The sequence below is a fragment of the uncultured Aquimarina sp. genome, from assembly GCF_947492405.1.
Taxonomy (GTDB): Bacteria; Bacteroidota; Bacteroidia; order Flavobacteriales; family Flavobacteriaceae; genus Aquimarina.
The window spans coordinates 1-57,671 of record NZ_CANLMP010000006.1 but is presented as its reverse complement, the minus strand read 5'-3'; the positions used below and the strand labels follow the sequence as shown (position 1 = coordinate 57,671).

The window sequence follows — 57,671 nt, the reverse complement described above, 5'->3', positions numbered from 1 at the left end:
TTTACGAAATTATTAGTTTGTACTCTACTACTTTCTAATAATTCTCCAACCGCAAAATAAGGATTTGTTGCATCATTATATTCTTTATTGTAGATAGGGTCATATCCATGAACAAAATCATATCTCCATCCATCAAATCCAAGATCATCTTGTAATTTTTTCATCCATTTAATAATCTCTGCCCTTACTGCTGGATTTCTGTGATCTAAATCTCTAGCAGCTGCAAAACCTCCGCTAGATCCATCTGCTTTTAGTTCAAAGCCAGGTACAAAATCATTATTAATACTAAATTCAACTGGTCCATTTACAAAGTTTCTCCCTTCATCATCAGCTGTGATATAAAATGTTGGCCAAGCTGGATTTGTAAACGTAACCGCATCATTAGTACCTACACGATGATTGACTACGATATCACTAATTACTTTAATATCTAAATTGTGATATTGATCAATAAGAGTTTTTAATTGGTTGGTGGTACCATAAGCACTATCAAAGTTATTAATCTCTCTAGGTAAGTAGCCTTGAGGGGCAGCAGAATTGCTAGGAGGTGGCATCCATATAAGATCAATTCCAGCATCACTAATAGTGTTTCTAACACTAGAAACAACATTATACCAAGTTTGACCGGCTGGTTGATTTTGTACATTCCAGTCAAAGGCCTGAAACATTACATCTTCGTCTTGAGCCTGTAGTCCTACAAAGGGTAAACAAAATAAAAGGCTTACAAGAATTCGTAATAAGTTTTTTCTTTTCATTTTTAAGATTTTTTTCGTTCCATTAGGAACAATAGTTTGTATTCAGTGAGTTTGTGTCTTCTCAAATTTTCGTTTCGAGAAAAATGTAATTCTGAAGTAAAAGACTTAATAGAACTGTAAAAGATAAATGAGCAGTATTTCTACCTAAGGAAGAATTTAGACTGACTTTTTATTGTAGTATATAGAAAGATACTGGTTTGAGTATTATTCGATAACAATAGAACTAATTATGACGGTTGTTATTAAGTAATTTTTTTCAGAGATTTAGTTTGAAAAATTATTCTTCAATGTTCTGACTGATATTTTGGAGAATAATTTTATCTAATTAAAGTAGCTCAAACAATTTTGAAATTTTCGGTGGAGGAGGTGTTGATTTCATAATTCATAAGTTTTAGTTTGTAAAAGTGTTTCTTGTGTTATTTTTTCACTAAGTTATTACGAAATATTCAATTTTAGTATTTAGAATAGTTACTACAACGTTTTCGTGTTGATAAATTCTTAGCATTTTGCATAATATGTTAAAAAGCAAGCTTTAATTAACAGTTGTTTAGTGTGTTAAGAGGTGTTTTGGATGAGGAAATAAGATATTTTTTGTGTAGTATAACAGTTTTATAGAGATTTCTGTTTTTAGGTATAACGAAACTTGTTTTAAGAATTATAGCGGCTAATAAAAATTAAACAACTCTCTGGTTTTATCTTTAAGATAGAATATATTATTAAGGAATAATACAATTGTCAGTCTGAGCCTGTCGAAGTTTTAACTTGGTTAGAAACCATAATCAAGTAGGTATCCATTATAAAAAAACAAATTACAAATGTTAAAAAATTGTATGTGGTTTACTCCAGTGTCAATATAATAAACGGTTAACATGTGTTAATTTTTTACTTTATTTTGTAGTGTTATACCGTACAGTTAACTATTAGATATTCCTTATCTAGACAAGGAACAATTACATCAAGCTATTGATACAATAAATTTTAGAAAAAAGAATCAACGGTGTTAGTACAACTTTTAAAACGCTCTAAGGATCTTAAGGATTTTTGTGCTGCTTATAATGTTTCGCATAAACTTGGGTTGTACCATTCTTTAAAAGCTAAAAAAGATAATTCTCTATATTATCTTAATACTATAAAGATAGAGTTAGAAGAAATAAAGGATGATAACCCTAAACTGGCGCAGGTTAATAAAATAGTTAAAAGCCTTATGCAATCCTCATCAGACATCGCACTGATAGGTGATAAAATCGAATCTCAATGCCCTAGATTAACTGTACATCTTAGGAATAAGCACCCAACTTTATGATACATAAATTAGATACTGCTTATTTACCAAACTTAATCTATCTGTTAAAAAGACTGGGGTGATACTCGGGGAGGCTCCAGAAATATTACTTAAGGAATATCTAGATAAAACTTATATTTAGTATATATAAGGTATCAGTATTATTTTGATGTGTTTTTAGTATTGTATTATAAAAAAAAGTGGAGATTTAGAATAGCCCCACTTTTTAATTTTAGATATAGTATCTCGTTTATATGTATAAAAATTAGTAACAACTTTATCTGTGAAATAGTTACAGTATTAGCTGTATTGTGTTTTATTATATTACTTTTTAAATATTTTCTTAGTTCTCACTTGTTTCACATCAGTAACTTTAATTATGTATATACCAGAAGTAAGATTACTTAGATCCACAGTGACATTTGCCTCTTCCATATTTTGCGAAAGCACTTGTTGTCCCAGACTATTGATTATTTTAAGATTAGCAGTCTTTGAACCATTATTGTTAATAGTAAGTATATCTGTTACAGGGTTCGGAAATGCGTACAGTACGCCTTCGGCATCTGAAGCTTCTAGTTCAGGACTCGTTCTTATTAAATTAGTGCATCCAGAAACGATAAGATCCGGTCCAGTTACTTCTACATAATCAATTTTAGCAAGCCCCTCAATGCTAGTAGCATTAAGTGATATCGATTTCACTCCGGCATCTAAGGTAACTGTTGTTGAAGTCGTTATCCAATTACCTTGTGTATTACTGAATAGCATATCATTAGCCATGGTAGTTCCGTTAACAACTAAGTCAGCGGTTCTGGCCGAACCACCATAATAACGCCATACAAAAGTATACGAGCCAGCTGCACCATCAATTTCCCAATCTATTGCTTTTCCAATTGCATTTGATGTGTTGGCGTAACCAATACCAGTATACCCTTTAGAAACATTTTTAATGGAACCATCTACGTTGCAAAAGCCCATTTCATTTTCTTCGATGATTATGGTATTTGTGGATCCACTTGCGGATCCATTAAATTCTATCCAATTTAGATTTAATAAATACCCACTGCCTCCTGTAAATACCAGATATACATCGTGAGTTCCACTTACTGCATTCAGAGCAGCACTTACAGTTTCATAATTAGTCCATGAACCTGTGGTATCTACTGGAATAGTGGTGATTAAAGTACCAGAGACTCCATTCAGTCGAACTTCAATATCTCCTCCATTGTTTTTGCTTGAAACTCGGGCATCAATAGCATTAGCACAGCTAAGATCAATGTTATTAAATCTGAGCCAATCTCCATTTTGTATAAACCCAACTTGTTGTCCACCACCAGTATCAGAAGATGATTCAATCATTATTCCTGACATCGTATCGTAGTCTTCCGCTTCAATGGTTGCACAAGCTGATACTTCACTTCCATATACTTCTACTTCTGCTAAATTTAATACAATAGCTGTAGGATCAGAATGTTGTTGTATTTTAATAATTTGACCAATAACTCCACCAACATCCATTGTTATAGATGGATCTGGATGAGTAGTGTATGTTTTGGTATAGGTTATAGCGCCACTACTATCCATAACAATAACATCAAAATTAGATAGCCTAGTATTGCAGCAATTATCTACACGAGCAAAAACGTTAACATCGTCAATAGTATGATTTGCCCCTAAATCAACCTGCCACCAAGGATCTATTTCTGAGGATGTACGTGTTACTGAACCGCCAGACCATTTTCCATTGGTGTTGCCATCAATAGCTAGAAATGCTTCACCACCACCGTTAGGATGATTGGATGATTGAGTAGCAGCTCCCTGTAAGGCAAGGTTAGTTTCATCTGGATCAGTTCCTCCGTCATCTGTAGTAATAGTTAATTTTCGCATTTTAGATGCGGCAGCTGCGAAGGTATTATTTCCGCCTTGTGAAGCTGTTATATTTGTCGTGCCCACTCCTTTAATGCGAATCTTATTGTTTACAATAGTTGCTACATTGGTATTAGAACTGGAAAGGGTAACTGCAGCTCCGGAACTGGCATGTGCAAAAGGCGAAAAATCAGGATCACCTACTTTTTTATTCGGTATCTCACGAAAATCAATGAATTGATGGTAATTAGGTCTTGTTTCTCCTACTAAATAAGCTTGCTGAGGTCTAGTATAGGGTACGTAATCTGCATTCGCTTCTAATTGATCATTTACATGCTTTAATACTTCTACTTCATCAGACATGGCTAATCCACCGTTAGTAATTGTTGTAGAAAATGTTATTGAAGCTCCGGCAGAAGTAATTCTTTTTACCATTCTATATGCTTGATCCTTGTCGTACATTAGTGGCTCGTCGTTTAAAGACCACCGTCTACGAATGGGAGCAAACATATGTTTTACGAATACTTTACCTGTTTCGGGGTGTACTGATAAAGGTGATTCTTCCATATCTGTAACAGTATACTCTTCATAACCCCAAGAATTTGATGGGGCTTTTTGTCCTCCTATAGAAGTCACATGGCCTGCTGTAAATTGAGACCATATGTCATTAGCTTGATATTTTATTATTTTATAATCATCTTCATCTCTTTCATTTACACCATCTGAGTCGACCTTTATGCCAGGGAAATAACTTTTATTAAAATTGACACCAAGAGCAGCTCCAGGATTCGTTTCTTTAATTACATTAATAAATATATCCTTTCTGGGAATAGAATCGTCTGATCCACCAATTTTATCAATCCAATATCCATCTACCAAACCATCAAAACGCTCTAGAAATCCCCTCATTAATAGATTGAAAGCTGGGTAATTACCCAGGTTATTTCTGTTTTTATAGGCATCCCAACCAGCTATTTGAGCCGCTGACCCTTCGCCCATATTAGGCCAGTGGTTTATATATAGGATGACTTTAATGCCGGCATCTTTAAATACTTTGATGACATCAAAAATGATTTGTTCATTTTCTAGGCTTGGAACAAAATCAGGATGTATTTCATTCGCTACATCTATATAATTATTTTGCCGTACTGTATATAAACTACTATTCGCATTATTGGTTAAGTTTGTAATCACGTGACCAATAGTAGGATAATCTCTAACGATTTGTTTAGCCGCTTCTACATAGTCATAACCATTGGCTACATACCGATCTAAATCTTTTCCTCCTCGAATAATTAAGCGAACACCCCAGGAACCTTCCATCCATGGAACCTCAGAGGTTTGCTGTGCCTTCCCTATATCAGAACAAAGGATTAAAAAAACTAATAAAACAAGTGTTTTTGTTCGTGAAATCAGGTTGTTTTTTTTTGAAACTGATATTAATTTGCTATTTGTCATCATTGTTTTCATTTTTATGGGGTTCATTAAAATTATGTGCGTATATCCGTGTTTTTTATATGAAATGTCTCGTTCTAAATAGTATTACACAAAAGTGTTATTTATGGAATCACGCATAATAATAGTTTTTACTGTTTAATGATTTTACCAGTGAGTACTTTTGATCTATTGGATACTTTTAAGAGGTATAATCCTTTCGCCAATCCATTGATATCGAAAGAAGCGGACCCTTTATTGATCACACCTTTAAGGATGGTCTTGCCATTCATATCACTGATGGTATACCTAGATGTTTCGGTAGTGTTTAAACTAATATTGACCTGATCCGCCACAGGATTTGGATAAATAAATAATTGATTCTGATCACTAGTTGTTACACCAGCTGTTCTGACTTGGGTGTCAGAAAATCGAATCCAGTTTACATTAAATAAATAACCATTGCCTCCCTTATAAACTAAATACACGTCATTACTATCATTCACCGCATCAATGTTCGTACTTACTGTTGTCCAAGAGCTCCATGATTTGGTACTTGGTACATTAATGGTTCCAATCAATTGTCCTGAAATACTTCCAAGTCTTACTTCAATATTTCCTCCAGAAGTTTTACTGGATACTCTAGCTTCAATAGAAGTAGCACAGGTAAAGTCAACGGAGTCATATTTAGACCAATCGCCATTATTTATAAAACCAAGATGCTTATTTCCAGAGGAATCTGTAGTAGTTTCAGTAAATATTCCTGACATGCTATTATAATTTTGAGCTTGAATAGTAGAAAAACCAGCACATTCTATGTCTTCATATACCTCAACTTCCGCTAAGGATAAAGCCTCTGTTGTATTTGTTATTATTCTAACAATTTTCCCAAAAACTCCTCCAGCATCAACAGTGATAGATGGATTTGGTGTTGTTGTATATGTTTTACTAAAAAACCAACTACCATTACCATCACCCACTTTCACAGTGAAATTAGATAATCTGTTAGAACAGCAATTATCAGTTCTGTTAAATATTTTAATCTTACCAAGGTTAGTTGCGGTATTAAGTTTTACTTGCCACCATTCTCCTGTTTGACCAGACTTAGTATGGGTTACAGAGCCTTTACTATATTCGCCATCTGTATTTCCATCAATAGCTAATGATGCATATCCATTATATGATGTGGTAGATTGAGAAGCTACGCCATTTAAAGCAATGTTTTCTCCTGTAGATGGAGGAGGAGTTTCAGAAGTTGAAAGGTACTCTGAGGTCACCGCGAGGCCACGAGAGTCAGTTATCTTAAAAAAAATGATTTCAGCATTTGCAGGTATACTTGCTGAAATAGTATTGCCAGAAACACTTGCATTGGTTGTTATCCATTCCTTGTCATTCAAATCTATAGTATCATCATCATTGGTGTAGAACAATTGAGCACTACTTAACTCAGCCTCAGAACTAGCAATAACAGAACCTATGTTTGAACTAATATATGGTTTTCCTAATTGAGGCAGTGCCACATCTCCATGAACAACAGAGTTGGCAAACATATATACTTCGTCACGTCTTCTCCAAGTTAAGTGACCATGCGGAAAACCGGTTAGATATAATAAACTTGTAGATCCTTGGACCGCTTGAGAAGATAGTTGTTGGCATGAAAGGGAAAAATGATAATCATTAACTCCGTTAAGCCATAAGGTAGGAAACGTGACATTATCAAAATATACACTTCCGTCATAATATGTATTTACAAATTCTGTTTCAGCACCGGCGGCTAAAGCATCACCCTGATGACCATCTGATTCAGAAAGGAATCCAGCGCCATAAATAGGTATTGCCCAAGCCAGTCGACTATCAACTCCCATTACGGTACTAGTTAATGTTCCTCCCCAGCTTGCACCTAAAACTCCAATTTTATTAGCATTAACTTCAGGGAAAGAAGCTATTAGAGAATGTGCTTTTAGAATTTGAGCAACTGCGTGATAATACCATTGCTCCTTAATGGGCAATTTATAATCATCCCAAACTCCTACACGTTTTGGACCTGGGTTAGGTGTTTTTTCATTATTAGGGTATTGTCCTTCTAAATCCATGCTAATGGCGGCGTATCCATGATCATTCCAATATTTTACAGCCTGAGGAAAGGCTGTGCCGCCTCCGCCATGTGCAAATATAGCAGCTGGCCATCCTCCTGCTGGTGGGGTACCACTGGGTGCGCTATAATAGGCAAATACTTCTACTTTTTTCCCCAGATACTCGATTGATTCGTACAGTATTCCTGTCATCCCGTCTACAGCATCGACTGTAGTAGTTCTCCAATCAGGGACTTCTCGTAACTCAGTAATGTTCCATGGACCAATGGTTTGGTTTTCTGGTATTGTTATGGTTGTTGATTCATTGAATTCAATCCAGTTTAAATTTAGTAAATATCCGCTGCCTCCCGTAAATACAAAATATACATCGTGAGTTCCACTTACTGAGCTAATGGCTTTACTTATAGTTTCATAATTAGTCCATGAGCCTGTAGAAACTACTGGAATAGTAGCAACTAAAGTACCAGAAACTCCATCCAATCTTACTTCAATATCTCCACCAGAATTTTGGCTTGAAACTCGTGCATCAATAGCAGTAGCACATGTAAGGTCAATATTGTTGAAACTGATCCAATCACCATCTTGTATATAACCAACTTGTTGTCCGCCACCAGTATCAGAAGAGGATTCTATCACCACTCCAGACATCGTATCATAGTCTTCAGCTTGAATTGTTGTGCATACGGATCTTTCACTTCCGTATACTTCTACTTCCGCTAAATTTAATACAATAGATGTAGGGTTGGAATGCTGTTGTATTTTTATAATTTGACCAGTTACTCTACCAATATCGATTGCTATAGATGGACTAGGAGCAGTGGTAAATGTTTTAGAATACGTTGTGTTATTATTAGCATCAATAACGATTACATCAAAATTAGATAATCTTGTGTCACAACAAGCATCGGTACGACCAAAAACGTTAATAGTACTGATACTGTATTCAGATTTTAAATCAACCTGCCACCAAGGATCTATTTCTGGGGATGTACGAGTTACAGAGCCGCCGGACCATTTGCCATTAGTATTTTTATCAATGGCTAGAAATGCTTCTCCACCACCATTAGGATGATTGGATGATTGCGTTGCGATTCCGCTTAGAGCAAGGTTTGAATTTCCAGAGTCACCGCTAGTAACGGTTAATTGCCTTACTGCAGTTGCTGCTGCTGCGAATGTAGCGTTACCATTTTGAGATGCAGTTATATTGGTAGTACCAGCTCCTTTTATACGAATTTTATTATTTACAATAGTAGCCACATTAGTGTTAGAACTTGTAAGTGTTACTGGAGCTCCAGAACTGGCGAATGCAAAAGGCATAAAGTCTGGATCATTAACTTGTTTGTTAGGGATCTTCGGGAAATCAATAAATTGATGGTAGTTCGGAGCTACTTCACCTACTAAAAAAGCTCCTTCTGGTCTTGTGTAAGGCACATAATCCGGCTTTGGTGTTGATAATAATCGATTATTAATCTCCTTCATTATTGCCATTTCATCGGCCATCATATGTCCCTCATTTCCACCTCCGTTTGGAGTTGTAGTTGTAGCCCAGGTTACTGCAGCACCGACATCAGTAAGTCTTCTTACAAATCGATATGCTTGTTCTGTTTCAAATACCAAATCTTCTTGTGGTAAGTGCCATCTAGCCCTCGTTGGGAACCATGCGTGTTTTAATTTAGATTCTCCATTAAACGTCGCATAGGGATCATCAACCATATTTGTTAAGGTGAATTCATCATATCCCCAGGAGTTTACTGGTGCTTTTTGAGCAATAGGTGTAACATGTCCATGAGTAAAATCTTGAGTACGTGTTAGTGGTTCATGAACAACCACTTTGTAATTGGTATCATTATCATCGTTGATACCATCAGAATCTACTTTGATAGTACTACCGTTTAACGAATAATATTTTTTGCTGGCATTAACACCACAAACTGATCCTGGATCAGTAGTTTTTATCATTTCAACAAAATCCTTACCATTAGTTCCCATACCTCCAAAAGTATCTAACCAATATCCATCGGCATAGTCTTTTACATTTTCTATAAAACCCTGTATAAGATATTTGTAGGAAGTATATTCGGTACCATCATAATGACTGGTGTAGTATGCTTTCCAAGCGGCTTGAACATCAGCAGATGCTCTGTCAAAGAAGCTACATGAGATATATAAGATTATTTTTTTATCCGCATTTTTAAAGGTTTGCAAGACATCAAAAATAATTTCATCATTGGCAGCACTAGGAACGATACTTGGATGTATTTCGTTGGCGACATCGATATTGGTGTTAGCACTTAAGGTGAAATAATGGGAATTCGCAAAATATGATAAATTGGTTATTATATGGCCGACGGTAGGTAGTTCATCAACTATTTCTTGGGATCCACTATGATAATCGTAACCATTAGATATTTCTTTATTTAATCTGGAACCTCCAAAAACGGGATAGGTTATTCCCCAGGATCCCGCGAGCCAATCCGTTTCTGGTTGTTGAGCTATTATCGTATTAGAAAAAATGAATAAAATAAATAGAAGGCAACATTGTTTTACCTTTGAAGTAAGTTTGCTTTTAAAAAGAGCGAATAAATTTTGATTGTCGTTTTTCATGGTTGAGTTTGCTTGGTTTTAGAGTTTGTATGATGTGTTTTTTACTGTTTAATGATTTTGCGAGTAAGTACTTTTGATCTATTGGATACTTTTAAGAGGTATAATCCTTTCGCCAATCCATTGATATCTAAGGAAACAGAACCTTCGTTGATTACACCTTTAAGTATGGTCTTGCCATTGACATCACTGATGGTATAAGTAGATGTTTCAGTAGTATCCAAACTAAGATTGACCTGATCTGTCACAGGATTTGGATAAATAAAGACTTCGTTAGTATCTATAACATCAGGATCTTTATCACCTTCTATTGGAGTAATAATCCAATGTAAGTTTTGACTATCACTAGAGGAGTTCCAAAGTGCTATATTTTGGGTATTTGATCCACCAGAACCTCCATTTAGGGCAAATCCAGGTGCATTACGTTTTATTAACTTAAAAGCTCCACCACCAACATCCACTTTTTGCCAATGCTGGTTTTGGTTATTTTCATTACAAGTCCATAAATATACATTCTGACGAGTCACTCCACCATTGCCTCCATCCATACAAAAGTTAGTCCCCTTTTTTTGGTAAGAATAATAACCATTTCCACGATTAATCTCAATCCATTGTTGGTTTTCGTTACTAGGATTTTGACTATACAAATATATATTTTGACCATTATCTCCTCCCCAATTTCCATCTACAGCATAACCTTTGGCATTACGCTTAGTAATATGTACTAAAGTACTGGACCCTATGGTTGAAGCATTGACCGTTAACACACGTGATCTATCTGGTGCGGCATTATAAGTTGCATTACCAGCTTGCGAGGCGGTAATATATGATCTACCCTCTCCAACAATACGAATTTTACCATTTACTATAGTTGCTACATTAGTATTTCCACTAGTGTAAGTTATTGTTAAGCCTGAACTTGCAGTTACTCCTGGATCAAAATCAGGATCACCTACTCGAATAATTGGAAATGGTGGAAAAGTAATTACCTGGTCTTGTTTTTCAACACCACCTCGAGTAACCACTAGTGGTCGCTCTGCGGGTACAGCAGATGTAAACGCTCCAGCGCCTTGTTGAATTGCTGTAATGGTTGTTTTACCAGGACCTACAATATGTACTTTACCATTAACTATCTTAGCTACATTCGTATTAGAACTTGTAAAAGACACCGTTAATCCAGAAGTTGCAGTAGCCGCAATAAAATCAGGATCACCGACCTCTTTTGTTGGAATATCAGGAAATTCAATATATTGAGTTTCTTCAACTAAACTAGCACCTTGTGGTCTTGTATAAGGAACATAATCCGGTTTTGGGTCCATAATTAATCTGCGATTAACTTCCTTCATAATGGTCATCTCATCAGACATCATATGACCCGCTCGACCGTCTCCAAGATTTGGTGTTTGGTTGGTGTTAGCAAAAGTGATCATTCCTCCATAATCCGTAATCCTTCTAACAAACCTATAGGCTTCTTCGGTATTAAAAACTATAGGTACTTGTGGAGAGTGCCATCTTTCCCTAATAGGAAACCAACCGTGTTTTTGAACTTGTTTTCCATTACTAGCAGTGTAGAACGGTTCTACCATCATATTGGGTATCATGAACTCTTCATAGGACCATGAGTTTGGCGGAGCTCCTTGTCCCAAAGGTACAATATGCCCATCCGTAAAATCAGGTAAAGGATCATTGGAATCGTGCAGTTTCACATAATAATCGGCAGGGTTTGTGTCATTAACACCATCAGAATCTACATAAACATCTTCTCCATTATGTGTTAATCTACTTGCTCCTCCAGAAGCAATTAAAGCCGTAGGGTCTGCTTCGCGTATCATCGCTACAAAATCACCAAAATTTCCATCACCTCTTAGGGCAGATGTTGTATCTAACCAGTATCCATCCGCATAATCTGCAGCAGCTTCTACAAAGCCTTGTATGAGATGGCGATAAGCCAAATATTCATTTCCGCCGAATTTTGTGGTATAATAGTTCACCCAACCTTCCTTGAGGTCACCAGTAGCTCTATCCAAATAGTTTGTAGAAATGTAAAGAATTATTTTCTTACCTGAATTTCTTAACAACTGAATTGCTTCTACAGCAACTCCATCATTTTCCACGCTGGGAATCATTGCAGGATGTATTTCATTGGCTACATCAATATTGGTATTTGCTCTTGTGTTGAAATAATGGGAGTGTGCAAAGTACGATAGATTGGTAATTACGTGGCCTGCTGTAGGAAGCTCATCTACTATTTCCTGAGCACCACCCATATAATCCTTTTGATTCAGGTTGATTTCTCCATCCAGTCTTTCTCCTCCAAAAATAGGGAATGTCACTCCCCATGAGCCTTCAAAACTAACTTGAGAAAATGTGGCTGTTTGCGAAGCTATTAATAATAAGATGAATAGGACTAAGGGCTTTGATATATCGAACAGCTGACTTCCGAACTGAACGAATACATTTTGATTGTAGCTTTTCATGGTTGAGTTTGTGTGGTTTAAGAGTTTTGTATGAGGTATTTCTCAAGCGAATAGTTTTTTGAGGGACTAAGTTCATTGCTTGTATTGCGGTTCAGATATTAAAATTGGTTAACCAATTTTAATATCGTACAATTGTACATAATTTACGGATAGAGTAGAGTTGTTGTCTAGAATTAGTAAGTATTTAACTAGAATTCGTATGTGATTGAAATACAGTTCAATTAATATAGATATACAATATTGATAATTGATTTTATAGTGTGATGCATTTGAGGACGAGATAATATATAAATAAAAAACCGCCTTTCCCCAACAGAAAGACGGTTTTCTTAAATCAAAATTAAACAACTCTCTAGTTTATTGCCATAGAGAGGGCATATAACTATTACTTACGAGAAGCAGTATCCATTTTCCGCGGCTACTTTATCAGCAATCTTTGTTCTTAAAGCTACCACATTAGGTTGGTTCGCATATTTAGTAAAACGCTTTAATCCCATTAACATCATACGTTGCTCATCTCCTTCAGCAAAAGAAACGATTCCTTCTTTTCCTTTTTTAATAACGATATCTACTGCATTATATAAGTATAACTGAGACATTGCAATCTGGATCTCTTGAGAATCTTCTCCAAAACGCTTAGCATTTTTCTCTGTACGTAGAATTGTAGACTCAGCCATATAGATTTCAATTAGAATATCTGAAGCAGCCATTAATAATTGCTGGTGCTCTTCTAATTGTGGACCAAATTTCTGCATAGCAGCTCCTGCCACCATTAAGAATACTTTCTTCATTTTTGCAATGATCTCTTTTTCTTCTGCAAATAAGGCAGAGTAATCAGGAGTATCAAAAGAAGGAATTCCTGTTAATTCATCAGCAACCTTCATAGCAGGGTTTAAAAGATCTACATGACCTTTCATCGCTTTCTTCACTAGCATACCTACAGCTAACATACGGTTGATCTCATTAGTACCTTCATAGATACGAGAAATACGAGCATCTCTCCAAGCAGATTCCATCGGAGTATCTGCAGAGAATCCCATTCCTCCAAATATCTGAATACCTTCATCAGTAGTATTTTGTACATCTTCAGAAACCGCAACTTTTAGAATAGAACATTCTATAGCATATTCTTCTACTCCTTTAAGTTCTGCTTCTTGGTGACTGTTTCCTTCTGCTTGACGAATAGCAATTCTATCTTCGATATTTTTTGCAGCACGGTAACTTGCAGATTCATCTGCATAAGTGTTTGTAGCCATCTCTGCAATCTTAGACTTGATAGCTCCAAAATTCATAATAGGAGTTTTAAACTGAATACGCTCATTAGCATATTTAGTAGCTTCTCCAATAACTCTACGTTGTGCATCTAAACAAGCCGCAGCCAATTTGATGCGTCCAACATTTAGTGCATTCATCGCTATTTTGAATCCATTACCTCTTTCTGATAACATATTCTCTACAGGTACTTTAGTGTCGCTAAAGAAAACCTGACGAGTAGAAGAGGAGTGGATACCTAATTTCTTTTCTTCATCACCTAATGAGATACCATTAGCATTGTTAGGATCATATTCTACAATAAATCCAGTAATATTTTTATCATCCTCAATACGAGCAAAAACAATCATTACATTACAGAATCCTGCATTAGAGATCCACATTTTTTGACCAGAAATCAAATAGTGCTTACCATCATCAGATAATACAGCTTTAGTTTTACCAGAGTTAGCATCAGATCCAGCTCCTGGTTCTGTTAAACAGTATGCTCCCATCCACTCTCCAGTGGCTAATTTAGAAACATATTTTTTCTTTTGTTCTTCATTACCATATAATGATATAGGCATAGTACCAATACCTGTATGGGCTCCAAAAGCAGTACTAAATGATCCTGTAGCACCTGATATATAATCACATACTAACATTGTAGAAACAAATCCCATTCCAAGACCGTCATATGCTTCTGGTACAGCAACACCAAGAAGACCAAGTTCTCCGGCCTTTTTCATGCACTCTGCTGTATAAGCATAATCTTTTGATTCGAATCTCTCCCAGTGCGCCCAAAGTTCTCTATCTACAAATTCTTTGGTACTATCACGCATCATCTTTTGCTCCTCAGAAAAATCTTCTGGAGTAAATACATCTTCAGCTTTCGTTTCTTTAACAAGGAATTGTCCTCCTCTAAGAATGTCTTTGTTTAAAGTTTCTGTACTCATTTTATTATTTTATTCGGTTATTGAAAAGAGAAAAAAAGATGAAAGAAAAGAGACTTTTATATATGGAGTCCATTTTGGAAACCCATTGTCATTCTTTGCCATTCTTCAATTTTATCCTCTAATTTTTTTAAACTATTATCATTAATATATTTTCTATGGTAAGCAACAAGAAGTTGCGTTCCTAACTCAAAAGAAGAACTTAATGAATAATCAATAAAATTATTAAATGATTTATCCGTTCTTCCTGATCCTTCAGCAATATTACTCGGCATAGAAACAGAACATCGACTCATTTGAGAGCTTAAGTCATATCTTTCGTGTTTCGGAAAACTTATTAAAATATCGGATATATCATTAGCAATCTCTAACCCCAATTGCCATATCTTCAAATTTTTATAATTATGTCTTTTCCTCAAAATCAAAAAAATCTTTATTCTTATTTCTTTGCTTTTTAATCTAATTAAGAAATTCAAAAATACCAGCGGCACCTTGTCCTGTTCCAACGCACATGGTTACCATTCCGTATTTACCTTTCATATCACGTTTACGCATCTCATCAAATAACTGAACAGAAAGTTTAGCTCCAGTACAACCAAGAGGATGTCCTAAAGCAATAGCTCCTCCATTTACGTTCACTATATCTTGATTGATGTTCAGTTCGCGCATTACAGCTAATGATTGTGAAGCGAAAGCTTCATTAAGCTCAATTAGATCGATATCATCTTGTTTTAAACCAGCTTGTTTTAATGCTTTAGGAATAGCCTTTACGGGACCGATTCCCATAATTCTAGGTTCTACACCAGCTGCCGCATAGTTTACAAGTCTTGCTATTGGTTCTAGATTTAATTCTTTCACCATATCTTCACTCATAACCATTACAAAAGCTGCACCATCACTCATCTGAGAAGAGTTACCAGCAGTTACACTTCCACCTGCTTCAAAAACGGGTCTAAGTTTCCCTAAAACTTCTTTGCTAGTTCCTTTACGAGGCCCTTCATCTTTAGTTACTGTATATGATTTACTGGCTTTTTTTCCGTTTTCATCAACATAAATTTGTTCTACATTGATAGGAACGATTTGGTCTTGAAAACGATTTTCAGCTTGCGCTTTTAACGCTTTCATATGAGAGTTATATGCGAACTCATCTTGATCTTCACGTGATACATTGAATTGATGAGCTACTGCTTCTGCAGTGTTACCCATTCCCCAATAGTAATCTTCGTGACCAGACTTGGCTAAATCATAATTTAATTCTGTTTTGTATCCAGTCATAGGAACAGAACTCATGCTTTCTGCACCACCAGCAATAATACAATCTGCCATTCCAGCTTGTATTTTTGCAGTAGCCATACCTATAGTTTCAATTCCAGAAGAACAAAATCTATTTACCGTAACACCAGGTACATCAATAGACTCTAATCCCATAAGTGATATTAGACGTGCCATATTTAGACCCTGGGATCCTTCTGGCATTGCATTACCAACAATAACATCATCAATACGACTTTTGTCTAGTTGTGGTAATTCTTTCATCATATGCTGAATGGTTTCAGCAGCTAATTCATCAGTTCTTTTAAATCTGAACACTCCGCGAGGCGCTTTTCCTACGGCTGTTCTATATGCTTTTACTATATATGCGGTTTTCATTTTTTTTTAGATTTTTAGATTATTCGATTTTTAGATTGATTGGATGTAATAGTCTAACAATCCAACAATCCTGTAATCTAATTACTCAATACTAGTTTCTTAAAGGTTTACCTTTCTTAAGCATATGTTCTATACGCTCTAGCGTTTTGCGTTCTGTACATAAAGACAAGAAAGCTTCGCGCTCTAGATCCAATAAGTATTGCTCCGTTACAAGAGTTGGTTCTGATAAATCTCCTCCAGCCATAACATATCCTAGCTTATTAGCTATTTTGTGATCATGTTCAGAGATATATTTACTTGCTTCCATTGAATCTGTTCCAACTAAGAACATACCTAGTGCTTGTTTACCAAGTACTTTTACATCTTTTCTTCTAACCGGTTGTGTATATCCTTGTTCTGCCATTAATTTTGCATATGCTTTCGCAGTAGCAATTTGGCGATCTTTATTAACAACAACTATATCTTTTCCTTTTTGAAGTAAATTTGTATCAAATGCTTCGTAAGCAGAAGTAGATACTTTAGCCATACCAATAGTTAAGAAATGTTCCTGAAGTACATTAAGCTCTACATCATCTTTTTTGAAAAGATCAGAAGCTCTTAATGCCATCTCTTTAGAACCACCTCCACCAGGGATTACACCAACACCGAATTCTACTAATCCCATATAAGTTTCTGCAGCAGCAACTACTTTATCAGCATGTAAAGAAATTTCACATCCACCACCTAATGCCATACCGTGTGGCGCGACAATTGTTGGTATCGAAGAATAACGCATACGCATCATAGAATCTTGGAAATACTTTATAGCCATATTTAGCTCATCATATTCCTGCTCTACAGCCATCATAAAGATCATTCCGATATTAGCTCCAACAGAGAAGTTAGCGGCTTGATTACCTACAACTAATCCTTGGAAATTTTTCTCAGCCATATCAATGGCTGTATTTAATCCTGCAAGGACATCACCACCTATAGTATTCATCTTGCTTTGGAATTCTACATTAAGGATTCCATCACCAAGATCTTCTACTACAACACCACTGTTTTTGAAAACTTCTGACGATTTACGGATATTATCAAGAATGATAAACGCGTCTTGTCCAGGAACTTTTACTTGTTCCTTTTTTGGAATGTCGTAATAATTAGTAGCTCCATTTTTTACAGTGTAAAAGGAAGTATTTCCTGAAGCGATCATATCATGTACCCAAGTAGCTGGTTCATATCCTTCTGCTTTCATTATTTCGATTCCTTTTTCTACACCGATTGCATCCCATATTTGGAATGGCCCATGTTCCCATCCAAATCCAGCTTTCATAGCATCATCAATCTTATAAAGATCATCTGTGATTTCAGGAATGCGATTTGATACATATGCAAATAATGCAGCGAAACTTTTACGATAAAATTCTCCAGCTTTATCTTTTCCTGCAACCAGTACTTTAAAACGATCTACTACCTTATCGATAGTCTTTGTCATTTCAAGAGTTGCAAAAGAAGCTCTTTTCTTTTCTCTATATTCCAAAGTATCTAAATCCAATGAAAGGATATCTTTCTTTCCTTCTGGAGATACGTGTTTTTTGTAAAATCCTTGCTTAGTCTTACTTCCTAACCATTTATTCTCCATCATTGTGTTGATGAAGGCAGGTAGTTTGAATAATTCGTGACGTTCATCATCAGGGCAATTATCAGCAATACCATTAGCAACGTGTACTAAAGTATCTAATCCTACCACATCAACGGTACGAAAAGTAGCGGATTTTGGACGTCCAATAACTGGGCCTGATAATTTATCAACTTCTTCAATAGTTAATCCCATATCTTTTACCATATGGAATAAGCTCATGATACTAAAGATACCTATCCTGTTTCCAATAAATGCAGGAGTATCTTTAGCAACTACGGATGTTTTTCCTAAGAATTGTTCTCCATACCCGTTAAGGAATTCAAGTACTTCGGTAGAAGTATTTGGTCCAGGTATGATTTCAAATAATTTTAGGTATCGAGCTGGGTTAAAGAAGTGAGTTCCACAGAAATGTTTCTGGAAATCTTCGCTTCTTCCTTCGTTCATGAATTTTATAGGAATACCTGAAGTATTTGAAGTAATTAATGTTCCAGGTGTTCTGTGTTTTTCTAGATTTTCAAAAACTATTTTTTTAATATCTAGTCTTTCTACAACTACTTCGATAATCCAATCTACATCAGCTACTTTTGCAATATCATCTTCCAGATTTCCAGTAGTGATACGATTTGCAAATTTTTGATGATAAATTGGAGAAGGTTTGGATTTAAGAGCGGCTGTTAGTGAATCATTTACTAACCTGTTACGAACCACTTTACTTTCTAGTGTAAGGCCTTTCGCCTTTTCTTTGTCGTTTAATTCTCTAGGCACTATGTCTAATAATAGTACTTCGACGCCGATATTAGCGAAATGACATGCAATACCGGAGCCCATTATTCCTGAACCAACGACTGCAACTTTTTTAATGACTCTTTTCATTTTTTAACTTCTGGTTGTTAAGATGTTATAGATTCTTTTTTTGTGTATATTTTCTTGGTAGCAATAAGATCATTTATCAATTGAAATACTTCTAGGAAAGTATCAAGTTTTTCTTTTGGCACATGCTTTCTTACTGCATGATCAAATGTAAAAACTACATCTTTTGAGAAATTTCTCATTTCTACTCCGAAAGGGGTTAGATATATTAGAACACCACGTCCGTCCTGAGGATTCTTTTTTCTAAAGATCAATCCTTTTTCTTCCATGGTTTTTAAAGTTCGTGATAAACTAGTGGCTTCCATTCCCATTTTAGGGCCTAATGAGGTAGATGGCGTTCCATTTTCTGGATCGATACTTATTAGTGCAAAACCTGTTGCCATTGTACTACCTTTTTTACCTGCTTCTTCGTTATACATCTTAGCAACTGCCATCCATGTAGCACGAAGTGCATAATCAATCGTTTTTTCTCTCATTCAGAAAATTTGTTATGCTGTAAAGGTAAGAAAAATTTACTATGCACGCATAATAAATTGTATAAAAAATTGTGAAAAGAGTAAGTAATTTACATTTTTCTATTGAATTAATAAAAAAACTCCCCATAAAATGAGGAGTTTACTGATTTAAAGTTAAAGTTTTACACTATACATTTGTAATCAGTGAATTGAATTAGCCATAAATTTTACTATATAGATCTTGGTATTTTGCCTTGATCACTCGTCTTTTTAGTTTCATAGTAGGAGTGAGGTGTTCTGCTTCAATGCTCCATTCGTCTGATGTAAGTTCGAATCTTTTGATACGCTCCCATTTTCCAAATTTTTCATTGTGCTCATCAACTTCTTCCTGCACACGGTCAATTACAGTTTGGTTACTTACGATTTCCTCATTGGAATTACCGATAGAAATCCCTTTTCTACTTGCCCAATCTTTTACAAATTCAAAATTTAATTGAATAAAAGCTGCAGGCATTTTTTCTCCATCTCCAATAACCATTATTTGTTCAATAAAACGGGATTGTTTCATCGCATTTTCTATTACTTGAGGAGCAACATATTTACCTCCTGAAGTCTTGAACATTTCTTTTTTACGATCAGTAATCCTTAAGAAACCTTCGCTGTCTATTTCTCCGATATCTCCAGTGTGGAAATATCCATTTTTCAGAACTTCGTTACTTTTTTCTTCATCCTTATAGTAGCCGATCATTACTTGCGGTCCCTTTATTAGAATCTCGCCATCTTCAGCAATTTTAACTTCAGTTTCTGGAAGCATTTTTCCTACGGTTCCGATCTTAAAACCTTTATCTCTAATATCATTTACAGAAATTACAGGGGATGTCTCTGTTAATCCATAGCCTTCCATTACATTTATACCAGCAGCATTAAAAACGCGCGCAAGTCTTGATTGTAAAGCGGCACTTCCTGATGCGATTACTTTTAAATTTCCTCCTAATGCTTCCTGCCATTTGCTGAAAATTAATTTTTTCGCAATACCTAATTTCTTCTCATACCACCAGCCATTAGCACCATAAGGTTCGTATTTTAACCCTAACTCTACAGCCCAGAAAAACAATTTCTTTTTAACACCTGTTAAGTCAGCTCCCTTGGCAATGATTTTGTCATATACTTTTTCTAGCAATCTAGGAACAGCAGTCATCATATCTGGCTGTATCTCTTTTAGATTATCGCTTATTGTTTCTAGAGATTCAGCAAAATAAATACCTATACCTCTATATTGGTATAAATACATTAACATCCTTTCATAGATATGACAAACAGGTAAAAAACTCAATGCTTTGACTTCTCCTTCGAATTCTGCAAATCTTGTGGAACTGTGTAAGGCGTTAGTTACTATGTTTTTATGACTTAACATAACTCCTTTTGGTCTACCTGTAGTTCCGGATGTATATATTAATGTAGCAAGATCATCTTCTTTTACAGAAGCCATTAGCTTTTCTACTTCTTCCTGATTACTATCATCGCTTCCAAGCTCCAATACTTTATTCCAGCTATCACAATCTTTTAGGTCATTGAAAGAATATACTCCCTTAAGAGAAGGTACATTGCCTTTTATATTATTTACTTTTTGTAAAACTTCATCATCAGATACAAAACAATATACAGATTCAGAATGGTTTAAAACATATTCGTAATCTTCTTGAGAGATAGTGGGATAAATAGGTACATCCTGAGCGGCAATTTGCAACACACCGATATCAACAATATTCCATTCTGTCCTATTATTAGAAGAAATTATGGCAACTTTATCATTTGGTTTAACACCTAATCGCAGTAAACCTCGGCTGATTTGATTTGCTTTTTCTACATATTCTTTAGTAGAAGTAGCAACCCACTTTCCATCATATTTTGTTATTAAAGCTTTGTCTAAATTGTATTTCTCTAGTTGATAATGTGGGAAATCAAATAATCTAGTAATTGTATTCATACGTTGTTTCAGATATGTTTTTTCTCTGTTTGTAAAGACCTCTTAAATTTAAGAATTATGTTTTAAAAAACGTAACACTTAACTATTATAAAAAAGTTGTACAACAAATTGGTTTAATATAATCAAAATTCTCCTAATTTTTATGCGCTAAAGAATTTTAAAAACTACTATGCGTGCATAGTTTCGCAAATTATAAAAAATATCACAATACACAACCCTAATATATAAAAAAAGGAGCTATCTTTTGATAACTCCTTAAGTTTTATGGGTTTTAATTGAATAATTATCGTTTTAAAACTTTGAAAGTTTTGATATTACCATTTATTTCAATGCTAAGGAAATACAATCCGGAATTTAGTTTTGATATATCAAATTCTTGATTTCCAGAAACTTCATATTTTGCATAAACCTCTTGGCCGATTACATTTCTTAAATTAAGATTAAAATTGATTGAAGAAGATGGAGAAATTTTCAAAATATCTTTTGCTGGATTAGGAAAAATTTTAAATTCTGAGAAAACATTATCTTGAACATCCAAAACGGTTTGGCTAATAGAATTTACTTTTAAATCATCAAAAAAGAAACCGTCACCTTCGGTGTTTCCATCAGAAACAAATTGAAAACGAACTTTAATAGTTTCTCCAAGATAGTCACTAAGGCTAATTTCTTCTAATACCCAATCTGTTTGAGTTCCATCATATAAAGGTTCACCGGTTGGCTGTCCGGCATTTGTGCTTCCGGAGTTTGTCAACTTTCCACATTGCGGAATCCAGGATGTTCCATTGTCAATAGAAACTTCGAATTGTGCATAGTCCCAATTATTTTCTATATCCCATTTTGCATAAAATTGAACATTTGCATAAGCCGCATCGCTAAGGTTAATACTTTGAGTTAGTTCAATTACTTTGTTTTGGTTAGGGCCGTAGTTACCTGTAGGGGACTCGGTTATTGATGCATTAGAAGATACAAATGTAGCGGTTGTTGTAGACCAGCCTGATTGTGTATAATCATTTAAATTGTTGGCATCATTATCAACGATACTCTGAAGAGTACCATATTTTTTAGTTACCGTAGTAGATTCAGTGATTGCACCACCATCTATCTGAATTGTATAAGAAATATCATCTCCAACCTGAACTGAATTATTGATGTTTATTTGAATGTTATCAGATATATCCGTGCCAATTTGTGTGTTGGTATAGCTTTTGGAACTGCCGACACTCGTAATATTTCCAGACACTGGTATGATATTTACGGTAAAATTTCCGTTACCTGTTACACCAAGTCTTTTAAGTGTGTAATTAGCATTAAAAGAAGTGTTTTCTCCGATAAATATATTTCCGGTACTTTCTATTTGAGCATAATTATTGGTCATTTTAGCGGCTGTAAGATTTAGATACATCATTTCTTTACAGATTCCGTCTATTTGATTAGAAGCTGGCCAGAATGAAGTTCCAACTTCGGGAGTGAAAGAAAATATTTTATTGTGCGGTTGTGTAGTTCCACCGTACATAAAATCATCACTATCTCCCGCAAAAGGAGCATCTCTTAAAGGATTATAACCATTCTGGGATGTAAGTTCTGCACCTATTGCTATATACGTATTTTCATCTGGCGTAGGTGTGTTATCAGTATAAGAGTACGGAAAGTACAGCAACTCACCAAAAGTGTGATTGTTTAAGGCGATAACAAAATTATGTTGCTCCGTAAACCATTTCATAGCTTGATTTTCTACTTCAGAAAATGCGCTTGTACCATGATATGTCTGAGCATTAGTATTATTCGAAGATCCAGGACCTCCCCAAGTTGCGTTAGCAGAATTTCCATTAGGATAATGATCATAATTACGATTGTTATCAACGCCATGAGTATTAAACCTGTTTTTTCTCCAAAGCCCACCACCGTTTGGATTTGTGACTTGATTATAAAGATATCCATCAGGGTTAAGTACGGGTATAAAATAAAGTTCCGTATTATCCACAATCTGTTTTATATCTGGATCAGAATTATAATTCTCCAATAGATACCACATATAGTAAATAAGTTGAGACAAACTAGCAGGTTCCCTGGCGTGATGGATAGCATCATATAATATTTCTGATTCATTTTCATCGACATCTGGATTGTCAGAGATGCGAACCCATTGTATTGTATTGCCGCCAATTGACGGAGTTACAGAATTATCTGGAGTACCATTCGTAACAAATGTACCGATATCTGCTCTTGCTGAAATTAGATTAGGGTATTTGGTGCGCATAGCATCGAGATTATCTAACATCTCCTGATAGGTAAGATATCCGCCCATAGATCCCAATGAGAAATTAGATGGAGTAGGGTAGTTCATTGTTGTTCCATTCCCAGAAGGACAGGTTAGGTTTCGTATGGCTTTTTGTGTTTTGGCAATTTCATTTCTTTTAATAAAATCTGCTTCTGCGTCTTCTATTATAATATCAACTTGTAATCCAAGATTTCGTGCGGTTTCAATTTCTGATGAAGAGAAAACCGAAATAATAAAAATTCCTCGTTTATGCTGACCATGATCTACGGGAACTCCTGCATCCATAAGTAATTGGAAATTTTCTGGAGTATTATATGTGATTTTAGCTTTGCTAAATGTTGGTTTTGTTTGAGAAATAACAAAAGCCGAAACCAATAAAAATAGAGTTATGAGTATTTTTTTCAAGGGTTACGTATTTAGGTTTAAAAAAGTTATTGATACTACTGTAAAAAATACTGATTTTAATCATCATTTGATAATGAAGCATAGATCAGTACTGCAGTTATTAGTATATAACAGTTTGATAGTAATAAACCCTAAATAAGTTTTAAATAAAATCCAGAATTACTTCGTATCCTCAATCCATAATCTAGCATTCACAAAAGCTTCAATCCATGGGGATACTTCATCTTGTCTATCTTTTTGGTAATTAGCCCAATTCCACTGGAAGGTAGAGCGTTCGATATGAGGCATCATCACTAAATGACGCCCTGTTGTATCACACATCATAGCAGTATTGTAATCTGATCCATTTGGATTGGCTGGATATCCTTCATATCCATATTTAGCAACAATGTTATATTGATCTTCGGATAGAGGAAGGTTAAATTTTCCTTCACCATGTGAGATCCATACTCCTAATGTGCTTCCTGCTAAAGAGGATAACATTACTGAATTGTTTTCCTGAATTTTAACAGAAGTAAATCCACTTTCATGTTTATGGGAATCATTATGATGCATTTTTCCGTGTTCACTATGTTCTGGATTAATTACTTCTAACTCCATAAATAACTGACATCCATTACAGATCCCAACAGATAATGTATCTTTTCTTTTAAAGAAGTTTTTTAAAGCGGCATTTGCTTTTTCATTATAAAGGAAAGCACCTGCCCAACCTTTTGCAGAACCTAGCACATCACTATTTGAGAATCCACCTACAGCTCCAATAAATTGAATGTCTTCTAATGTTTCACGACCAGAAATAAGGTCAGTCATATGTACATCCTTTACATCAAAACCAGCTAGATACATAGCATTGGCCATTTCGCGTTCAGAATTACTTCCTTTTTCTCTTATGATAGCGGCTTTTGGTCTTGGCTTAGTATTATCAATTAGAGGAAGTTTTCCTGTAAATTGCTTCGGAAATGTATATTGTAATGGTTGATTTGCAAAATTATCAAATCTATCATTTGCAAGATTATTAGCGGTTTGTTTTTGATCTAAAAGATAGGATGTTTTAAACCAGGTTTTTCTTAATGTCGTAATATCAAAATTATATGACTCATCAATATTTTTGATTTCTAAAGAAGCTTTATGAGTTACTTTACCAATATTGAAAAACTGAATGTTATTCTGAGAAAGTATAGCTTCTATATCTGAATCATTCGTACTTTGGAATACGATACCTGCGTTTTCTGCAAAAAGTAACTTGATTATATCTTTTTCTCCTATTTCCGAAAGATCTAATGTTGCACCTAAGTTAACATCCGCAAAACATAATTCTAACAAAGTAGTAATTAAACCACCAGAAGCCACATCATGACCAGCTGCAATTTTGTTATCTCTTATTAATTGTTGAATAACATTAAAGGTATTCTTAAAATTTTCAGCATTGTTAATACTTGGAGTTTCAGAACCAATTTTATTGATTACCTGAGAAAAAGAAGATCCTCCTAGTTTGTAATTATCCTGAGATAAGTTAATATAATAGATGTTCCCGCTATCTTTTTGAAGTACCGGTTCTATTACTTTGGTAATGTCATTACAATTAGCAGCAGCTGATATAATAACGGTTCCCGGAGAAATGACTTCTTCATTTGGGTATTTCTGCTTCATCGAAAGAGAATCTTTACCAGTAGGTACATTGATTCCTAAATCGATAGCAAAATCAGAGATTGCTTTTACTGCTTTATATAAACGAGCATCTTCACCTTCATTTTTGCAGGGCCACATCCAGTTTGCCGATAAAGAAATAGATTGTAATCCATCTTTTAGTGGTGCCCAGACGATATTAGTTAAAGCTTCGGCAATAGAATTCTTACTTCCAGCTTCGGGATTAATAAGACCTGAAATAGGAGAGTGACCAATTGAAGTCGCAATACCTTCTTTAGAGGTGTAATCTAAAGCCATCACACCACAGTTGTTAAGAGGTAATTGCAGAGGCCCTGTACATTGCTGTTTAGCAACTTTTCCACCAACGCATCGATCTACCTTGTTAGTAAGCCAATCTTTACAAGCAACAGCTTCTAGTTGCAATACCTGTTCGAGATAAGTGTGAAGATGTTCTTTTTGGCACGAAATATCCTCATAGTTACGATCAATGGTCTTATCATTCATAATCGTTTTAGGAGAACTACCGAACATATCTTCTAAAGCTAAATCCATAGGTTTGTCTCCTTTGGTTTTCGACTCAAAAGTAAAACGGTCATCACCCGTTACATCTCCCACTTGATACATCGGAGAACGCTCACGCTCTGCAATTCGTTCTAAAGTGTCAATATCTTTCTGTCCGATAACCAACCCCATTCTTTCTTGAGACTCATTACCAATAATTTCTTTGGCCGATAGTGTAGGGTCTCCAACAGGAAGTTTATCTAAGTCGATTTTCCCTCCAGTTTCTTCTACCAGTTCAGAAAGACAATTAAGATGTCCTCCAGCTCCATGATCGTGAATAGAAACGATAGTATTTACATCGCTTTCTACCATACCACGAATAGCGTTTGCAGCTCTTTTTTGCATTTCAGGATTAGAACGCTGAATGGCATTCAATTCGATACCGCTACTAAATTCTCCAGTGTCTGCAGAAGAAACTGCAGCTCCACCCATACCGATTCGATAATTTTCACCACCAAGAATGACAATCTTATCTCCGGTTTCAGGTTTGTCTTTAAGTGCTTGTTCGGCTTTTCCGTATCCTATTCCACCAGCCTGCATAATCACTTTGTCAAAACCTAATTTACGGGCATCTTCTTCGTGTTCAAAAGTTAGTACTGATCCAGTAATTAGTGGTTGTCCGAATTTGTTTCCAAAATCTGAAGCTCCATTAGAAGCCTTGATCAAAATATCTACTGGAGTTTGGTATAACCATTTTCTTTCTTCTACAGCTTTTTCCCAAGGACGATTTTCTTCTAATCGTGAATAGGAAGTCATGTAGACAGCGGTTCCTGCTAGTGGCAAAGATCCTTTTCCTCCAGCAAGGCGATCTCTGATTTCTCCACCAGAACCTGTAGCAGCACCGTTAAACGGTTCTACGGTGGTTGGAAAATTATGTGTTTCTGCTTTTAGCGAAATAACACTTTCAAAAGGTGTTTCTTGATAGAAATCTGGTTTATCAGCACTTTTTGGAGCAAACTGGGTAACCTTTGGACCTTTTACAAAAGCTACGTTGTCTTTATATGCAGAAACAATATCGTTAGGATGTGTTTCCGATGTTTTCTTTATTAATTTAAAAAGAGAAGTAGGTTGCTCTTCTCCATCAATAATAAAGGTACCATTGAATATTTTGTGTCTACAGTGTTCGGAGTTTACCTGAGAAAACCCGAATACTTCAGAATCTGTTAATTTTCTTCCTATTTTTTTCGCTACTCCTTCCAGATACGCTACTTCTTCTGGACTTAGTGCTAAACCTTCAGCTTTATTATAAGCCTCTATATTGTCTATTTCAAGAATTGCTTCTGGTTCAATATCTATAGTGTATATGTCTTGATTTAGACTACTATATTTTTGAGAAAGCATTGGATCAAAGTCAGTAAAGTTCTCTAGTACGGATTGAAATTCTTCAATTCGAATGATTCCTTCAATCCCCATGTTTTGGGTAATTTCCACAGCATTAGTACTCCAGGGTGTAATCATTGCGGCGCGTGGACCAACAAAAAAAGCGTCAATGGACGCCGAGGATATTTTAGGTTGGTTGCCAAATAACCATACTAATTTTTTGATATTTTCTGTCGAGATTTCATTAGTGGTTTGTACCGCAAATACGTTCTCATTTTGGTTTCCGAAGAAGTGGATCATGCTTCCAGACTTTGTGTTGTTTTTAATAAGCTGCAAATTTACTGTTTTTCTTTACAAAGTATTGTATAAAACTTAATAGGAATAATAGAGTTATTCACTAAATTCTAAACAATGAACATAAATAAAAAAAGCGGCTAAATTGCCGCTTTTCATTTTATCGTATAATTACCTTTTTGGTAATACTCCTCTGAGATGAGATAATCTCTACTAGTAGCATTCCTTGAGGGAGACTTGATAGTTGAATTGTTTCTGTGATATTCTTTTTAGAAACAATTTGCTTCCCAGTAATATCATAAATATTTAATTCACTATTGTTACTATTAGGCATATTAATGGTGATAGCACCATCTAGTGAAGGATTTGGATACACTGTTATTAAGTTATCCAGATCCAAATCATCTACTCCTAAAGTAGGATCATAACATGTCCAAGATAGATCATCGATGATTACTCTATCACTTGTAGTCGCCTTATCTGTAAAAGAAATTACCACATTTCCTGTAATATTAATATCATTAATAGTTGTAGTTTCTTCTGTGTCTCCATATGGAATTGTTCCTACATCAGTTCCATTAACTCGTACGGTAAATGTTCCACTACCACCACCAAAAGCTCTAATGGTAGTTACAGTTAAAGAACCAATACCTCCGGATATTGAAGGAGCAGTTAATTCGCCATTTCTAATGGTAATTGCGGCATCTGTAAGAGTTTGATCTGTTCTGGCATCAGTAGCAGTCCAAGTTCCTCCATCATCACCTGTCCACATACGGTCAAGATATTGACTGGATGAAGCGCCTATATTGGTAAATGTTTCTGAAGCACAATCACCGCCACCAGTACCGCCAGGTAGAGTAGTTCCATTTACAGAATTACTTTGTGCAGATTCATTTCCAGCGGCGTCTTTCGCTAATACGGTAAAAGAGTACGTGGTTTCAGCACTTAAACCGTTAACCATAGTACTGGTAGTAGCAACAGATTTATTGAAAACTGAATTTACATATACATCATATTCAGTTACCGCTGTATTATCAGTAGAAGCTGTCCAGGAAAGATCTATACTGTTAGAAGTTTCATTTGATACTACTAAATTGGTTGGCACCGTCGGTGCTTCAGTATCAATAGTAACATTCCATATCATTTGTACATACTCTGGATGGCTAATAAAAGGATTTGCATTTCCTTGAAAATTGTAAGCAGCATTATTTCTATCGATTTCTCGTTGTGAAACAGCATCAGAAAGATGCCAACTCACTAATAACTCAATATACCAAGTTTCGTAAAACTGATCTACCGATCCATCCATGGGATTGTTTGTGGAAGTATGAGGATCCCAAGTTCCACTTCCGTCAGCAGGGGCATTAAGAGCTTCGTCTTCATATCTTGTAGCAAAATACAATAACATTCTTGCGATATCACCTTTGAATTCATCAATTGGTTCAAATACGGTTCCTGAAAATCCAGAAGTTGCACTTGGACCTCTTTTAGAACCATTCGAATATGTGTTTGTTGGAGTTTCTGTAACTCCAAAAGGGAAACTACTTCGCTGTCCATTAACATAACCATCAGTAGGAACTACGTGATGTACATCAGTTCTCATTGGCGATAATTGATTAAAAAAACCTTGAGGGAATAAATGTTCTCTATTGTAACAAACACCTTCTGTATTACCAACATTACCGCAAGCATCTCCTGGAGAGCTTCCTCCATTTGTATCATGATCATAAGCAATAACATCAGTCCCATTAGGTTGTTCTGTATACATATCAAGAACGGTGTCGTCCATTTCGTAATAACTATCATTATCGGTAGTTTGATATGCAGTGTATAAAGCACTATAACCTTGATCTATATGACCAGTTGATATGATATTTTTTAATTCTGTTTTAAGAGTAAAACCAGTAAGTCCATTAGCACTGTCATAGTAATCCGACGGAACTTGGCTAAATCCAATACAAAATGTACAAAGAGCGATTAAAAGTAATTTTGTTTTCATTATTTGTTATGTGAGTTGAGTTATTTTCTTTCTAGCAATGCCATATAAAATCCATCAAATCCGGATTCTGAAGAAAGCACTTTTTTATCTTTTACAAAGATAAATTCTTTTCCTATTTCTTTAGTTAGGAATGTTTTAACCTGTTCTTGGTTTTCCGAAGGTAAAATAGAACAAGTGGCATAGACTAATTTTCCACCAGGTTTTACCATTTTAGAATAGCTTTCTAATATCTGCGATTGCGTTTGTCTTATTTTATCCAAAAACTCTGGTTGTAATTTCCATTTAGCATCAGGATTTCTACTTAAAACTCCTAATCCACTACAGGGAGCATCAATTAAAACACGGTCTGCTTTACCATGTAATTTCTTAATATCTTTAGTACTTTCTATGGTTCTTGGTTCTATGTTATGGGCTCCTGCACGTCGAGCTCTTCTCTTAAGTTCCTTTAATTTATTACTATAGATATCCATGGCAATTATTTGACCTTTATTTTCCATTAGAGCGGCCAAATGCAATGTTTTTCCACCAGCTCCTGCACAAGTATCTACTACTCGCTGACCTGGTTTTACTTCTAAGAAGTCAGCTACTAATTGTGATGAACCATCCTGTACTTCGAATAGTCCTTTTTTAAAGGCTTCAGTAGAAAATACATTAGCTCTTTCTGTAAGTTTAAGGGCAGATGGATATCCCTTTATAAATTCTGTGTCTATATTTTCATCTTCAAGAATTCCTCTAAGTTTGTCTCTAGATATTTTTAGGGAATTAGTTCTTAGTACTACTGGAGCTTGTTGATTTAAGGCAGCAATTTCTTTGTCCCATTTAGCTCCTAGTTCTTTTTCTCCAAGTTCATCCAACCAATCCGGAATAGATTCTCTGAATTTTCTCGTATTACTAAGTTCATCAAAACGACCTTTGATACGTCTGGTAGGTGTAGGGACAATTTGTTTCCAATCGGGTAATGTGATGCCCCTTAGTGTTGCCCAAACAGCAAATATTCTCCAAAGATTTTCTCTAGAAAAAGGTTCAGAAACATCAGCAATTTCAGCATAAAGACGTTTCCATCGTACAATGTCATATACGGTTTCTGCAACAAAACTTCGATCACGGGATCCCCATCGCTTATCACGTTTTAACAGTTTTTGAACTACTTTATCGGCATAAGCTCCTTCATTAAAAATTTCACTAAGTCCATCAATTACCGCAAAGACAAGATTTCTATGTAAACGCATCCTTTATTTTTTTAGGGTTTGCAAAGGTAATCCTTTGCTTTAGAATAGTGTTATATTTGATTTAAAAATATTGAATATGAGATTTTTACTATTGTTATTGGTTGTTACACTTCTTTTCAATTGTGGATCAGAACAAAAGAAATTAGTCAGACATGATTTTTCTGAAGTAACTGTCGAGACTATCTTTAGTGATTCAACGAGTATCAGAGCCATTGGATTAAAAGATAATCTATTGATGTTTGCTGGCAGTAATGGTATGTATGGAACTTTTGAAATGGATGATACACTTACAATTAAGAATAAAAAAATCGATACGTTAGATTTTGAAGGAAAGAAAATACACTTTAGAGCTATTGCAGATACAAAAACTGATTTTTTTATATTGAGTATTGCATCGCCAGCTTTATTATATAAAATTAATAAAGGAACAAAGAAAATAAAGTTGGTATATAAAGAAGATCATGAAAAAGTATTTTATGATGCTATGGCGTTTTGGAATGATAAAGAGGGAATTGCTATGGGAGATCCGACTGATGGATGCTTATCTATTATTATTACCAGAGATGGTGGTGAGACCTGGGATAAGCTTTCTTGTGAAGATTTATCAAAAACAAATGAGGGAGAATCCGCTTTTGCAGCTAGTAATGGAAATATAGCAATTGTAGATAATCATACCTGGATCGTTTCGGGCGGAATGAAATCCAGAGTTTTTTATTCATCAGATAAAGGGATTAGTTGGCAAGTTTCTGATACCCCAATAGTACAAGGAACTGAAACAACTGGAGCATACTCGATAGATTTTTACGATAAAAATAATGGGATTATTTTTGGAGGGGATTATACAAAACCTAAGAATAATAAAAGAAATAAGGCTATTACTACCGATGGTGGTAAAACCTGGAATTTAATAGCAGATGGAGTGGGAGCAGGATATAAAAGTTGTATTCGATATATACCCAATGGAGGTGGTAAAGAAATGATAGCGGTAGGTTTTACTGGAATTTCAATTTCTAATGATTCAGGAAATTTATGGGAAGATATTAGTAAAGAGAGCTTTTATACGCTTCGATTTATAAATGATAGTGTGGCAGTGGCGGCAGGTAAGAATAGTATTGCAAAACTAATTTTTAAAACAAAAAAGTAAATGATAAAGGGATCTCATTTACTTTTTATTCAAAATCAGCAAGATTCTTGATTATCAATTTCTTTGTCGTCTATCTCTCAATTGTTTTAGAAGACGTTTATTAAATTCTCTCTCTGCTTTCACCAGTTTTAAGATCTTCTTATGAGAAATAACTTGTTTTAGATCTATAATTAATTTTTTACGAGCATTTAATTTTTGCTCTTCTCCTTTTAGGTGATTTCTTAAAAGATCTTCAGCTTCTTTTTCACTTAAACCTTCTAAACCATCTGCATCTTTTATTGATCTAATGGATCTGCGCTCTTCTTTTTTAAGGCTTTCCATGGTTTCGTCGTGCTCGTTATAAATAGGCCAAAATTGTTGGGCTTCCTTACTACTTAAATTTAATTGTTCCGTTATGTAAGCTATTTTTAGAGTTTTTACTCTTTCTCGGGAACCTCTTTGGGAATAAGAAACATTAATAGTAAAAACAATAATAAATAGTAATAGTATTTTTTTCATGTGTTCTTTTTTATTCAACATATATAATATCATCAGCTAACTCTTCATCAGATAAATAATCTTCTAATTCTTCATCACTTAGTTCAGTATTACCGAACGAATCGGTTAAATTAGTTTCATCATCCAGCAATTCGGCAATTTCAGCATCACTAAACTCACCATTTCCTTCCTCAAAATACTCTTGAATGTCCGCAATGTCAATGCTTTCAAAATTAAAAGAATTATTTTCTTTATTGATTGAGATAGCTATAATGATAGCAATCATGGCTGCAATTCCAGAAACATATAGTATGTTCTTTCTGGAGAATAGAGACACTACTTTGGATTCTTTCTTAACAGTAATTACCTTTTGTAAAATGGTTTCTTCTACATTTTCAAAATATTTTTCAGGTGCTGCTAAACCAGATTTAAGATTATCATTAAGGATAGAAACTTCTTTTTTCTCAGAATTCAGTTTTTCTATAAGATGATTCTCAAAAGTATTGAAATAATCATCGGGCACATTTAGGCCAGAGGATATTGTATCGGACAGTAAAGAAGAGTTTTTGTCTTCTTGGGATATTTTCTCAAAAAGTTTCTCTTCGAAATTATCGAAGTAATCTTTTGGGACTTTAAATCCTTTATTGTCGCTATGTAAATTATTTTTTTTCACTATTTATAAGACGATGTAAATGTAAAAAGGTTTAATTAGTTTTTAAGAATTCTTCAATTTTTTTAGAAGCTAGGTGGTATGAAGCTTTTAAGGCTCCTTCGCTAGTCTCTAAAATTTCAGATATTTCTTTGTATTTTAATTCCTGAAAATATTTCATATTAAATACCTGTTGTTGTTTTCGAGGTAACAATGCAATTGCCTTTTGCAATTTAAGTTGAATCTCATCACCTTCAAAATATACATCAGCCTCTAGATTTTGGATAAGCTGTTGTTGTAGTTCTTCATTACTTATATTATTTTTTTTTGCCTTTTGGTTTAAGAAAGTAATAGATTCATTGGTAGCAATTCGATACATCCATGAATATAACTTACTATCGCCTTTAAATTTTGATATGTTTTTATAGACTTTAATAAACACATTTTGTAGTATATCATCAGTGTCATCATGGTTTTTTACCATATTTCTAATATGCCAATACAATCTCTGTTTATAAAGAGCAACAAGCTTGCTAAAGGCGTTATTGATGTCTTTATCTGTTTGTAGGGCAATAAGCAGGTTTTCTTCTTCTTGAATATTCAAAGGTAAAGATTAGTTTTAGTTTGTATGTGTTACCATGTCATAAGACTAAAATACATAAAAAAGGTTTAATTATATAATGAAATTAATTTTTGTAGGAAAATTGTAAGAAAAACTTTAATTTTATAGATTAAATGTATTTTTATTTAGATAAAGTGAATTTAAATTTGGTCGGTTTAAAAAAAGTAGTATCTTTACACTGTAATAATGAGTTATCACTTTCATTTTCCCCAAGATGAAAGTTTTTAATAAAAGTGAGTTTTAATTTTAGATTAAGCCCCTAAATTAAGATGATTTGTGTGAAGAAAAAGAGCGTGGAGACGCTCTTTTTTGTTTTATATACGCTTCGCGGTAAATTATTTTTTGTAATCGTCGAATATTTTAATATTTTATTTATTTGTAGGTTTTTAGCTACAATATAAGTTAATAATGGCTAAACAAGTGTTAAAAAGAGTCTTTTTTTAGATTAAATGCGTAAAATGCTTTGCTGTATTCTAAATTGATTGTATATTTACAAAGTAAAAATGAGTTAGTGCTTTCATTTTCCCCAAGATGAAGGTTTTTAATAAAAGTGAGTTTTAATTTTAGATTAAGCCCCTAAATTAAGATGATTTGTGTGAAGAAAAAGAGCGTGGAGACGCTCTTTTTTATTTTTAGTATTTTAAGTGTTTGTTTTTCAAGTATTTGTTTGATTCTATTGTTGTGGTTTATGTAGGTTATGAATTTAGGTTTTAGCGAGAAGCAGGGTTTTTAAGCAGGGTTTTCTTAGATTTTTTAATTACTTTTGGTTATATCAGATTTGGGGTGATATACGGTGAAATGCTTATTTACTGGATATAATTCATTAGTCAAATCTATTTTTCTGTACTTTCAAAATCGTATTTTATTTATTTTGGGATAATTACACTTAGACTGTTTATTCCATCTATAATGACCTTTTAATTAACAAGATTTTCATTTTTCTTCTGCCATCTTCTAATCTCTGAATAATATTATGCATAGTTTATTTAGACCTTTTGTTGTTACTTAAATCATTACTAATACTACTTGCGTATCTTCCAAGTAGAAAACCTTCAACAAAGACTTTTAGACTAATTATCTTATTGTCGTCAAGCTTATATACAATTTCTATAAAAAACAAGTATAAACTGTATAAAACTGTTCTTTCTTCGTTGTAGATTATAGAATGTAAAAATGTTCCTTCGTTGAAGATTATACTTTACTTTGTTTCCTTCGGTAATATCTCGAACTCTTCTATAGTCATTTACCAATATATCTTTGGGTATGTAAAAAGAGAGATCATACATCGGAGCATGTATACGAACCATCGGAACCAATAAGGTTTTTTCTTTCTATTCATTATCTATTTACAGTTTAAGTATCATTTGTAATTAATAATTTTTTAGTTTCTTCACAATGAATTTCTATTACGTGAAATATTATACGTTTTCCATTATAAGTTTTCCTTACTATTTCATACCAACCATCTGACCATTTTTTAAGTATTTCAGGAGTGAGATTTAAAATATAGGAATAATCCTCTACTGTTAATTCATCATCATTAAACCAGATAGTATCTCCTAGTCTAAGTTCTTTGGCAAAATTTAAATCTATTTATAAAGTTTCCTCTGTTAAATCCTTGTGTCTGATATTATCATCAGTTAAATAACCGGATGTATAATCTATTAATATTGCTTTTTCTATATTCATTGGATCGTTTTATTGAACTTTAGTTTCTTTTAAATTTTCTATATTTTTATTCAATTTTTCCAAATAATATGAGATTCTACCAATATGTGTATCAGGAGGTGTTAGCTTACCTAACCCCATAGTTTCTTTAATCGGAAGGTTAAATTCTTGCGAATATTGTTTTCTATTTATATCCTGATAACGAACGTTGACCACAATTTCTTTATCTATTTTACTATCACTGTTTTGGGATAAGTCTGTAAAATAATATTTATACCTCTGCCCACAATAACATTATGATCCTTCTTGGTTAGGTAATATACAATATGCTCTTTAACTGGATTACTTCTTAGTCCAGCATGTATTTCAGATCTAGCTACACCTTGCATTGGAAATTCTGTTAAATGTTTGAAGCTATCATCTAATAATTTAAGGTAGATATCACGTTGTTTGTTGTCATATTGCTTATGAGTAATTTTACCAATAGACTTTAAGCTATCTTTTGCTTCAGGTGTAAGGAGGAAAAACATTTCTACTGCATTTTTTCGTCGAGTTCTGATATCTGGTTCTCTAAAGAGTATTCAGCATAGGTTCCATTCTCTCCATTATGAATCCCTGGAGCTAATCTTTTTTTCAAAGCTTGTAGCTTAATAAAATCAACCAATTCTTCATTATTCTCCATGTGTCTAAGTGCTTCGCGAATCACCTCGCTTGCACTATTATACTTCCCGCTATCCACTTTCCCTTGAACTACATCAACTAATTCCTCAGTTAAACTAATGTTCATTGACGGCATAATTAATCCTCATATTTCATTACTCAGAATAGTATAACAAAGATTGCCAAAGATTGCCGTCAATTAATCCAGTGCCTCAAATGTTTCCCATAAAATAACATTATGTATTTTTAACATTCAGCAATCGAATAAGAAAACAAAAAAACATGTACGAATGTACCCAGACAAGCGCTTTAAGTATTTTCTTTTAATATCTTTATTGATCGAAAACTTTATTTAGATTAATATTCGAAAAGACGTAATCCTTAGCGTCTATAAAGGTTTGGGGGTAATTATTAATTATATTTTTAAAATTATGCTAAATAATATTTTAAATTTAGAAGGAGTTACTGTCCTTAACAAAAAGCAACAAACAGGTATTAAAGGAGGTCAAACTTGTATTATAACAGTTAGGGACTCTGAAGGAAGCCATAGTATTATAGCTCCTGGATTTCGGGAAGGTTCGGCAGGTTCAGATCAAGCAAGCGGCATATGTAATGATTTGCTTAATGATTTTCCTGATGCATACAGTTGTGGTTATGATTGCCAATATGATGATTTTGGTCAGTAAGAAAACAATTATGCGGTTGGATATTTTTTATAGTAGCATGTAGATATTGTCCACAAACGCTTTATTAGCTTGAGTAGATCATTAAGTTTTTAATATGAGTTACATATACAGTTTTATTCTCATAACTTAAATATCGCAAGTTAGAGTCCTGCTCCAGCTAATAAAAATGATAAGGCTTTCAATTTCCTGAAAGTCTTTTTTAATTCTACAGGTACAACAAATTAGATTGACTTTTTTAATGTTGAATAAGTCACGTATATACATAATAGTATCACTGGAAAAATGTAGTTGGGATTCTTCTTTACCTCAATATACTTCAAGAATATCGACTACCGTAAACGGATCTTCCCTTGAAAACTTCACTATTCAGTTGTCGAGCATCTGTAATTCGAGATCAGGATATAAGTTGCTATCTTTCTATTTTTCGTATTCACAAAGACTTTCCAGAACACAACTTATGTATTAATTCTAGAATGATTGATTTTTATTTATATCAATTTGTAAATTTTCGATTGTTTCTGCGAAAACCGATGACTATTTATTTTCTAAAGACCTAATACCAGGTCCTGAGAAAATTAGTGAGAAACAAATAACAAGAAGATGGAAAATACATGTAAAAGACAAGCTGAACATAGATGTGAATTTTTATGCATTAAAACATGTACATACTGATATAATAGCAGCTTCAAGTGGAATAAAAACAGCCAAAATTATTAATGGTCATAAATCCGAAAAAACCACCATCAATCACTATGCGGTTAACGAAAAACAACGTCAAATTGATATTGGAATAAATCTAGATATATAATTTTAGATATATACGAATCCATACAATTCTAGAAATTTAAAATTAAGCATATAATTTTCAGAATCTTTATCTTAATATTTGCTCCCAATCATTAAAGATATTCCTGTATTTCCGTATTAAAAGCTAACTCAGGATAATCTACCTTTTGTATTATGTATTGATAATTACTGTCTATTTTATTTGAATATAAGTCTCTGTTAACTGGGTAAGATGATATTGTCGAATCATCATAACTTATATCTACTAACTCTTGTATATGATTTTGATTCAAATCGTCTCTAAGCCATTCTCTTTGTAGATCTGGATTAAGCAATACGACTTGTCGGTCTTTATCACCACTGTTATGAATAGTTCCAAATAGCTTTGAGGCTTTTTTTGTTAACATCGTTAATGTTCTAACTCCACCATCAGAAGATTCGGAATAAATTCCTGCGACTGAAAGCACTCCATTTTCTTTGTCTGTAAAATAAAATGGGTAAGATGTATTCATAAATCTATGTGGCTCAAAAAATCCTGTTAAAGGAATTATGCATCTTTTAGTATAAATTGAATCTTTATACAAATCATAAGTAAACATTTTCTCACTCCGTGCGTTCAAACAGTATACATTATTTTTTCCTTGACTATAATAGTCATTTATTTTGAATCCCGCTATATAAGAAGGTACTATACCCCATATCATAGGATGCAGTTCCTTTTTGCTTTCTTGAGGTATAACTAATAACTCTGGGTGATCTACACCTCGCAAATGATAATTCATAAAATCATTATCCGCAATACTAAACTTTTCAGACCTAATTACACCATAGTGTTCTTCTAATTTCTTGACTTTTCTAGCTTGTGATGCCTCGTAGCACATATCAATAAGAATTTCTCAAATATACAAAGTCTCTAAACTATAACCATCATTATTAGGAATAATTCCTATTTTATGGAATAATTCCTATTTTTGCAAAATGAAAACTAATGACGAAGCACCATACGTAAATGAGGAATTTATCATGATCCAAATTAATAGGGCATTTGAAGGTATGCACACCTTAAGAGTACAAAATAATGGTGGCTATTATGCAGAATTAAAAGGAGATACCTTGATTTATAGAAATGGATATGGGATTTACAAAGGAAAGCGGAATCTTAAAGCAGCAAGAAAAATCTTTGAAGGATTAATAAATACCTATCAAAACTTCAAAGTAAATGAAATTTGCTATTTCTATGGTAGAGGTGTATGGAAATGGTACACTGATTTTTCTTATAAAGAGTAAACTGAAACCTTATTTTTTTAATAGTTTATTTCATCTCTTATACTTATTCTTTCTTATATAATCAGTAAACCACATTCCAAAAATCCAAATAGGTACAATAATTATCAAATGCCACAATTCAAATTGATATTGATCCATCGTTTATTTAGACTTTAAAATTTTATTGAAATTTTTCACTCCTAATTTTTCTGCCATTTCCAAAAAATCAATAAGTTTTATAGCATACACATCAGATTCCCATTCACAAATACGTTCATTTCTTTTTCCAACTATTTTACTCATTTGCCTTTGGGATAATTTTTTATGTTCCCGTAATCGTTTAACATATAAACCTCCTTTCATAGTCTCCATCTTTTATTTTAACTTTATTCTATTAATTTATTTTTCAATATCAACGTAAGGCTATCGCGAAGAATTTCCGCCTGATTTTTATCCAGAGTCATTCCTCCTGAATTTAAATTTTTCTTATCTATGAAATGAAATTGAAGATGTTCGCCATCGGTTTCAATTTCCATATTCCTATTTTCCCCTGTATGCTCATTAGGATAAATTATGGTGATATTATCTATCTCAACTTTCATCTTTTTCCCCTTTGTTTGTTATGGTTTTATTGAACTTTACTTTTCAAAATTTGGCACATCCGTTTGGTTAATTATCTTTTAACATAAATCCATCGTATGGTAAATATTCTTGATAATAATTGGGAGCAAAATGTATAGCATTATCTTGTATAGAAACTACATATTCTTCTTCCTTTATTATATACTTATTTATCTCTTTCTCTAGAATATAGCTATAAACCTTAATCTCATTACCCCTGTATAGTTTAGCTCTCACATGAGCTATGCCTTTATCAGCATTAATAAAATAAGGATGAGTTATTTCCAGAAAACCATGTACATATTTTTTTGTGAAATATTGATGCATTTTATCCGCTTCATTATATAAGAACAAGCTATCACCATTGATAAATCTAACATTTGGGAATATTGATTTATTCCAATATAATGGAGTTATATCAAAGATAGAATCATGAGAATCGTCTATTGCTTTATCAACTATAGCAAGATATTGTCCATTTTTATATCGTAAAGATTCTATTATTTCATAAAATACCATATCTAGTTCAGGATTCTTTGAAGTTTTCAGAACCTCTGTAAGATCAACTTGATTGCTTTTACTATTACAAGAAAATAATAGTAGGATTAGAATTGTATAGTTAAGATTTTTTATCATAGCTTATTTATCCACTAAAGTATGTAATTTTATAGCAATAGCTTTATGATCACCTAATTTAGAAGTCATCCCCATGTTTACATTTGAGTGTTGCTGTAATAACTTAGTAATCTTTGCAATATCTGATCCATCTAAGATAAGCTTCACTACAGAAGGTACGTATCCAGTATATTCATCGGATGGACCTCCGTAATTATTCACTCCAATTGGATCCCATTCTTCCCATAAAATCATATCAACCTGTACAAATAATTCTTTCCTATTCATTTACTAATAGATTTATTGAACTTCGGTTAATCCCCTTTTTATAATCTCTTCTTTGAAATCATCTAATTCTATTTCATAATTGTAAATAGCCTGTTTAATCAAAAGATTGTGTGGTTCTCTTTCAAATTGAGCTATGGCTCTTGAATAATTAGAGTCTTAATTCTTTTTATTTTTCAATAATTCATTATTTGATAAAAGTCTTAAATTCATGAAATTTCAAGAATGTAATCTGAACATTAGATATGACCCACCTAAAGAAATTTTAGCAAAACGGGAAAGAGTATATTCTAAAATGCCAGGTTGGCTAGGTTTTGGTAAAAAAGATATGGGATATGAAGGGATTCCTTATTGGTTTAGCTACAATAAAGATGAAAAATATATAATAGCATCAGTCGAGTCAAGTGGACTCCATTTTGAAGGAAATATCGATGATTACGAATGGCTTTTATGGAAAACTAATTTTAAAAAAATCTCCACAGAAATTCTTAGATTTAAAGTTGGAGAAATAGAAGAAGGAGAAGTGAGGCACGAAATAGAATGGATATATTAACTTAGAAAGTTCAATAAAACGATGAATTATGACAAAAGAAGAATTTTTAAAGAATCATTGGTTTAATTTTCCTTTACCTGAAGGAACTGCGTATACATTAGAATATACACCAAAAAATGATGCAAATGTAGATGCTATAAGAAAAACTACATTAAATAATGCTACAGATGTAAGTGAATTAGATATGAGGATCGCATTATCACGAAAATTACTTACTGACAAGGATTATGAATATACTCAAAATGATGTTAAATCAATTTTTGATGCGCATGAAGATTATAATCTTAAGCATCCCAGAATTATAAAGTCTAAATAAACGATGAGAATAATATTTTGGATTCTTTATGTTTTGACAGTAGCTGGGGTAATTATTTCATTGATTATGATTGCGGCTGGTAATAGACCTTGCTCAGGTGATGGTTGTATGATTCAATTTTTATATATTATCGGAACCCCTCTTTTAATAATTTTTTTGATACTATTTTTCTTTATGACAAGAACGATTATAAAACAATGGAAAACTAAAGTTCAATAAAACGATCGTTTATTTGAACTTTTAACGGTTTCGGCTATAAACAGTTGCCTGGGGTAGCACAGACTTTTGCAAGTACACGACAAGCTGAAAATTCAACAGGAACTTTTAGGATAAGTCTGTAAAAATCATTGTTAGCGAACGTTTTTATTCCGTTATTTTATTATTCTGGTTATTAATTTATTTACCATTTTGACGCACGTAAAAAGATTTTCTACCCAATAGTGTATTATATATTTATATTCAATAATTTGGATAAAAACTCAGTCGAAACAGTTTTTGAACTTTGGGCTGGCATTAATAAAGATGCACCAAAAACAATAGAAGTTAGGGCATTGCGTAAACTTGATATAGTATGTTTTTTAATTAAATTTTGAGTGTTTCCACCCATCTTTATTGTTACTAAATAACAAGTATGGTTTTCTGAATAAATTTCTGTTAGATAATCACATAATACATCCCAAGAATTGTCTTTTGCAGGATTGCTTAAGTGAGTCTTTCTTGTTCCGGTTGAACAAATATCTAAGATTAATAAATTTAGGTCATTTGGTATTTCATATCTAAAGAGTAATAAGCGATTGACATCGACTATAATAGAACCTTTCTCTATCGGGTCTAATTTCTTTTTAGTGAATACACTAACCATACTTGATATCCCATCTATATAATGTATCTCAGCTCTAAAAGCCTTATCATTCTCCAGTCTCTTCCACCAAGAAACTCCTACTATTGGGTCGCCGTTCACGACTATAGAAACTTCACGATGAATTTCAAAGCTTTGTATTATCGTTTTTGCTATTCTTCTGTAATTATCTTCATCAATTCCTCCATCGTGATAAAGAGGCATCAAATCAGCAATTTCTCCTTTAACACCATTTTGTCTTAATACTTCTTCTGTTTCGGAGTAATTTCCAGTAATTACAAAAATTAAATCACTCCTTTTAGCAACTCTAATACCTTTGAGTGTCAAATCATCCATTGGATTCATTCCCCCGCCAACGACAAATAAATTATTCATAAATCAATCTGTTTTGGTACAAATCCCATTGATAATAGTGTTATTTTTTCGTCATCTGCGCACTCAAGTCTACCGTGTATTGTGCCATTAGCATGAAATGCAAGAACATTTCCAATCGGTATTTCATTTTCAATAGGTCCAAGATTAGAATCCCAAAGAATCAATTTAGAACGTTGTCCGTTCTTAAATGTGTGACTCAGTTTTACAAGAACGTTTATCTCGTACTCTTTTCTATCAACGTGCATATTAATACTGCTACATTCCTTATCATAGTATAAATATGAATTATGACCTGAATTAATTACTTCAAATCCTAACTTATCTTCTAACTCTTTTTGCAAGTTTGCGTTACTTGAGAAATTTAATGAAGCTTCACCTCCATAAGTTGACCTAAATGTTTCATTCCTATCACTTCTTGAGCTCCTCATTATAGCTGATTCATCTATACAATCATTAAAATGCTGTTTTATGTTTAATGAACGATAAGAATCATTAAAAATTAGACCAGATTTAGCGACCATTGAGAAAAACAAAGCAATACCTTGGATATTATTATAGCTTGTGGTTCCAACCTTGGGAATTTTGCAAGAAGGTGTGAGTTCAGAAACAACTGTGTTCAAATAAGTTTTAAATTCTAATTTACCTTTGTTGTCAAGTTCTTTGTATTTAGATAAATAAATCTTGCACAATTGTAACGGAACATTTGAATTATCATCATTACCAGATTGATTACTTAAATACCAGTCTTTTCTATTCATCATCATCGACACTTGTGTCAGTTATTTTTATTAACTGGTCAAGAGCCTTATCAAGTTCTTCAGATTTTCCTTTTTGTTTCTCCAATAGTTCCTTTACTTCTTTTAGTGTTTCAGGTGAAAGACCTACTAAGCATCTTGGTGTAATCGGTCCTGGGTTGTCTTTCTTTGCCATAATATTTGATTTTATTAATTAATTAAATTGATTCCTACTAATACAATGCTTTAGCCATTGAAAAAATGACTAATGTTTTTAGAATTTTATTTTGATTCTCTGTTCTATTTTCAGTACTGATTCTTGTTTAAACTTACTTTTATATAAATTAATTATTGAATCAATTTTTTGACTTTCAAAATCAGATTTTTTGTGCACGTAGACCAAAATCTTTGTTGCTTCTTCAACTTTGGTTCCATTACTTCCAGTCCAATAGCCATACGCATCAACGATTGTATAGCCATTTAAGATTTTATCAATATGATTTTTCTTAAATTCTAACCAAATATTATTAGATATAGCTCCCTCATCATTTGAAAGTCCAAAGTATAATTCTGTCTTTATTTGTGATGTTTTTTTAACACTTCCGCAAGAAATTAGAACTAAAAAAGATAGTGATATTATTATGCGGTATTTCATTCGGTAATGTTTTCTAGCAATGTTATAAAGGATATATGTCCTTTATATTCCTTCGTTTTATTGAACTTTTAATACTTTTTATATAAAGCATAGTCTACCAATAGGTGCTATGATTTCATATACAAGGTTACTCACTTGCTATTTTAAAATCTTCATTTATAATAAATGTTTCTACATTTTGAATTAGTTCCTCCAAAAAATTGGTTATTTCAATTTTCATTTTGAATAAATCGTCAATGGAGAAGTTGCTCCCTACTTCTGTAAATGTTTCATTTCCATGAGCAAGACTATTTCTTTTGTTTTTTACTTTAAGCATAGAATCACAATTTCTCGTAATTTCAGGCAATCCATATAGATCAAAAATTCCCTTTATTTTCCTTGCGTCGAGATTTCCAGATATATCTTTTGAGTTAGTTTCTTTACTATATGCTTCAAAATTATATATCATTCTAGTTCCCAACTCTGAATCTCTAATTTCTTTAGGTTGTATTTGTACTGCATCTTCAAGAATATTTTCAATTGCATTAAATATATATTCATCTTTTTTCTTTGCTCCTACGCCAAAAGATCGATGTTTGTATTTTAGCCAAATCTTCTTAATCGGAGGCTTAAGTTCCTTGTAACTTGCACCGGTAGCGTTCAATGCTGCAAAGTATTCATTCATAACAGAATTTATGGTTCCCTCAATCAAATTATAGAATAGCAGAATTGAGTTTGATTTTAATATCTTCGCTAAAGTCAAATCAATTTGATATGAATTATTATTAAGGTATAATGCCATATTTAGTTCTGTTGTGTCATTGATTGATATTTTACTGGAAGAGATTGAATCTAAGTTCGAAATAGATATACGATGATCTGCTATCCATACAAATGATAAATATTTTTCTATTTGTAATTTCCTCTCTTGAAAATCTAATTTAACATCAATCATAAACCAAGAACTCGATTTTTTACAAAATTTATTCTACTTCTAAGCTTAACAGGGGTATTAGTTGAACTCCCCGTTACTTCCGCAATAAATTCTTCTGAATTAAGCCAATCGTTCACATTTGTTGTTGGGTTAGGGTTTTCTTTTAAAGCTAGATTTATCCCAACCGCAATTGCTTCAAATCGAACTCGAGGCGTTGATGTGTGATGAGCGCCTTTTAGAAAGCCATTTTCGAAATTTGCTTCAACATAATTTAGCATGTTTTTAAATTCAGTTTCAAGGTTGGCACGATTAAATGTTTCATTCTTTGTTTTATTGTAATCATTCAAAAATTCATTTACATAACCGGTGTAATCAGCAAGACTTTCTGAGTAAGCGAAAAATCTAAGTATTAATTCTTGTGGTTCTCCCCGTTTTTTAGTTCTTTCCGTAAAACTTGTTAGTCTCAAGAATTGAGGATCTGAAGCACACTCATATACAAAATCAGTAAAAGGGCCAGTAAAACTTCCTTTCCTCTTTTCCATATCTTTAAGTATAACACTTCCAGAATTTATTCTTTCAAACAACATAAATCTTGCGTCTTCATCGCTATGTTCAGAAAGCACAATCATTCGCAAACTTGTGTTATTTATTTTCCTTTTTCTACTAGTCGGAAAATCTGAAAATCTTAACCCATTACAAGTGTCTAGAATTTCCAGAGTACTTAAGGTTAATCTATCGCTAAGGAAATTCTCTAACGTTCTAATTCTTTGAGAACCATCAACAATTTCTAATCTCCCGTCTTCATTTTCAGCCGTAAAAATGTAAGGGATTGGTAATCCCAGTAGTATAGATTCCACAAATTTAGATTGTCTTTCTTCTTCCCAAACGAAAGATCTTTGATAAGCAGGTATAAATATTTCATTCTCATCTGTTTCTAAATCTGTTTTGTATTTCGATACCAATATTTCAACGGGATATTCTTTTACATCATAATCAACTGTTTGTTGTTTTTCTCTTATTTGCGTTTCAATTGTTTCAATTTGAGCTTCTGTCAACATGTTTCTGTTATACTTTATTGTTAAAAACACCCCATACCCGAAGAAACTTCAGATATGGGGTGGTTCTACTCTTTACGTTGCCTCTAAATTAGAAAAAAATATTTACAATAATATTTTTTCCCTAAAATTTTGATAAGCTTTTTGTAAAAGTAAATTTACACTCGCAATTTTCAAGAATACCATAAGCAGGAGATATTTTGATAAAAATGAGTTCAATTAAGCGTCAAATCGTAAACTTAGAAAATGAACCGCTTTATTGAACTAGCTAAGTTGTATTCCCCGGTTTCTGAGTAAAAGTTCACTAAAACCACCATTTTTATAGATTACCCTTGTGTATAAGAGTAGTTGTCATAACAAATTTGACTCTTAGGGCGTTATCAATAATGAACTAAAGAAATTTTAAATAAACACTTACTATTAACCAGAAGAATTCATTAGACTAAGAAAATATCTCCACCTCCCTGATTGCCTTAGAAATAATCTTAGGATCAATATAATGTGTGTCTAATACTTTTTGATTTGAATGCGATGATAAAGATTTGGTACTACCCTTCATAGCTTTGTTTAGGTACGTTAAGTATGTTTTTCGCAAGCATTTAAACTGTAATTGTTTTTCGTTGCCCAGAAGTGCATAAAAGTGGCTAAAACTTCGAGATAAAATTGATGTTAACCAGTCCATGCTTTTATTTTCTCTATTTGGATAGATAATAAATTGATCATTGTTTTTTTTCTTGTGGTATCCCATTCTTATTAGAATTTCGTGTAAGCCTTTGGTCACAGGAATTATTTTTGGAGCAACAATCTTAGACTTTCCTAAAGTTTGATTTGATCTTTGAACCTTTAAATTTGGAACTTCGATATATAGGGGGTGTCCGTTTGAATCTTCTTTTATCATCGACCATTTCATTCCCATAATTTCCTCACGTCTGCCACCAGTATGCAGAGCTAGTTGAAATGCACTTTTTAGAAATGGGCGATACATGTTCTTTTTAACTAATTTTCCTGTTTTGCTAACTCTATCTACCTTTCCGTTTTTATGATTCAGAAGTGATAGTAACCCTTTGAATTCTGATTGTTCAATGGTTTCAATTTGGTAGGTAGTGGATTTTGAATTTACGTCTTCAAAAGGGTTTTCTATTTTTAAAGAGTATGTTTTAATAGCCCACTTGAAAAATGCTTTAAGGGCTCCTATAAAACGATTATAAGTATTAGCAGCATATCCATTAATATAGGTATGAAAATAACCTACGTGGATTTCACCGACTTTATCACAACGTAGGATTCTTTTATTTATATTTTGATACTCGATAGCTTCATTGAATAGTGTAAGGGCTCTTAGCATGTTCGATACTTGCTGTTTACTTCTGTTTTTTCTCTTATGGGGAGGTACGCCTACATCTGAGTAAAAATCTACATATTCTATTTGAGCATCAAAGAGATAAATCAGATTGTTTCTATTTAGCTCAGTAGAGGAATTCGTACTAAGAAGTTCTCCAAGAAAATTAGTTCTGAATTCTATACCTTCTATAACCGCATCCTCATAACGTGTTGAATTCAAAAGTTTTGTCGTAGTGCCTTTGCTTGTTCCTGGTATGTGAACGGTTTTTTTATAGGAATGTTTTTCTGGAGATTTACAGCTCGAAAATGATCTGCCATTTTTCTTGCATAGGGGTTCTATTGTCTTCCCATTTTCTTGTTTATGAGTCCAGGAGAAATTATGGTTGCAACCAGTGCAGTAGATAGACATTCCCTTATGCTTTTTTTTAGGCAGTTTTTTACGTTTCATTTCGTATCTGTTTATAAATACATAGCTATGAAGCTGCGAATTTTTTAGCAAGTTCAGATTTTGGCTGAACCTTTGTTTTTGGTTTTAGGATTGGTGAACTATCTTTAATTTCTGCTAGTTCTATAAATCCATAGCGATCATTATGTGTATAGCAGTGATATAAAGCTTCCCAATGATCAGGATATTTGTTTTTCAGGTGAACAATGGCTTTTCTGTCCAATTCCAGTTCTACAAAGAAAAGATCAGCAACGGATTTATTGCCTACCGTTGTAGTTGGAACTTGATGCTTATCACACCATTCTAATGCTGTTTTAATGCCTTTTACTCCTAATAGCTGGCAAAGTTCAGATAAGGGTATAAATTTTTTCTTTTTTACATAGGTATTCATTTTAATACTTAATTGCTGTAGATCCAATTGTAGCGTCGGTAAATACAGTAGTTTATAAGTGGTGCATGACTTGTAGCGGTCATCTTGCGTTAATACTCATTATTTTTTAAAATCTGTTCTCACTAGCCTGTGAGCTACGGTAACTTTATTGTTGTTTTGTTTTACTTCTATATTTCGGTAATCTCCATCGCGAAGCATTTTTTCTATTCTTTGGGCATCCTCTATTCTTTCTGTACCTTCTACGCAATCCATTTCACCATTTTTTTTCAATACTCGTATGGTTTTGTATTCTTTGGCTCTTATGATTTCAATAACCTTTAATTCATCGTCTGTTAAACCAGCCAATTTGCAGAAATCGGGTATATTGTAGACAGGCTCAAGGTTGGTTTTAATTGCCTTATGTAAACAAATCGTTGTGTGGTTTTCTATATCACCTGATCTTAATTTGGCGAAATAGTCTTTTTCATCAAGCATCCAAACGGATTCCATTCCTTTGTTGTAGGTAATGACGATGTATACGGGCTGATTATAGAGCAATACCAAAAATGAATAATACTCAAGAGCAGGATATTCTTTTCCATCTTTAGCTACTATGGGTGCAAGTATAGCATCTTTGCAAGCTTTCGTTTCAACGTGTGAGAATCGTAAGCTTTTCATTTCATTTAAAACACTAATAAGAATAACATCTAAGGCGCTGTAATAGTTATATCTGTTTACGCTTTCTGGATCTCTTTTGTCGTCTAATATTCCTTTTAATCGCCAAGTGTGCAACGTCATTCTATTTATTCCTATCATTGCTTTGCTCTCGAAAATTAATTCATTCAAGGCTTGGCTATGTGCTGTAAAATCTTCTTGATGTGATTTCATTTGTTTGCTTTTAGTGTTTATATATGCTAATATAAGAATAAACCATCACGTAATTGATACGTGACGCTTTTAATAAATATAAATATAGTATTATTTTTCATAGTAGCCTTTATGCTATTTCTTTAAACTAGTGTCAGTTTATTTTGTTGTCTATATGTTAGAGTTAAGAATTACTCTTTAAGCTCAATAGTTCTTTAAGTGCTTCTGTCTGTCCTTTCTGCGCTTCAAAGGCAACTTTATGACAATCGGTTAATTCTTTATTGAGTTGCAAGATATCTTTACGGAGTTGGCTGTTTTCATCCTTATAATGCTTTACTTCATTGTTTAGATCCGCTGCGGTTTTGTCGCTTGTTTGGGATGATGCCAAGTTTGTTTCATTGGATAAGAATCCATCTTTAGCTTCAATATTAGGATTGTAGAAATAATTAAAGTCAATATTAAAATATCTAGCCATGTTAATCATTAGCATTTGTGGGGCGTGTTTCGGCTTCGTTTCTTTTTTTCTACTAGCTCTCATTTCTTCAACGACGTATTTATTACTAATGTAGAATCTATATCCAAAAGCATAATCCTTTTCAAATTCTTTGTTTGTGCCCGTTTTTTGGTGTAAATCGATAAGGTAATCTACCATTTTCAGGACTTGTGTATCTATAATATCAAACTCACTCATGTTAAAGTTATATTAAAAAAATAAATGTTAACATCTGTAAAACAGATAGTTGTGGTATTAATTCGTTTCAACTAGATATTATTTAGTTATTTTATAACTAAATAATATCTAAATTTGTATTTAAACAGATATTAATTGTTTATCTGTTAGTTATTAGAGTTGATTTATTCGTTGTTGGAAGCAAATATAAAAAATATAACTAATATGTAACTAAAAAATAACCTAAAAATTAATTATTCACTTAAAAACGTATTTGAGGATGTACACAAAAAGGAAGTTTCAAAAGCAGATTGATTTGTTGTATCACTATTACAAAGAGCCTTTAAAACTATTAATAGAACACTCTGGATTAGCACGACCTACAGTCTGGAGGTTTCTAAAAGGTAAAAACCTGAGAACCTACAATCAAGATAAGTTAATTGAATGTGTTATCACATTGAATGAAGAAGCAGTGGCTAAACGCAAAGCTTTAAAAGATAGAGGAGATAAAATTCTTCAATTAGAGTTGGACTTGTTAAAGCGCTAAAAATGTATAAACAGAGTAATATCATATAAAGTTTGGGGAAACTATGAAAATATTAAGAATTAAAGAATCCACCAGAAGCGAAGTACTTCGTAATATCCACAGGGCTTTTAAAAAGCGTAAAAGACCATCTATAACCCATATTCACCATATAGAACTTGTGTTTTCAGGTGATCATTAACACTACTAATTTAATACATAGGTAAGAGCAGTTATTATTCCTTTTATGACAAATAGTGTAGAAGGATTGGTTTGCTGTTTTTCTAACACGAAATATTACTAGCATTATGATTATTAATTATTCTCCTTCCTTCCAGTTTTTGGATAGTTATGTGGTTGCATTTAACCAAGATCAGGAAGATATAGGTAACAAAGTACGTCAATCGATGGTAGCTACTATGAAAGAAATCATTAGGGTGTATGGGGCTTTTTTACAGAAAGCAGATAAAATCACTCCTATTGATCCTAAGCAATTACCTTCTTTGCGAACTAATAATGTGCAGCTTTCAAAGTTGACTCATGCCAGTGAGCGAACCATTAAAAGGCATATCAAACGGCTTTTAGCTTCCGGTATTCTTACTCGGAAGATCTGGCACGGTTCAAATGCTCCCTATGAGCTGTTTATAAATCCAAAAATATTGTGGATAAAAGGGGTAGGACGTGTTGAGAAGTCAAAAATGACTGAAGAATCACAAAAAACTATTTCTGCTGATAATCAGTTAAATACAAAATATAAAAGTACAAAATGTCCTCATACTGAACCTTATAAAAAAACTTATAAAAGAAATAATAGAATAATAGCTGTTGATTTTGTTGATAACCAAGATGCTTTGAGTACTTGCGAAGGTCTTGGAGTCACAGATAAAACCACTGATAAACCACCAAGAAGGAGTTCGCTACCGCTCACAAGTGTTGCGTTAACCGGTAAAAAACCTATAAAAGACACTAAAAAAACACGAAGGAAAGACCCTTTTGAAGAAGCACGAAGGAAAGACCCTTTTGAAGAAGCACGAAGGAAAGATGCTTGGCGGGAAGATTGGAAAAATGACGAAGAAATTTTGCAAAAAAAGCAAACTGGCGCGCAAAATTTTGAAGTCAAACCAACAGCTGAAAAGGATAAGAATGTCCCTTCCCAAGCCACCCGCCACGCTTTCCTATCGAAATATGCTTTGGAGCTTTGGCAGCTTTCCCAACAAGTGTTGTACAAGGATGTATGGCTGAGTAAACGACAGCAAAACATTGGGCTAAACTTAGTCTACAAATGGTATGAATCTGTCAAACCCCTAGCGTTGGAAAAAGCGCATCGGCAGTACAAACGACGAATTCATATCGTTGGGAATTATATCAACAAAGATCCTGACCACCGTTTTGTGCTATTGCCTTACCAATTTTTTAATATCGATAACAAGCATGGTTTTAGAAAATCAAAACAGTGGTATCGCAAAGACCAAGAACATCAACGCTTTTTACAATTACAACGAATTGCTGTAAGGGAAATTCGAAAGTTCAAGCGAAACGAACAAAAAGATACGGGAGAAGGTATTCCACGAATGGAATTATTCCGACAATGTGAGCAGCGTATCAGTAAGTTGGAGATTCCAGAACTACTAGATCGCTTTTATGCTGCCTGTTCCCCTTTATTACAAAATGAATTTTAAATCAATATATCACAAATATTATGAAAAGTAAAACTCACAGAAAAAGTCCGCGATTAGCCGATAAACTAAAAAAAGCAGTGCAGCATTTGCACGTAGATGTTTTTGGCTACGAATCGAAAGTCACTCAAAATATTACGAACTACTTTTCGGAATTGTCAGAAGAAACTGGAATTCCCAGAGATCGGTTAATCCTTAGAATTTTTAAGGACGTAGTAAATTTTCGTGTTGGTGTATATCAGGAAGGAAGATTTGTGAAGCGAAGTGCGGTTTGGAAGCTAACGGCTTTGTTTATTGGAACAGCATCTTCTAACCTTTTTGATCTCGAAGAAAAGGTAGTCCATAAAATCGACGCCTTTTTAAAACAACTTGCAACCACCCACCAAACTGATGATGAGCAATTACAGATTTGTATAGGCTTCCATCAAGATAAGGTGCAGGTAAGAGCGTATCAGGGAATCCAATACCTCGATGATATTCCTTTACGCGTATTAATTAAACATTTTACACAATGAGCACAAGGAAAAAAAGAAAACGTTGGAATATTCAGGAACACTCCGGATATAAAATGGTGGTTTACTTTAAGAACAAGGCTGGTAAAGGGCCTAATGGAAAAGATAAAGCCAGTTATTTTTATTCTTTTGATTGGAAGAGTAGTTACTCAAGAGACTTTATGCCAAATAAAGGATTAGGGTGGTTTCATAAAAAAATAGCAGAATGGGGAGATTTGGCAAACTTTATTCTCATTTATGATCGTACTACCGATGTAATGATCGAGAAGTATTTTGAAGGTGAGCCCTTTAAAATCTAAGGAGTAAAAATGAAAGGAAATAAAATTAATATAAAGGGATGAAAAAAATCAGAGACTTATTAAAAAAAACAGAAATCAGAAAGGATATACCCATTGAAAAGTCATCTTATTTTACCTCGCGGTTATTATATGTGTCGCCGTTACTCAATTCAGATGGTTATTATCGAATGATTCTTCCTTTTTTGGAATTGGGAGCTGTAAAAGGGTTTGAAACCAGAGTAACTTCAGTTACAAAATGGGATTTCACAAAAAAATTTACCATTGGAAGAGATACTATCAAAGAGGAAGAAATACGATGGGCTGATTATATCATTTTTCCTATGCTCACAGAAGATTATATCTTTTTATTCAAGGCCATTAAGGTAATAAACCCTGAGGTATCTTTGGTTATGGATATTACGCGTCAAATTCATACGATTCCAAAAGCACACGTGGATTACGACATATATAGTAAATATGATCAGGTACAACTAATAAAGAATATCGATCAAATGGATATCATCACTACTCCATTCAAAGAACTATGCAAGTTATATAGGGAATGGTTAACTATCTATGGACAAAACCATATCGAAGTCTTTTTACTACCTTCATTGATCTCGCCTGTAGGCTTTGAGGGTGTATCCGCAATAGCAAAACCCCAAGATGATAAAGTCAGAATCGGTATGATAGGAACTATAAGGGATGCAAAAGATTTTAGGTACTTTCTTCCTTTGTTTAAAAGGATTAAAGAAAAATACAAAGATAAGGTGGAACTAATAATATTCGGATGGAATGGTAAAAACCCAAGTGGGTATCAGCCGTTAAAAGGAATCGAGATAACCTTTCAAAAATCAGTCAGTTTTCTAGATTATTATCAAACTTTAAAAAATTTACATTTAGATATTTTATTGATTCCCATGCGATCTTTACTTTATTACACATATGCGAACACGATAAAGTTTTTGGAAGCTGCTGCCATTGGTGTTCCTGTAATCGCACTTGCTCATTCATCATTTAGCAATGAAATTGATGATAAGCAAAATGGGTTACTTGCCTGGAAGTTGCCAGAATGGGAGGAAAAACTGATAGCATTAATAGAGCATCCAAAATATAGAAAAAAGCTTGGTCAAACGGCCAAAAAGTGGGTTTGGAATCATCGTGTTTATAATGAGGATAATCTGGTAAATTTTAAAAACATTTTTATGTAATACGGATACGGTTATTCTTGGTTTTATGCAGCATGTGAAGGGACAATCCTACCTATTGTCCCTTATGTTTTTGATGTACTCTGAGAGTCTAATTTTTTCTTTCTTATAAAAAGCTCTAGCAAATCCTTCACCAGTAGTATATCCTATTTCCGTCGCAATAGCCTTGAAGGTGTAATTCCTGAATTTCTCATCTTCCTTTAATCGATTCTTTACATAATTGATTCTTAAATCATTTAGATACTTAGGAAATGATTTTCCTGTATTGATAGTCACTATTTTAGAGAGATACTTAGAATTCGTTCCAAACTTTTTGGCAATACTTGTGGAGGTAGTTTTTCTTTCAAGATATTCCTGATTGATTTCAAAGTGTTGGAGTTTTTCTGAAATATCGCGGATGATATCATCTGCTATTGGTATCACACCTTGTATAGGTTCAATTTTTTTTGAGATTTGAGCTAAAATAATGGCTTCTTTTTGTGCTTGTGATATAAAATCTATAATGTAAGTAATCATCATCAGTACAAATCCGAAATTCACAACTGAAACCTTCAGACATTGATCGTTAGAGAATACCAATAGTATTGGTAAAAACGCTAATGATAATAACCCCACATAAGTGGAGATGATCCTGTATTTAAAAATTCTGGAGGTTAGACGCTTTCCCTTTCTATAAAGCTTTCTCAATGCGTTTCCTAGTTTATATAAAAATGCGAAAGCCATAATCAATGGAACCATTAAAAACAGTAATCTAGATAATTGTAAATCTCCAATGACTATATAAGACATTAGAAAAAGGACAATAAAGGAACCGATAAGTATAAATAACAGTGATTTTACCTCAAAAATGAACTGCTTAAAAGGACGAATATTAAACTCTTCATAGATGTAATAAATGAAGTATACACCAAAAGCAATATGAGATAGTACTGATAAAATATAGGGTATTATGGTACTTTCTGATAAGTCTTCGGATGAAAATAATCCTGAAGATAGCGTGAAAATTGCATAGGCAAGGATAAGCAGTAAAAATCGTATTCTTGATGGGTCATTGGGTCTGGAAAGCACAAAAATTAGTTGCGCAAATAATACGATACTTTGGAATAGTAATATGGTAAAGGTAATGGGGTGGATTTGAGTGCCGAACATATGGTTAGTTTGTTATAACGGTAAAGAAAAATGGCTTAAGTCTATTAGTATATTGTAACTAAAACAATGTAGCCTGAGTTAATTGCTATTGTGACTTAGTGAAAGGTTCATTTAGATGAGTATGGCGTGCGGCAGACACTATTCTGATACGTGCAGCTACCTTTAATTTTTCAAAGCAAAGTAGCTACTTCTGAAAACCATAGAGAATCACATACTAATTTTGGAACAATAGTGTTTAAACAGCACTTCCTTTTTAAGAGATGATCTGACAAATGTCAATCCAAAAATCGTAGTGGTTTGATTTAAATTCCAAGAGATCATTTTTGAAACCTCATATAGCGAATAGATGAACAAAAGATTCCGTTTTTTAGCAGGTTTTTTTAGGGTTACTTTACTTTTTAGTTTGTTTAGATCAGGTAAAGCGTTTTTAATAAATTTAAGGATATCTCCTATTATAATATCCTTCCATTGTTGAATTTTAGGTATTGATGATAACATAGTATCAACATCAGGTTTTCTATCTGTACTTATAACTAGCCCCATTTAGTAAAAAATTAATTATGTGTGAATGATAAAGTTTACATTTTCGGTGTATTTAATAGTGTCATTACTCAGGAAAATGTTACCGTCTAATTGACAGTTTTACCATCATAATGTTTCATTTTAAGATTACATTAACACAAAATCCACACCAATTATACGGTATTACCATATAATTTATCGATTTTCACGAAAAACAGGGTGACTTTTCCAGAAAAGTCGAGTATACCTTTTGTTTTTGATTAAGATATACTGTTAAATTTACAACAGCTTACCCACTATAATTTCCAACTAACTAATTCCAAAACTCAACAGCAAGGGCAAGAATGTTTTCTTGTCTGCCTTGCACAAAATTAATTAACAAGTATTCACAAATACTAATGGGGCTTAACATGAAAAATTTAATTGAAAAAGATTTATTTGGAATCATAGCAATGGCAATACTAATGATTCCGCAAATTGCGCACACAGTGTACGTTTTTGAAGCCAATAGTCATTACGACCATCCTTGGTTCTCGTGGTGCTATTCGTTGGGCGTTGATTTGGCTATTTTAATCTTTACCGTCAAAGGATGGTTAAAAACTGCTTTTGTGTATCTTTTTGCTACGCTAGCACATAATTTGGTGTATCAATTTATGCCAGAAAGTGTTATAAGTAGCATACTTATAAGTATTGTTCAGTCCGCTACGCTTTTTAGCTTTTGTCATCTTTTTTTTAAAAAGAGTAATGTGAATGACAATGCAGAAAAAGAGGATATTATACTTTCCGATGAAGTCTTAGAAATACAAAGAGCTATTAGGGTTGGTGTTCGCTTTACACCACAACCTTATAAATGTCCTGAATGCGGAACATCTTTTCAGGAATTAGAGCAATTACATGATCATATTTCAAAACATAAGTCTCAAAAGGAATGGAATCCTGAGAAGTATGGAGCTTGGGAGTTGGAAAATGATACAAGATATAATTACTGCAGCAATTTCAAGATCAATTAGAGAGCACTATTACTTTTTAGTTTCAAGGGGAAACTAATTCAATCATAATAAACCACAATCACATATGGAGGTACATTTCAGTATTAATTGGAGTAAGACAGCATTATATAATGCAGGGAAGCGTGAGCTTACCATCAATTGGGTTAATAGGGAGGGTTTTCCAAGAGAAGGCGAAGCCATTAATATTTCAAAATTCATAAAAGAAAACTATGAACCCAACGAAGTATTTAAAGATAATGACACAGAATTTAATGTCTTTGATTGGGTGGAGACTAATGAGGGATGGGAAGTTAAAAAGGTGACTTGGGATCATCATAAAGGGATTACATTTCTACATATTTTAGTTGGTGAAAGGCAGTAAGTTTAACTAAAATACAGTTATCACTTTTTATATTGTTAATCCAAAAGTTTCGTCTGATGACACTTTATTATGATACTATAAATAACGAATTTACGTATCCAATAATTGAGTCAAACGCAGTAGGATTATTTGATCTGGAGACTGTCATTCCAATTGAAATAGGATCCATACTTGAGTTGTATGAATATGAAATCAGAGTTACAACTTTGAAGCTTAGAGAAAGGAATCTTGGTTATGATATTAGCAAAATTGGATCAATTAGTGCTTAGATATGTACATCTGGTAAAATTACTTTTACTACAGTTTTGGAACGTGAATTTATATAGGGTATAAATTGGGAAACCCCGTTATTATTAGCCTAGCCTGAATTCCACTGTTTTTTTAACTTTTCTTTTGGCAACGATAGGAGAATTAGGGAAATAGAAAATTAAAAAAGAGTAGCTATATTTGAAGGTATAAATCACGGGATATTACCAGATTACATCAATTTATAGATGGTTTTTACCTCAAATCCAATAAGGAATTACTCCCGCTACAAGGATGATTTCGAATTAAATTAATGATCGTATAGATCAACTACGTTATCTACATTTTTACTCCCGCTACAAGGAGATTTCTGTACACATTTTGAGAATGAGAAAAGTTAGTGTTCCGAGGAATAGCTATTTGCTATTCCCTATAGGAAGGAGCTAGAACTATTCCCTATAGGAAGGAGCTAGAACTATTCCCTATAGGAAGGAGCTAGAACTATTCCCTATAGGAAGGAGCTAGA

52 protein-coding genes (1 of these 52 running past the window's edge) are annotated in these 57,671 nt (G+C 33.5%); 15 read left to right on the top strand and 37 right to left on the bottom strand.

The annotated features are described in order from the left end of the window. Window positions 1-755, bottom strand: the beginning of a protein-coding gene (locus tag Q0829_RS19760) for a starch-binding protein (RefSeq protein ID WP_298546269.1). Its footprint begins 1,534 nt before the window's first position; only the first 755 of its 2,289 coding nucleotides appear in the window; its start codon is at window positions 753-755; its stop codon lies beyond the left edge, outside the window. A gap of 997 nt (window positions 756-1,752) precedes the next feature. On the opposite strand from Q0829_RS19760, the gene Q0829_RS19755 reads away from it, so the two are divergent. Then, on the top strand, window positions 1,753-2,058 hold the full coding sequence (locus tag Q0829_RS19755) for a hypothetical protein (protein ID WP_298546268.1): 306 nt from the start codon (window positions 1,753-1,755) through the stop codon (window positions 2,056-2,058). Between the two features lie 303 nt (window positions 2,059-2,361). On the opposite strand, the gene Q0829_RS19750 is transcribed toward Q0829_RS19755, so the two are convergent. The 13 genes from Q0829_RS19750 to Q0829_RS19690 all read right to left on the bottom strand — a co-directional run bounded on the left by Q0829_RS19750 (window position 2,362) and on the right by Q0829_RS19690 (window position 31,028). After that, window positions 2,362-5,361: a carbohydrate-binding protein gene (locus Q0829_RS19750; protein WP_298546267.1), complete on the bottom strand. Its 3,000-nt coding sequence runs from the start codon at window positions 5,359-5,361 to the stop codon at window positions 2,362-2,364. 125 nt (window positions 5,362-5,486) lie between these two features. After that, window positions 5,487-10,031: a carbohydrate-binding protein gene (locus Q0829_RS19745; protein WP_298546266.1), complete on the bottom strand. Its 4,545-nt coding sequence runs from the start codon at window positions 10,029-10,031 to the stop codon at window positions 5,487-5,489. A gap of 41 nt (window positions 10,032-10,072) precedes the next feature. After that, window positions 10,073-12,505, bottom strand: coding sequence for a T9SS type A sorting domain-containing protein (locus Q0829_RS19740; RefSeq protein WP_298546265.1), 2,433 nt, complete (start codon window positions 12,503-12,505; stop codon window positions 10,073-10,075). Window positions 12,506-12,894: 389 nt separating this feature from the next. After that, window positions 12,895-14,712 carry an acyl-CoA dehydrogenase family protein gene (locus Q0829_RS19735; protein ID WP_298546264.1) on the bottom strand — a complete coding sequence of 606 codons (1,818 nt, stop codon included), beginning with the start codon at window positions 14,710-14,712 and terminating at the stop codon, window positions 12,895-12,897. Window positions 14,713-14,768: 56 nt separating this feature from the next. Continuing rightward, on the bottom strand, window positions 14,769-15,101 hold the full coding sequence (locus Q0829_RS19730) for a four helix bundle protein (RefSeq protein ID WP_298546263.1): 333 nt from the start codon (window positions 15,099-15,101) through the stop codon (window positions 14,769-14,771). A gap of 67 nt (window positions 15,102-15,168) precedes the next feature. Beyond that, the gene (locus Q0829_RS19725) at window positions 15,169-16,359 is read right to left on the bottom strand and encodes an acetyl-CoA C-acyltransferase (protein ID WP_298546262.1); all 1,191 of its coding nucleotides are present in this window, start codon (window positions 16,357-16,359) and stop codon (window positions 15,169-15,171) included. Between the two features lie 91 nt (window positions 16,360-16,450). After that, the gene (locus Q0829_RS19720; RefSeq protein WP_298546261.1) at window positions 16,451-18,856 is read right to left on the bottom strand and encodes a 3-hydroxyacyl-CoA dehydrogenase/enoyl-CoA hydratase family protein; all 2,406 of its coding nucleotides are present in this window, start codon (window positions 18,854-18,856) and stop codon (window positions 16,451-16,453) included. A gap of 17 nt (window positions 18,857-18,873) precedes the next feature. Next, window positions 18,874-19,329, bottom strand: coding sequence for a MarR family transcriptional regulator (locus Q0829_RS19715; RefSeq protein WP_118457218.1), 456 nt, complete (start codon window positions 19,327-19,329; stop codon window positions 18,874-18,876). A gap of 193 nt (window positions 19,330-19,522) precedes the next feature. After that, window positions 19,523-21,295 carry a long-chain fatty acid--CoA ligase gene (locus Q0829_RS19710; protein ID WP_298546260.1) on the bottom strand — a complete coding sequence of 591 codons (1,773 nt, stop codon included), beginning with the start codon at window positions 21,293-21,295 and terminating at the stop codon, window positions 19,523-19,525. A gap of 283 nt (window positions 21,296-21,578) precedes the next feature. Further along, on the bottom strand, window positions 21,579-23,978 hold the full coding sequence (locus tag Q0829_RS19705) for a M14 family zinc carboxypeptidase (RefSeq protein WP_298546259.1): 2,400 nt from the start codon (window positions 23,976-23,978) through the stop codon (window positions 21,579-21,581). Between the two features lie 159 nt (window positions 23,979-24,137). Next, entirely contained in the window at window positions 24,138-27,806 is a 3,669-nt protein-coding gene (purL, locus tag Q0829_RS19700) for a phosphoribosylformylglycinamidine synthase (RefSeq protein ID WP_298546257.1), read from the bottom strand. A gap of 154 nt (window positions 27,807-27,960) precedes the next feature. Beyond that, the gene (locus Q0829_RS19695; RefSeq protein ID WP_298546256.1) at window positions 27,961-29,799 is read right to left on the bottom strand and encodes an endonuclease; all 1,839 of its coding nucleotides are present in this window, start codon (window positions 29,797-29,799) and stop codon (window positions 27,961-27,963) included. A gap of 20 nt (window positions 29,800-29,819) precedes the next feature. Continuing rightward, window positions 29,820-31,028, bottom strand: coding sequence for an RsmB/NOP family class I SAM-dependent RNA methyltransferase (locus tag Q0829_RS19690; protein ID WP_298546254.1), 1,209 nt, complete (start codon window positions 31,026-31,028; stop codon window positions 29,820-29,822). Between the two features lie 76 nt (window positions 31,029-31,104). Here Q0829_RS19690 and Q0829_RS19685 point away from each other — a divergent pair, with 76 nt between their 5' ends. Further along, window positions 31,105-32,172, top strand: coding sequence for an oxidoreductase (locus Q0829_RS19685; protein ID WP_298546252.1), 1,068 nt, complete (start codon window positions 31,105-31,107; stop codon window positions 32,170-32,172). Window positions 32,173-32,226: 54 nt separating this feature from the next. Here Q0829_RS19685 and Q0829_RS19680 read toward each other — a convergent pair whose 3' ends face one another. The 6 genes from Q0829_RS19680 to Q0829_RS19655 form a co-directional block, all read right to left on the bottom strand. After that, window positions 32,227-32,670: a sensor of ECF-type sigma factor gene (locus Q0829_RS19680; RefSeq protein WP_298546251.1), complete on the bottom strand. Its 444-nt coding sequence runs from the start codon at window positions 32,668-32,670 to the stop codon at window positions 32,227-32,229. A gap of 10 nt (window positions 32,671-32,680) precedes the next feature. Beyond that, window positions 32,681-33,322, bottom strand: coding sequence for a hypothetical protein (locus Q0829_RS19675; protein ID WP_298546250.1), 642 nt, complete (start codon window positions 33,320-33,322; stop codon window positions 32,681-32,683). A gap of 31 nt (window positions 33,323-33,353) precedes the next feature. Continuing rightward, the gene (locus Q0829_RS19670; protein ID WP_298546876.1) at window positions 33,354-33,896 is read right to left on the bottom strand and encodes an RNA polymerase sigma factor; all 543 of its coding nucleotides are present in this window, start codon (window positions 33,894-33,896) and stop codon (window positions 33,354-33,356) included. 1,722 nt (window positions 33,897-35,618) lie between these two features. Then, window positions 35,619-35,804: a hypothetical protein gene (locus Q0829_RS19665; protein WP_298546249.1), complete on the bottom strand. Its 186-nt coding sequence runs from the start codon at window positions 35,802-35,804 to the stop codon at window positions 35,619-35,621. A gap of 11 nt (window positions 35,805-35,815) precedes the next feature. Then, window positions 35,816-36,118, bottom strand: a complete 303-nt coding sequence (locus Q0829_RS19660) for a type II toxin-antitoxin system RelE/ParE family toxin (protein WP_298546248.1) — start codon at window positions 36,116-36,118, stop codon at window positions 35,816-35,818. A gap of 2 nt (window positions 36,119-36,120) precedes the next feature. After that, window positions 36,121-36,375 carry a type II toxin-antitoxin system ParD family antitoxin gene (locus Q0829_RS19655; RefSeq protein WP_298546247.1) on the bottom strand — a complete coding sequence of 85 codons (255 nt, stop codon included), beginning with the start codon at window positions 36,373-36,375 and terminating at the stop codon, window positions 36,121-36,123. Window positions 36,376-36,679: 304 nt separating this feature from the next. Between Q0829_RS19655 and Q0829_RS19650 the strand changes: the two genes are divergently transcribed. Further along, window positions 36,680-36,934: a hypothetical protein gene (locus Q0829_RS19650; RefSeq protein ID WP_298546245.1), complete on the top strand. Its 255-nt coding sequence runs from the start codon at window positions 36,680-36,682 to the stop codon at window positions 36,932-36,934. An 899-nt stretch (window positions 36,935-37,833) separates the two neighbouring features. Here the strand turns inward: Q0829_RS19650 and Q0829_RS19645 are convergent. Then, window positions 37,834-38,601 (bottom strand): SOS response-associated peptidase family protein, encoded by a 768-nt coding sequence (locus tag Q0829_RS19645; RefSeq protein ID WP_298546244.1) that lies wholly within the window; start codon window positions 38,599-38,601, stop codon window positions 37,834-37,836. Between the two features lie 97 nt (window positions 38,602-38,698). Here Q0829_RS19645 and Q0829_RS19640 point away from each other — a divergent pair, with 97 nt between their 5' ends. Continuing rightward, the gene (locus tag Q0829_RS19640) at window positions 38,699-39,007 is read left to right on the top strand and encodes a hypothetical protein (protein ID WP_298546243.1); all 309 of its coding nucleotides are present in this window, start codon (window positions 38,699-38,701) and stop codon (window positions 39,005-39,007) included. A gap of 141 nt (window positions 39,008-39,148) precedes the next feature. On the opposite strand, the gene Q0829_RS19635 is transcribed toward Q0829_RS19640, so the two are convergent. The 4 genes from Q0829_RS19635 to Q0829_RS19620 all read right to left on the bottom strand — a co-directional run bounded on the left by Q0829_RS19635 (window position 39,149) and on the right by Q0829_RS19620 (window position 40,510). Then, window positions 39,149-39,349, bottom strand: a complete 201-nt coding sequence (locus Q0829_RS19635; protein WP_298546241.1) for a helix-turn-helix transcriptional regulator — start codon at window positions 39,347-39,349, stop codon at window positions 39,149-39,151. 23 nt (window positions 39,350-39,372) lie between these two features. Beyond that, window positions 39,373-39,588: a hypothetical protein gene (locus Q0829_RS19630; protein ID WP_298546240.1), complete on the bottom strand. Its 216-nt coding sequence runs from the start codon at window positions 39,586-39,588 to the stop codon at window positions 39,373-39,375. 67 nt (window positions 39,589-39,655) lie between these two features. After that, window positions 39,656-40,243, bottom strand: a complete 588-nt coding sequence (locus Q0829_RS19625; RefSeq protein ID WP_298546239.1) for a hypothetical protein — start codon at window positions 40,241-40,243, stop codon at window positions 39,656-39,658. Window positions 40,244-40,246: 3 nt separating this feature from the next. Beyond that, window positions 40,247-40,510 (bottom strand): hypothetical protein, encoded by a 264-nt coding sequence (locus Q0829_RS19620; RefSeq protein WP_298546237.1) that lies wholly within the window; start codon window positions 40,508-40,510, stop codon window positions 40,247-40,249. 208 nt (window positions 40,511-40,718) lie between these two features. Here Q0829_RS19620 and Q0829_RS19615 point away from each other — a divergent pair, with 208 nt between their 5' ends. Together Q0829_RS19615 and Q0829_RS19610 are read left to right on the top strand one after the other, a co-directional pair. Continuing rightward, window positions 40,719-41,060, top strand: a complete 342-nt coding sequence (locus Q0829_RS19615) for a hypothetical protein (protein WP_298546236.1) — start codon at window positions 40,719-40,721, stop codon at window positions 41,058-41,060. 28 nt (window positions 41,061-41,088) lie between these two features. Beyond that, window positions 41,089-41,376, top strand: coding sequence for a hypothetical protein (locus Q0829_RS19610; RefSeq protein WP_298546234.1), 288 nt, complete (start codon window positions 41,089-41,091; stop codon window positions 41,374-41,376). Between the two features lie 445 nt (window positions 41,377-41,821). Here Q0829_RS19610 and Q0829_RS19605 read toward each other — a convergent pair whose 3' ends face one another. From Q0829_RS19605 to Q0829_RS19560, 10 genes are all read right to left on the bottom strand, one after another. Continuing rightward, window positions 41,822-42,610 (bottom strand): SAM-dependent methyltransferase, encoded by a 789-nt coding sequence (locus tag Q0829_RS19605; RefSeq protein WP_298546233.1) that lies wholly within the window; start codon window positions 42,608-42,610, stop codon window positions 41,822-41,824. Further along, window positions 42,607-43,380 (bottom strand): hypothetical protein, encoded by a 774-nt coding sequence (locus Q0829_RS19600; protein WP_298546232.1) that lies wholly within the window; start codon window positions 43,378-43,380, stop codon window positions 42,607-42,609. Before Q0829_RS19600 ends, Q0829_RS19605 begins: the two co-directional genes overlap by 4 nt. Next, entirely contained in the window at window positions 43,361-43,540 is a 180-nt protein-coding gene (locus Q0829_RS19595; protein ID WP_298546231.1) for a hypothetical protein, read from the bottom strand. The genes Q0829_RS19600 and Q0829_RS19595 overlap by 20 nt, the downstream gene beginning before the upstream one ends. A gap of 78 nt (window positions 43,541-43,618) precedes the next feature. Continuing rightward, the gene (locus Q0829_RS19590) at window positions 43,619-43,999 is read right to left on the bottom strand and encodes a DUF3574 domain-containing protein (RefSeq protein WP_298546230.1); all 381 of its coding nucleotides are present in this window, start codon (window positions 43,997-43,999) and stop codon (window positions 43,619-43,621) included. A gap of 127 nt (window positions 44,000-44,126) precedes the next feature. Next, window positions 44,127-44,933, bottom strand: coding sequence for an MAE_28990/MAE_18760 family HEPN-like nuclease (locus Q0829_RS19585; protein ID WP_298546228.1), 807 nt, complete (start codon window positions 44,931-44,933; stop codon window positions 44,127-44,129). Next, complete coding sequence (locus Q0829_RS19580) at window positions 44,930-45,967, bottom strand: DUF262 domain-containing protein (RefSeq protein ID WP_298546226.1); 1,038 nt, start codon at window positions 45,965-45,967, stop codon at window positions 44,930-44,932. Before Q0829_RS19580 ends, Q0829_RS19585 begins: the two co-directional genes overlap by 4 nt. Window positions 45,968-46,409: 442 nt before the next feature. Beyond that, window positions 46,410-47,756: a hypothetical protein gene (locus Q0829_RS19575; protein ID WP_298546225.1), complete on the bottom strand. Its 1,347-nt coding sequence runs from the start codon at window positions 47,754-47,756 to the stop codon at window positions 46,410-46,412. A 25-nt stretch (window positions 47,757-47,781) separates the two neighbouring features. Further along, entirely contained in the window at window positions 47,782-48,144 is a 363-nt protein-coding gene (locus Q0829_RS19570) for a hypothetical protein (protein WP_298546224.1), read from the bottom strand. A 99-nt stretch (window positions 48,145-48,243) separates the two neighbouring features. Continuing rightward, window positions 48,244-49,011: a hypothetical protein gene (locus tag Q0829_RS19565; protein WP_298546222.1), complete on the bottom strand. Its 768-nt coding sequence runs from the start codon at window positions 49,009-49,011 to the stop codon at window positions 48,244-48,246. Window positions 49,012-49,174: 163 nt separating this feature from the next. Further along, entirely contained in the window at window positions 49,175-49,681 is a 507-nt protein-coding gene (locus Q0829_RS19560) for a hypothetical protein (protein WP_298546221.1), read from the bottom strand. A gap of 259 nt (window positions 49,682-49,940) precedes the next feature. Here Q0829_RS19560 and Q0829_RS19555 point away from each other — a divergent pair, with 259 nt between their 5' ends. From Q0829_RS19555 to Q0829_RS19530, 6 genes are all read left to right on the top strand, one after another. Beyond that, entirely contained in the window at window positions 49,941-50,207 is a 267-nt protein-coding gene (locus Q0829_RS19555) for a hypothetical protein (RefSeq protein ID WP_298546220.1), read from the top strand. A 43-nt stretch (window positions 50,208-50,250) separates the two neighbouring features. After that, window positions 50,251-50,385, top strand: a complete 135-nt coding sequence (locus Q0829_RS19550; RefSeq protein ID WP_298546219.1) for a hypothetical protein — start codon at window positions 50,251-50,253, stop codon at window positions 50,383-50,385. Between the two features lie 106 nt (window positions 50,386-50,491). After that, window positions 50,492-51,862 (top strand): hypothetical protein, encoded by a 1,371-nt coding sequence (locus Q0829_RS19545; protein WP_298546218.1) that lies wholly within the window; start codon window positions 50,492-50,494, stop codon window positions 51,860-51,862. A 20-nt stretch (window positions 51,863-51,882) separates the two neighbouring features. Next, on the top strand, window positions 51,883-52,374 hold the full coding sequence (locus tag Q0829_RS19540) for a hypothetical protein (RefSeq protein ID WP_298546217.1): 492 nt from the start codon (window positions 51,883-51,885) through the stop codon (window positions 52,372-52,374). Continuing rightward, a complete protein-coding gene (locus Q0829_RS19535) occupies window positions 52,371-52,670 on the top strand; it encodes a hypothetical protein (RefSeq protein WP_298546215.1) in 300 nt (99 codons plus the stop codon). Before Q0829_RS19540 ends, Q0829_RS19535 begins: the two co-directional genes overlap by 4 nt. Before the next feature lie 38 nt (window positions 52,671-52,708). Continuing rightward, window positions 52,709-53,860, top strand: coding sequence for a glycosyltransferase (locus Q0829_RS19530; protein WP_298546214.1), 1,152 nt, complete (start codon window positions 52,709-52,711; stop codon window positions 53,858-53,860). A gap of 48 nt (window positions 53,861-53,908) precedes the next feature. Here the strand turns inward: Q0829_RS19530 and Q0829_RS19525 are convergent, their stop codons facing one another. Together Q0829_RS19525 and Q0829_RS19520 are read right to left on the bottom strand one after the other, a co-directional pair. Then, window positions 53,909-55,006 (bottom strand): helix-turn-helix domain-containing protein, encoded by a 1,098-nt coding sequence (locus tag Q0829_RS19525; protein WP_298546213.1) that lies wholly within the window; start codon window positions 55,004-55,006, stop codon window positions 53,909-53,911. Window positions 55,007-55,213: 207 nt separating this feature from the next. Continuing rightward, a complete protein-coding gene (locus tag Q0829_RS19520; RefSeq protein WP_298546211.1) occupies window positions 55,214-55,549 on the bottom strand; it encodes a hypothetical protein in 336 nt (111 codons plus the stop codon). A gap of 389 nt (window positions 55,550-55,938) precedes the next feature. On the opposite strand from Q0829_RS19520, the gene Q0829_RS19515 reads away from it, so the two are divergent. The 3 genes from Q0829_RS19515 to Q0829_RS19505 all read left to right on the top strand — a co-directional run bounded on the left by Q0829_RS19515 (window position 55,939) and on the right by Q0829_RS19505 (window position 57,168). Beyond that, window positions 55,939-56,538 carry a C2H2-type zinc finger protein gene (locus Q0829_RS19515; protein ID WP_298546209.1) on the top strand — a complete coding sequence of 200 codons (600 nt, stop codon included), beginning with the start codon at window positions 55,939-55,941 and terminating at the stop codon, window positions 56,536-56,538. Between the two features lie 64 nt (window positions 56,539-56,602). Next, entirely contained in the window at window positions 56,603-56,899 is a 297-nt protein-coding gene (locus tag Q0829_RS19510) for a hypothetical protein (RefSeq protein ID WP_298546207.1), read from the top strand. Between the two features lie 56 nt (window positions 56,900-56,955). Continuing rightward, complete coding sequence (locus Q0829_RS19505) at window positions 56,956-57,168, top strand: hypothetical protein (RefSeq protein ID WP_298546205.1); 213 nt, start codon at window positions 56,956-56,958, stop codon at window positions 57,166-57,168. Window positions 57,169-57,671 lie beyond the last annotated feature (503 nt).

What these genes read in the sequence shown, in the direction of transcription:
- Q0829_RS19740 (WP_298546265.1), bottom strand. Translation starts at nt 12,505, where the DNA reads ATGAAAAGCTACAATCAAAATGTATTCGTTCAGTTCGGAAGTCAGCTG.
- Q0829_RS19535 (WP_298546215.1), top strand. Translation starts at nt 52,371, where the DNA reads ATGAGCACAAGGAAAAAAAGAAAACGTTGGAATATTCAGGAACACTCC.
- Q0829_RS19650 (WP_298546245.1), top strand. Translation starts at nt 36,680, where the DNA reads ATGCTAAATAATATTTTAAATTTAGAAGGAGTTACTGTCCTTAACAAA.
- Q0829_RS19560 (WP_298546221.1), bottom strand. Translation starts at nt 49,681, where the DNA reads ATGAGTGAGTTTGATATTATAGATACACAAGTCCTGAAAATGGTAGAT.
- Q0829_RS19550 (WP_298546219.1), top strand. Translation starts at nt 50,251, where the DNA reads ATGAAAATATTAAGAATTAAAGAATCCACCAGAAGCGAAGTACTTCGT.
- Q0829_RS19625 (WP_298546239.1), bottom strand. Translation starts at nt 40,243, where the DNA reads ATGATAAAAAATCTTAACTATACAATTCTAATCCTACTATTATTTTCT.
- Q0829_RS19545 (WP_298546218.1), top strand. Translation starts at nt 50,492, where the DNA reads ATGATTATTAATTATTCTCCTTCCTTCCAGTTTTTGGATAGTTATGTG.
- Q0829_RS19505 (WP_298546205.1), top strand. Translation starts at nt 56,956, where the DNA reads ATGACACTTTATTATGATACTATAAATAACGAATTTACGTATCCAATA.
- Q0829_RS19745 (WP_298546266.1), bottom strand. Translation starts at nt 10,031, where the DNA reads ATGAAAAACGACAATCAAAATTTATTCGCTCTTTTTAAAAGCAAACTT.
- Q0829_RS19630 (WP_298546240.1), bottom strand. Translation starts at nt 39,588, where the DNA reads ATGAAAGTTGAGATAGATAATATCACCATAATTTATCCTAATGAGCAT.
- Q0829_RS19640 (WP_298546243.1), top strand. Translation starts at nt 38,699, where the DNA reads ATGAAAACTAATGACGAAGCACCATACGTAAATGAGGAATTTATCATG.
- Q0829_RS19595 (WP_298546231.1), bottom strand. Translation starts at nt 43,540, where the DNA reads ATGGCAAAGAAAGACAACCCAGGACCGATTACACCAAGATGCTTAGTA.
- Q0829_RS19695 (WP_298546256.1), bottom strand. Translation starts at nt 29,799, where the DNA reads ATGAAAACAAAATTACTTTTAATCGCTCTTTGTACATTTTGTATTGGA.
- Q0829_RS19655 (WP_298546247.1), bottom strand. Translation starts at nt 36,375, where the DNA reads ATGAACATTAGTTTAACTGAGGAATTAGTTGATGTAGTTCAAGGGAAA.
- Q0829_RS19645 (WP_298546244.1), bottom strand. Translation starts at nt 38,601, where the DNA reads ATGTGCTACGAGGCATCACAAGCTAGAAAAGTCAAGAAATTAGAAGAA.
- Q0829_RS19690 (WP_298546254.1), bottom strand. Translation starts at nt 31,028, where the DNA reads ATGCGTTTACATAGAAATCTTGTCTTTGCGGTAATTGATGGACTTAGT.
- Q0829_RS19715 (WP_118457218.1), bottom strand. Translation starts at nt 19,329, where the DNA reads ATGAGAGAAAAAACGATTGATTATGCACTTCGTGCTACATGGATGGCA.
- Q0829_RS19720 (WP_298546261.1), bottom strand. Translation starts at nt 18,856, where the DNA reads ATGAAAAGAGTCATTAAAAAAGTTGCAGTCGTTGGTTCAGGAATAATG.
- Q0829_RS19620 (WP_298546237.1), bottom strand. Translation starts at nt 40,510, where the DNA reads ATGAATAGGAAAGAATTATTTGTACAGGTTGATATGATTTTATGGGAA.
- Q0829_RS19590 (WP_298546230.1), bottom strand. Translation starts at nt 43,999, where the DNA reads ATGAAATACCGCATAATAATATCACTATCTTTTTTAGTTCTAATTTCT.
- Q0829_RS19565 (WP_298546222.1), bottom strand. Translation starts at nt 49,011, where the DNA reads ATGAAATCACATCAAGAAGATTTTACAGCACATAGCCAAGCCTTGAAT.
- Q0829_RS19520 (WP_298546211.1), bottom strand. Translation starts at nt 55,549, where the DNA reads ATGGGGCTAGTTATAAGTACAGATAGAAAACCTGATGTTGATACTATG.
- Q0829_RS19530 (WP_298546214.1), top strand. Translation starts at nt 52,709, where the DNA reads ATGAAAAAAATCAGAGACTTATTAAAAAAAACAGAAATCAGAAAGGAT.
- Q0829_RS19735 (WP_298546264.1), bottom strand. Translation starts at nt 14,712, where the DNA reads ATGAGTACAGAAACTTTAAACAAAGACATTCTTAGAGGAGGACAATTC.
- Q0829_RS19555 (WP_298546220.1), top strand. Translation starts at nt 49,941, where the DNA reads ATGTACACAAAAAGGAAGTTTCAAAAGCAGATTGATTTGTTGTATCAC.
- Q0829_RS19660 (WP_298546248.1), bottom strand. Translation starts at nt 36,118, where the DNA reads ATGTTTTTCCTCCTTACACCTGAAGCAAAAGATAGCTTAAAGTCTATT.
- Q0829_RS19610 (WP_298546234.1), top strand. Translation starts at nt 41,089, where the DNA reads ATGACAAAAGAAGAATTTTTAAAGAATCATTGGTTTAATTTTCCTTTA.
- Q0829_RS19525 (WP_298546213.1), bottom strand. Translation starts at nt 55,006, where the DNA reads ATGTTCGGCACTCAAATCCACCCCATTACCTTTACCATATTACTATTC.
- purL (WP_298546257.1), bottom strand. Translation starts at nt 27,806, where the DNA reads ATGATCCACTTCTTCGGAAACCAAAATGAGAACGTATTTGCGGTACAA.
- Q0829_RS19685 (WP_298546252.1), top strand. Translation starts at nt 31,105, where the DNA reads ATGAGATTTTTACTATTGTTATTGGTTGTTACACTTCTTTTCAATTGT.
- Q0829_RS19615 (WP_298546236.1), top strand. Translation starts at nt 40,719, where the DNA reads ATGAAATTTCAAGAATGTAATCTGAACATTAGATATGACCCACCTAAA.
- Q0829_RS19570 (WP_298546224.1), bottom strand. Translation starts at nt 48,144, where the DNA reads ATGAATACCTATGTAAAAAAGAAAAAATTTATACCCTTATCTGAACTT.
- Q0829_RS19635 (WP_298546241.1), bottom strand. Translation starts at nt 39,349, where the DNA reads ATGAAAGGAGGTTTATATGTTAAACGATTACGGGAACATAAAAAATTA.
- Q0829_RS19585 (WP_298546228.1), bottom strand. Translation starts at nt 44,933, where the DNA reads ATGATTGATGTTAAATTAGATTTTCAAGAGAGGAAATTACAAATAGAA.
- Q0829_RS19510 (WP_298546207.1), top strand. Translation starts at nt 56,603, where the DNA reads ATGGAGGTACATTTCAGTATTAATTGGAGTAAGACAGCATTATATAAT.
- Q0829_RS19680 (WP_298546251.1), bottom strand. Translation starts at nt 32,670, where the DNA reads ATGAAAAAAATACTATTACTATTTATTATTGTTTTTACTATTAATGTT.
- Q0829_RS19710 (WP_298546260.1), bottom strand. Translation starts at nt 21,295, where the DNA reads ATGAATACAATTACTAGATTATTTGATTTCCCACATTATCAACTAGAG.
- Q0829_RS19515 (WP_298546209.1), top strand. Translation starts at nt 55,939, where the DNA reads ATGAAAAATTTAATTGAAAAAGATTTATTTGGAATCATAGCAATGGCA.
- Q0829_RS19750 (WP_298546267.1), bottom strand. Translation starts at nt 5,361, where the DNA reads ATGATGACAAATAGCAAATTAATATCAGTTTCAAAAAAAAACAACCTG.
- Q0829_RS19575 (WP_298546225.1), bottom strand. Translation starts at nt 47,756, where the DNA reads ATGAAACGTAAAAAACTGCCTAAAAAAAAGCATAAGGGAATGTCTATC.
- Q0829_RS19725 (WP_298546262.1), bottom strand. Translation starts at nt 16,359, where the DNA reads ATGAAAACCGCATATATAGTAAAAGCATATAGAACAGCCGTAGGAAAA.
- Q0829_RS19540 (WP_298546217.1), top strand. Translation starts at nt 51,883, where the DNA reads ATGAAAAGTAAAACTCACAGAAAAAGTCCGCGATTAGCCGATAAACTA.
- Q0829_RS19605 (WP_298546233.1), bottom strand. Translation starts at nt 42,610, where the DNA reads ATGAATAATTTATTTGTCGTTGGCGGGGGAATGAATCCAATGGATGAT.